Source organism: Brumimicrobium glaciale, from assembly GCF_004152935.1.
In the GTDB taxonomy this organism is placed as follows: Bacteria; Bacteroidota; Bacteroidia; order Flavobacteriales_D; family Crocinitomicaceae; genus Brumimicrobium; species Brumimicrobium glaciale.
Genome location: NZ_SETE01000007.1, coordinates 1 through 57,671, shown reverse-complemented (window position 1 = coordinate 57,671; position 57,671 = coordinate 1). Strand labels below are relative to the sequence as shown.

The window sequence follows — 57,671 nt, the reverse complement described above, 5'->3', positions numbered from 1 at the left end:
ATAAAATATCAATTCCCATTTCTTTATTTAATCGAGAAGCCCATTTTAAAACAGTTTCTGTATCCCAAGCATCGCCATAAGGATTTCCAAATCCCATTGATAAATAAACCACCAATTTTTTATTTGACTTTATTGCAATGTCTTGAATACTTTCTAATCTGGATATACTTCCTTCAATTGAAGTGTTTGTATTGCGCTGTTGGAATGTTTCTGAAATAGAAAACGGATAACCTAAATAATCAATTTCCTCAAAAGTTGCTGCATCTTGAGCTCCTCTTTCATTAGCTACAATGGCCAATAATTTAGATCTTGTTTTCGAAAGATCGAGTTTCTCTAAAACCATTGCAGTATCTCTCAATTGAGGAATTGCTTTTGGAGATACAAAACTTCCAAAATCTATGGTGTCAAATCCTACCTTCAATAATTCATTGATGTAGGTGATTTTTGTAGTGGTTGGGATAAACTCAGTAATCCCTTGCATTGCATCTCTTGGACACTCGATTATTTTTAAATCTTCCATAGTTACGAATATACTCAATGCATTTAGGTTTATGGATAATTAAGTAAGAATATTTTTCTTTTAACTCTGCTAAATTTCCAATCATAGCAATCGTTACGGTTGGAAATTCTAAAGCAGAGATAAATAAATAGTTAAAAACCAAAAAGCTATGTGTCTCAAGTTTTTACTAAAAGCTTATGATTTAAGTAGTGCTTCATTTATTTTCCGAATCAATTGTGGACCTTCATATATAAATCCAGTGTACAATTGAACAAGTGACGCGCCCGCTTCAAATTTCTCTAAAGCGTCCTCAGCAGAATGTATTCCACCAACGCCAATAATAGGGAAACTACCGTTTGAATTTTGATGTAAATAGCGAACTACTTCAGTTGATCTTTTTGTTAAAGGCTTACCCGAAAGTCCACCAGCACCAATAGATTCAATGTTTTTTGTTTGAAGCTTTGATCTGTCAATCGTAGTATTCGTTGCTATTATTCCGTCAATCTTTGTTGTTCCTACAATTTCGATAATATCATCCAATTGCTCATTGGTTAAATCGGGAGCAATCTTCAATAAAATTGGTCGTTGAATGTGTTTGGATGCATTTAGCTTTTTGAGCGTATTTAACAAAGCGGTAAGTGGCTCTTTGTCTTGAAGCTCACGTAAGTTTGGCGTATTTGGCGAACTAACATTCACAACGAAGTAATCAACATATTGGTAAAGTGCATCAAAACACTTTACATAATCATCAACTGCATTTTCATTGGGAGTGTCTTTATTCTTTCCAATATTTCCACCTATGATTAGTTTTGTTTTTCGGTTCTTAAGGTTCTTTATCAACTCTTCTAAACCATCATTGTTGAAACCCATTCTATTGATAATCGCTTCGTCTTCTATTAATCGAAATAAACGTTTTTTTGGATTTCCTTCTTGAGCTTTTGGAGTAACTGTTCCCACCTCAATAAAGCCGAATCCTGTATATTCTAACTCATTAAATAGTTTACCGTTTTTATCAAATCCGGCAGCTAAACCAACAGGGTTTTTGAATTTTAGTCCAAACAATTCTCTTTCAAGTCTTTTATCTTCTACAACATACCATTTTTTCCACAATGATTTCATGCCTGGAATGGCAAGTGTTGTTTTGATAAGTTTAAATGTAAAGTGATGGATTTTTTCGGGATCGAAAAGGAAAAAGATACGTTTAATTAATGCGTACATGTTATAGCAAATTAATTGTTTTCACAAAAATAGGAATAAAAAAAGGTGAGGGGTTACCTCACCTGATAATATTTTTTTAATTAAATCAGTTTAGAATTTTGTTCTTCCATTCCATCTAGATCTAGACATTCCCTTAGATTTAGAATTTGTAATGTTTCTAGTGACAGTAATGTTAGTAAATAAATACCCATCATTGTCATCTGGATTTCCTCTTTGCTGACCTTCAGTAAACCAAGTATGATTTTCAATTGAAGGATTGGCAGCATAAACAGCGTCTTTACCAACTGATTTTGCTAAAATTGCAGGATCATAATAGTCTGTACTTACATCATCAATATAGTCAGTAAATGTTTTGTTGTATGAAATTTCTAATCCTAATCTCCAATACTTACCGATCGCAAATTTAAATCCAACTCCCATTGGGATAGCCATGCTGAATTTACCATATTCCTCTTGTCCTCCTGGTAAACCTTGACCTTCTGTTTTTAAAGGACGAAGATTGGTCCAAGAACCATTAATTTTTGTTTGTGGATTAAAATAGAACCCAGAGATTCCAGAAAATACATAAAAGAAATCAGCTGTCGTTGATCTACCTTTTGTACCCAGTCTCGAATACCTTGCCCCGCCTTGTTCTTTTGAATATATGATGAATTCAATTCTTTGACTTAATTCTAAAATAGGAGAGCGGAATGATAAGTTTCTACTTCGTCTAATGACTTCATCAGTATTTGCATCTGCACCAGAAACCATTCCGAAATATAATTGTGTTGATGTTGCCCATCTCCTATGAAATCTATATCTATATCCAATTCCTCCTCCAATTCTTGTACTAGAGAAATCTAAATCAACTAATGACTTTTGCGTACCTTCTTTATCTAATCCTCCTAAATCTCCGAGAAATTGAGAGGTACCAATGCTGAAATAAATTTCGTGTTTGTTTAAAGACCAATTCTTAGAATTTCCAAATCCACCACTGTTTTGACTATAAACAAGAGGTGTAAAAAATAAAAGAAGATAGAGTAAAATATTCTTCATGTATTAATTTTAATGTGTCATTCAATGATTAATATACAAATATATAAAGTATTAGTTGGAATATCAAACTAAAATATTCAAATCAAGGGTTTTATTAAAAAATAAATAAAAGCAGTACTTCAAATAGTTCAATTCTAAATCTGTTTTTAGTTGATTTGAAGTTCGTTTAAATTTGCATAAACACCATTATCTTTTACAATTAATTCTTCGTGTGTTCCTTGTTCAACAACTTTTCCATGCTCCATTACTAGTATCGTATCTGCTTTGCGAATAGTAGAAAGTCTGTGGGCAATAATAAATGAAGTTCTGTTTTCCATCAATCGATCCAAAGCTTCTTGTACCAATCTTTCAGATTCAGCATCTAAAGCTGACGTAGCTTCATCCAAGATTAAAATAGTTGGATCTTTTAAAATCGCTCTTGCAATTGCAATTCTTTGTTTTTGTCCACCAGAAAGTTGAATTCCACGGTCACCAACTTCAGTTTCAAATCCATCAGGAAACGACTCAATAAAGTCATAAGCATTTGCTTTTTTAGCGGCCATTTCAACCTCTTCATTGCTTGCGTCATGTTTTCCAAATAGAATATTCTCCTTAATTGATCCACTGAAAAGAATTACCTCCTGAGGAACTAACGCCATGTTTTCACGTAAATGATTCAAGTCAAATTCTTCTACATTTACACCATCAATCGTGTAAGAGCCAGCTGTTGGTGAATAAAATCTTTGTAATAATGAAGCAATTGTAGACTTCCCAGCTCCGGAAGCGCCAACTAAAGCAATTTTATCTCCTCGTTTAGCAGAAAAAGAAAGTTCATTTAATACTTTAAAATCAGGTCTTTGCGGATAATGGAAGGATACTTTATCAAATGCGACATCTCCATTAATAGTAGCTTTACTTTTTCCAGTATGAATTTGTTCTTCTGTTTTTTCTGCAATAATATTCATTAAATGCTCTGTTGAACCAATCGCTTTTTGCATTGACGCATATAAGTCAGGAATAGAACCAATACTTGCTCCCATAAACACAGTAAACATAACGAATGCAAAGAAATCTCCCTTGTCTAATGAAGGATTTGGACCAACTGTCATATGCAGACCTTGCCAAATAATGAAAATTATAGCTCCAAATAAACAAGTAATAATAAAGGAAATAAATAAACCTCTCCAGTTACCACTTTTAATATTCAGTTTCTTAATGGTTTCTATTGACTTTCTGTACTTAGCAATCATGAATAATTCATTCGTGAACGTCTTCACATTCGTTATTCCCATTAAACTTTCTTCAATGATTGAATTTGAAGTTGCAGAATGATCTTGTGCTTTTTTACTCAATTTACGAATGAATCTTCCGAAAATCACTGCAATTAAAGCCATTACTGGAACTGTAGCCAGCATTATTAAAGCTAATTTCCAAGAAACAATCGTGATGAAAATAATAGATCCAACAATGATGATTAGTTGTCTAAATAACTCAGCAACTGTTGTTCTTAAAGTATCTTGAATTAAAGTGATGTCTGCAGCAATTCTACTGGTTAGTTCTCCAACCTTATTTTTGTTGAAGAAATCCATTGGCATATAAATCAACTTGTCGAAAGCATCTTTACGAATGTCTCGCATCGTTCTTTCTGTTACTTTCGTAAAAATAACTACCCTAAAGAAAGATGCTACACTTTGGATAATAAGTAGAACCACTAGTAATAAAGCAACACTATTTATGTTGGTTAAGTTCAGATTCTGCATCATATCCTGATTATTAGGACTTGCAGTTTCAGAAGATAAGTCACCTCCCAATAATTGTCCTAATAGATAGGGAAATAGTAATCCCGCTGAGGAAGATATGATCAAAAATACCCATCCTAGCATAAAGTAAGCCCTGTATGGTTTAAGGTAGCTAAATATTTTTTTAGCTTTTTGAACAGACTCTTTACTTAATTTTATACGTTCTTTTTTTTTATCCTTTGGTTTGAGCATGCTTATTCTAGTATAATAAATTAGAGTGCAAAGTTAATGTAAGAAGTGTGGATAACGATTAAAAAAGAATATTTTTGCATTTGCGTTTTGTTTAAAACAAAAAAGCACTATCTTTGCCAACCTTAAATAGAAAGAGAATTTTAAATTTATAAAAATAGGTCATGAAAAGAACATTTCAACCATCACAGCGTAAGAGAAGAAACAAGCATGGATTCCGTAGCCGTATGGCTAGCAAGAACGGTCGTAGAGTATTAGCTGCTCGTCGTAAAAAAGGAAGAAAAAGTTTAACAGTTTCTAGTAATAAGTTAGCAAAACGCTAGTCTCTTATAGATAATATTGTTAATAGTCCATCAATTTCAGGTGGGCTTTTTTTGTTTAATGGTACTTTTTTGTTCTTTATGATCAAATAAGATTAATTATCATGTTTTTGTTAATTTTAAGTCTTTTAATCTTGAAATTTGCTGGAAATAAGATTAATTTAGTGCCGAAATAAATAAGTCAAATAATGAATTTACACGAATATCAAGGGAAATCAATTTTAAAAAGTTTTGGAGTAGCTATTCAGGAGAGTGTTGTCGTTGATAACGTTGCTGATTCTGTAGCCAAAGCAAAAGAATTAACGGAAAAAACAGGTACTGAATGGTATGTTGTTAAAGCGCAAATTCACGCTGGAGGTCGTGGTAAAGGAACTGTTAAGGAAACAGGTTCTCACGGAGTAGTTTTAGCCAAAGGAATTGACAAAGTAGAGGAGGTGGTAAAAGGGATCCTTGGAGGACACCTTGAAACAGCTCAAACTAACGGAGTAGCTAAATTAGTAAGTAAAGTAATGATTGCTGAGGATGTTTATTATCCAGGTGAGAGTGAAACTTCTGAAATCTACATGTCTGTATTGATGGACCGTGATAAAGGTAGAAATGTGATCATTTACTCTACTGAAGGAGGAATGGACATTGAAACAGTTGCTGAGGAAACTCCGCACCTTATCTTTAAGGAAGAAATTGATCCACGTGTTGGACTTCAAGGTTTCCAAGCTAGAAAAATTGCATTCAACTTAGGTTTAAGCGGAAAAGCATTTAAGGAAATGACTAAGTTTGTTCCTGCTTTATATAACGCTTACATCGGATGTGACGCATCAATGTTTGAAATTAACCCAGTGTTAAAAACATCAGATGATAAAATTATCGCTGTAGATGCTAAAGTATCTTTAGATGCATCAGCTTTATTCCGTCACAAAGATTATGCTGAAATGCGTGACAAAACAGAAGAAGATCCTGCTGAAGTGGAAGCTGATGAAGCTGGATTGAACTTTGTGAAATTAGATGGAAATGTTGGTTGTATGGTAAATGGTGCTGGTTTAGCAATGGCGACTATGGACATTATCAAGCAATCAGGTGGTAATCCAGCTAACTTCTTAGACGTTGGAGGTACTGCAGATGCTGCTCGTGTTGAGAAAGCATTTGAAATTATCTTAAAAGATAAAAGCGTGAAAGCAATTTTGATCAATATCTTTGGTGGTATTGTTCGTTGTGATCGTGTTGCACAAGGTATTGTTGATGCATACAAAAACATGGGTGGAATTCCAGTTCCTCTTATCGTTCGTTTGCAAGGAACAAATGCTGTTGAAGCAAAGAAATTAATTGATGATTCAGGTTTAGACGTTCACTCGGCTGTTCTTTTACAAGAAGCTGCTGACTTAGTGAGGAAGGTTCTGGCTTAAACCCTCGAATGTAACATATTAAATTAAGGGAGCATTCAGGTGTTCCCTTTTTACTTTTATAATACTTTTTTAGAAATCTTATTATTAACAGAATGATAATTTATAAATCAAGAGAAGAAATTGAGTTGCTTAGAGCAGCAGCGCAAGTAGTAAGTAGAACTCTAGGTAAGGTTGCTGAGGCAATTGAAGTTGGAGTTACAACTTTAGAACTAGATGCTATTGCCGAAAGTTATATCCGTTCTCAAGGAGCAGAACCTGGGTTTTTAGGTTTGTATGATTTCCCAAATACATTATGTATTTCTGTAAATGAACAAGTTGTTCACGGATATCCAACGAATGAACCATTAAAAGACGGAGATATTGTTTCTGTAGATTGTGGAGCTATTTTAGATGGTTATTACGGTGACCATGCCTATACCTTTGCAGTTGGAAATGTTTCTGAGGAGAAATTAAAACTGCTAAAAGTAACCAAAGAATGTTTGGATATAGGAATAGCACAAACCAGAGTAGGAAATAGGCTAGGAGATATCGGTTACCATATCCAAAAGCATGCTGAAGACAATGGTTACGGTGTGGTAAGAGAACTGGTTGGTCATGGAATTGGTCAAACAATGCACGAAGAGCCACAAGTACCAAATTACGGTCGTAGAGGTCGTGGCAAGAAGATTAAAGAAGGTTTAACAATTGCTATTGAACCAATGGTTAATTTAGGAACAGAGCAAATTAAATACCTAGAAGACAATTGGACAATTGCTACTGCAGATGGAAGAGCAAGTGCTCACTTTGAGCATGATGTTGCCGTTGTAGATGGTGAACCAGACGTTTTGTCTACTTTTAAATATGTTGAAGAAGCGCTAGCTAAAAAGAAGAAGAAGTAGTTAATTAGATATTAGACATTGGATGTTAGACCAAAGACCAAAGAGTTTTTGTCTTTTTTTCTAACATCTAATATCTGACATCACCTAAGGTCTAGTTATTAATATAGATGCTTAGAAGTTAAGCAAGATGTACCAATCTCGATGGCTTATTTGAAATATAGTTTAAACTATTTCTTAAACCAAAAAACAATATAATATGGAGGCTTTACGTAAAACGGTAATTATTGGCTGTTTGATTTACGGATTATACGGTTTGGTGAGTTTATTCGATTTGGGGACATTTATTCCTCCAATTCCAATCAAGCCATTTGTTTTTGCGGCTTTTTTAATAGCCTATGTTTCTGTTTCACGACAGGATTATTCTCCTTTACTTAGAATTGGATTGTTAATCTGGATGATGACTTTAATATTTGTTGGACAATACTTCGTTGAAATCTTCTTTGATTACGACATGGTAGATTTTTATGTCAACAATGTTGAGCCATTTGTATTAATGGGATCTGTTGCAGCATTTATAGCGATGACTTATAAGTTAGTTGGAGAATTGGGTTATCGTTCCATAAAATACTATTTACCTATTGTTATTTCAGCTGCTTTGATTCCACTAACAATTATCTTTAAGGATCAAATTGTGTTCGATTGGGGAATGGTAATCGTTGCTTTCTTCTTTTTTGTTTTCGAAAGAACGAATAAAGCGGTTGTTACTGATGATAAGTACGAAAAAATATTTTATGTTTTGAATGGAGTAGCAGTAATAACTATCATTGAACGAATAACTTACCTTTTGTGAAAATATAATTGTAGAAAATCATTGACTTTTTTCATTAAAATGATTTGAATAGTCTAAGTAATTAGTATTTTTGCAGTCCGCAACCGATTAGGTTGCACCAAATGTTCAAGCGGAACATTTGTATTTTGAAAATAAAACGGAGAGATGGCTGAGTGGCTGAAAGCGGCACCCTGCTAAGGTGTTATACGGGCAACTGTATCCAGGGTTCGAATCCCTGTCTCTCCGCATTGGTAAAGTTGACGTTTTTAATAAGCAAATCAAGAATTTTAATTCTAAAACTGTTGATTTAAAGCTTCTTATTTATTTGTTTAAAAATAAATAAATAAAAGCCTTGCTAACTTAAAAACTGTTTGTATCTTTGCCGTCCGCAAGGGATTTGATAACAAGAATCACTTTGAAATAAAGCATTAAAAACTAATAATCGAAAGACAATTAGTGAAGTTCAATAAAACGATATTGAATTAAAAATTTTAATTAATACACCAGTTCGGGGTGTAGCGTAGCCCGGTCATCGCGCCTCGTTTGGGACGAGGAGGTCGCAGGTTCGAATCCTGCCACCCCGACTAAAAAAGGGGATGATTCATTTCATCCCCTTTTTTTAATTAAAAGTGTATTTCCGCACTAGTAAAATTTATACTAGGGCTCGTAGCTCAGCTGGATAGAGCACCTCCCTTCTAAGGAGGCGGTCAAAGGTTCGAATCCTTTCGGGCTCACCAAGAAGAGTAAAAGCTTTCCCTTTCGGGAAGGCTTTTTTGCTTTTATAGAAGTCTGAGCGTTTCAAAGAAACGTTCAAGGTTCTGTAAAAGTAAAAAAGCCTAACATTCGGCAAGAATGTAAAGGCTTCACTCGGAATTAGGTGTCGTTAAGGATCTTTAATCCTTTCTTGATCTTTATCATATTCTTTATGAAACGTTCAAGGTTCTGTAAAATCAAAAAAAGACTAGTGTTCTGCAAGAACACAAAGGCTTTACTCGGAATTTGGAGTTATTAAGGATCTTCAATCCTTTCTTGTTAATCTTTATCATATTCCTTTTGGTAGCGTTGATGGTTCTATAAAATCAAAAAAGCCTTGTGTATTGTAAGAATGTAATGATTCTAATATATTCCTTCGAAAAATAAATCAGCGCTTGGATACTTTCGATTATAGCAATTCCAATTCCTGTTATTTCAAAATACCCCAAAAACAAAAAGAGCCTCCTCTCGAAAGCTCTTCTCTACATTACTACTCACTATTCAAACATCAACTATAACCTTAAACATCTACTCTTAAATACTTTTCTTAGCTAAATACCAAGTAATCTTTTCAAGCGATTCGTCTGCTAATCTTTCATTCAACGCATCCAATGTACTTGGTGCTGGAACAATCACTTTGTCTCCACGTTTCCAATCTAACGGCATTGCTACTTTGTGTTTGTCTGACATTTGTAAAGCATCTAACGAACGCAAAATCTCATCCATGTTTCGACCAACATTTAACGGATAATACATGATTAAACGTATTTTCTTTGCAGGGTCGATAAAGAATACCGCTCTAACTGCTGCAGTTTCGCTTTCGTTTGGCTGTAACATTCCGTAAAGCTTTGCAACATTCATATCGATGTCTGCGATGATTGGATAATCAAAATAGACACCAGTTGTCTCTCTTACGTTTTGTACCCACGCTAAATGAGAATGTAAACTGTCAATACTTAATCCTAAAAGTTCAGTGTTTAAAGCAGTGAACTCAGATTGTCTTTTTGCAAATCCACTCATTTCTGTTGTACAAACAGGAGTAAAGTCAGCAGGGTGGGAGAACATTAATGTCCATTTGTCTTTAGCGAATTCAGACATCTTAATTTTCCCTTTTGTTGTTACCGCTTCAAAATCTGGAGCAACATCACCAATTCTTGGCATTGGATAAACTTTTTCTAAGCACTCTTCTTGATTTTCCATTTGTATGTATTTTTTTAATTAATTGACTGTTTTGTATTACTTGCAAGATACGCATAAACTTTTGGTTTTACTGTAACTTAAGATACTTTTGGGGCGGTTTGATGGGCGATTTACTAATCGCCCTTACCAAAACGCCCATCAAATCGCCCAAACCAAATCACCTTTACCAAACCTCGTTAATAATTAATAATTTACCATTAACAATTATATCAAACGTTCTTCCCTTTCATCATTCTTTGCCAATATAAATACGGCAGCATATACTTCTTAAACATCCATAATCTCCAGTGTTCTTTTGAACTGTCTTTAATCAGCATCCTTTTTAATTTTGGATCTGGTGTGAAGTTTCCTTCGTAATCGAATTCTGCAAGAACCATCTTTCCATAATCAGTTACTAATGGACAAGAAGAATAGCCATTGTACGATTTTGAACCTATTTTTTTGTGCTTAATCAACATACTGAGGTTGTCTGTTAAAACTGGAACTTGTTTACGAACAGCTGCTCCTGTTTTTGCAGTTGGTAATGCTGCAACATCTCCTAAACCAAAGACATTAGGATATTTTTTGTGTTGCAAAGTATGAATATCGACATCTAACCAACCAGCGTCATTTACTAGATTTGATTCACGAATAAATTTCGGTGCAACAGATGGAGGAGCAGTATGCAGCATGTCATAATGAATTCCGTAAAGACCATCTTTCTTCGTTACTTTTACTCTTTTATAATTGTATTGGAAATCTTCATCTAATCTTTTTTCATCGTCGTCTCCAGACATCACAATACAACCGCCGGCTTTTATATCTTTCGTTAATTCATACCAAGCAATTTGATTTTCTCCGTCAACTTTGACTAATTTATGATTGAAACGCAAATTAATATCCTTGCGTTCTACAACTTCCATTAAGGTTTCTGCGATTACTTTAGTTCCAAAAATTACAGTTCCAGCAGTTGCAAATAGTACCTCAGACTTAGCTCTAACCTTATTTTTATTCCAATAGTCTTCTGCTAGATACATTATTTTTTGAGGAGCTCCACCACATTTTATTGGTGTTGCTGGTTGAGTAAATAATGCGGTACCACCTTTGAAATTTTTGACAACATCCCAAGTGTGTTTTGGATCGGTATAATTACTACAAACAACACCTTTGTCCATAGCCTCTCCTAAGCCAGGAACTAAACTGAAATCATAAGCTAAACCAGGTGCTACAACCAAATAGTCATAAGTAATTACCCCAGACTTTTCTGTGTGAACACTGTTGTTGTCTGCATCGAAAGTTGTTGCTTTGTCTTTTATCCATTTTGCGCCTTTTGGAATCATTTCCGACATTGGCTTCGCTGTTTTGTCGAAATTATATGTTCCAGCACCAACTAAAGTCCAAGCGGGTTGATAATAATGTGTATCTGCAGGTTCAATAATTGCAATACTTTTGGATAACTTTTGCCTCAAAAGTTGAGCTGCGGACATGATTCCTGCGGTACCACCTCCAATAATTAAAATTTCATAATGATTTGCCATTGAGCTTTTGTTTATAGTGAATCCATAAACATAATGGCTTTGTATTCGGATAGTTGTAACTTATGTTACTTTGAAATAATTACAACATATTATTATTGAATACCCGTTAGTCTCCTTAAAAGTCCGTTAGCGACTTTTAAATTCTTGGTGCGTACAATTGTAAAGAGTATTGTGAATAATAGAAGAGAACTAATTCCTACATATAAAAGAGATGAATCCCCGATATTAATAAATGTAGAAGCCAAAACAGTAACTAAAGTCAACAATCCTATAAACTGTGTGAATAGCGGAAATTCACAAATGATTTCATTGTTTTTGAATGCTATAACTCCTCTTCTAGAAACACCAAAGACCAAATAAGAATAAGCAAATCTCCCTCCGTAAAGTACTGACCTCTCTGAGAAATTAATTTTATTCTCTCTGTTCTTAGTGAAATACCCTAGACTGTTCAATCTATTTCCAATAACTTCCATGCGTTTAGAAACCGAAATACTAGAATCTAAACGCACGCTGCAATTCGCATAAAAAGGGTTTGTCATAAATGGTTTTCAATTCAATAATATGGAATTCATAATTTGCTAACTATCCTTTCTTAATTATCCATCTCATAATTGATAGTTGTCCAATTCGTAATTCGTAATTGAACATTTCGTAATTATTTCAAAACAATTGTTTTAACCCACTGTCGTCCATCATCACTCGTAATCTTCACAATATAATATCCTGAATTCTGAGTTCTCAGATTCACTTGAGCAGATTTATTGAAGCTTCCATCATAAACGGATTTTCCTTGTGTATTATAAATTTGAATCGATTTTTCGGTATTATCATCCATCGCAATATTGAATTCTCCTGCTGATGGATTTGGATAAATATTGATTACAACTGATTTATTTTCTTGCGAAAGAGAAACATAATTTTCGTCCTTCACAATTGAGCCCACTTTGTTTATAATCCAATTTTTAGGATCAATAGAAGCACTCGTGACATTTCCTCCAATATTTGGAATCACAAAATGATCACTATTGCTGGAGATATTTACTCGAATTGTCGTATCCGATAAACCTGTTCTCGCAAATTTAATTTCAAGCGGATTTGTGAAAGTCGGAGTAGAACTAGAAGTAGTATGGCTTACTTCAAAATATAAATTGTTTCCAGTAGCGTTATATTTTAGGTTGTAAGTAGGGAATCCTTCTCCAAAAAACCATTGATCAAATGCATCATCAAAATTTGTAGCGGACATGCTATTGAGTTGATTTCTTACATCTAAACCCAATGCCACGCTGTCTTTAAAGTTGATTTGAAATTCTTTTAAAGCTTGGTAGAATAAGGAATCATCATTCATCATAAAACGCAATGTGTGAACAAATGCAGCACCTTTATCATAGATTAATCTTCCATCGAAAATAGAACCTTCATTTAAGCTATCAGAAACCCAAATGCTTCCTCCTGGACTATCCATAACATAATCGTGAATGTCAAACATGTTTGAAGGAGCTTCATTTGGATGCAAATATTCCAACATCAAATGACTAGAGTAGGAAGCGAAACCTTCATTGACCCAGATGTCTGACCATGAAGCACAAGTAACATTATTTCCCCACCATTGATGACCTAATTCATGCGCCGTAAGTCCTTTTTCAAAGTAACCTTGAGTTGTCATAGTTTGGTGTTCCATTCCACCGCTAAGTGGCGCCATACAATGTCCGTATTTTTCATCATCAAATGGATATTTCCCATATAATTCCGCAAATAATTCAATGAAATCAACTGTTTCATCAATATCATTTTGAAAATTAGGTAATGTTCCTGGATTATTATAAATGTAATTTTGAATTAAAACAGGGTTTGCAGAACCCATTGGATTAGCATAAACATTGTATTCAATATATTCTGCAACTGCCACTGAGATTAAATAATAAGCAACAGGATGTCTGTGAAACCATTCGTATCGAGAAGTTCCATTTCCAAGATCAACAACGTTTTCTAAAACTCCGTTTGAACCCGCTTTACAGCTATTTGGAACAGTGATTTTCATTGAAACACTGTCTGCTTTGTCTCTTAAATCTTGCTTACAAGGAAACCATTCATAAGCTGAAAAAGGTTCAGACAAAGACCAAGTCACTTGATTTCCCCAAGATGGAGATGAATCATTTGACATTCCTGAACCACCAAAAGGAGTGGAGGAGGAGTTAGGAGGTGTTCCATCATAATCGATTGCAATTTTGAAATCTTGACCTTGTGTTAAATTCACTGGAACTTTAATAATTGATCCGCTTCTGTTATAAGGAGTTGCCACGTTATTTAATCTAATTTCAGAAATATTGAAAGTAGAGTGCAATTCAAAAAGTACTGAATCTAGAATTTCATTAGCAAAACCATGGATTTCTCCTGTTCCAGCAATATCAGTCGATAAATTATCCATTTCTACATCTAAAGCGTAAAAATGAATATCGTATTTTTTCGCTTTAGCAATTTCTTGAAGGTTCAAATTAGGACTTTTCAATTGCATATTTGAATAGGCATCTCTTTTAGAACAATGTGTTCTTGATTCTTGAGCGAATAAAGATGGATTGGCAAATAAAATGATGGAAACGAGGAGTAATGCTGCTTTTATGTTTTTCATAAGTATGTTTAATAAACTGAGATCTTTAGTATTTTATATATTCTTTAATTAAAAAGGGTCTGTTGAATTCAACAGACCCTTAAAATTAAATTATTTATTCTTTATCATCATCATCTCCTGAGAATAATCCTTTGAATTTGTCCCAAAAACTACTTTCATCTTGATCATTTGCAATATCTTTTAAGCTAATTGTGTTGTCTACTTCAGCTTCGTAAGCCTTTATGAATGCATTTCGGAAAATATTCACAATCGTAGCACCAATTTCTATGTTTGGATCAGTTATATTTCCTGAGATTGGAATTTTAGTTCCTGTCCTGTCCTTTTTGAAGTTTTTTGTAATGTTAAATGCTAATCCAACAAATGCTTGCCAAAATCCATTAAGAACAGGTTTGTCCTCTTTGAAGCTCAATACTTTTACATCTGTCAATATTGGTTTTATATATCCTTTCGCTTCACCATTCAACATTGCAAATTCGGAAGCCAATGCAAACTGGCCTTTTTCAAAATCAAAATTAGCATAAGCCATTGTAAAAGCATTTAGTTCCATTAAATCAACCTCTTTAATATCGATATCTAAATCCATATCTGGTAAATCTTTTAAGATATTTAAGTCTCCTTCAATATGAAGGTTTCCTTTATTTAAGACTTTAGAAGTTAATTTTAAATGAGAAGGCAACGCTTTACCTTCATCCGTAGAATTGGTTAAGTTTTCTACCTTTAATTGAAGATCTGTTAATTTTAAATTTACTGGTGGAGCAGAAACCATATTTTCAAATTCAATTTGTCCATTATTGATAACAAAACGGTTGATTTTTAATGGAATGAAGTCTATAATTGGTTCAACCCATGAAGCATCTCCTGATTGTTCTTCCTCCTCGCTATTTCCATCAGCGAAATAAAGTTCCAACTGATCTAATATAACCTCACTTACGATAGAACCATGGAAAATTGCTCTCCATTCTACAGAAATATCAGCATTCTTGCAATATACAAATGGTTTTGTAACTGCATTTTCTGTGATTTTAATTTCAAATTCCTGCAGTACCATAGCACCACGAAATATGGATAAATCTAAATCTCCAAGCGTACATTCATAGCCGTCAACTTCATTAACCGCTGCGACTAATTTATCTTTTAGAAAATATGGGAGCCACATTCTAACACCAATAAGCACTACTATCACTACAAATAGTACTATTCTGCGCCTCCTTTTCTTTTTATTAGAAGGAAAAATGATTTCTTTAAAGCTTTTCATATAATTTTTAATACGTTAATAAGATTTTGAATATGTGGTCATTTAAGAAATTTGAAGTAATTTTTAAAAGACCAGTTCTAAGATAGTTTTTTTATTTAATTCCGATAATAATTCAAATAGCGCAATTTGAGTCAGATTTTCAGAAGTTTTGAAGTTAAATGCCCAAGAGTTAATAAGTAAAGTCAATAATATCAAGGTTTTAATACTGATTAAATTGTATTTCAAATAATGTTTATGAATTTTGAAATTCTAATTAAGAAATCATTTCCGATTAAAGTTTAACACTTTTTATCTCTTAAGGGCCTACAGTTAAGCACTATCATTGAATTTTGAATTGCTCTCAAATGACAAAAAAATGTAATTCCAATTGAAGGTTCGCTTAGATAGAAATGAATCTTTATATTTGATGAAAATTAAGATAATATGAAAAAAACATTGTTTTTATTAGGAGGGCTGGTTATCAGTTTAGCAACTACAGCTCAAGTTAAAACTCCTCAATTAAGCCCAAAAGCTGAAGTTGAGCAAACAGTAGGTTTAACAAAGTTCGAAGTGGAATACTCTCGTCCTTCTTTACGTGACAGAGATTTACACAAAGATATTCTTCCTATTGGTGAAGCTTGGCGATTTGGAGCAAACAAAAACTCAACAATTTCTTTTGATACACAAATTAACTTTGGTGGAAAAGATGTAAAAGCTGGTGAGTACGCTATGTTTGCAGTTCCTGGAGAAAAAGAATGGAAAATTACTTTATACAGCGGAACAGAAAATTGGGGATTACCAGAAAAATGGGAAAACGAAAAAGTTGTTGCTGAAATATTAGTTCCTGTTAAAACGAACAAAAATTCAGTTGAAACTTTCACTATCTCTTTTGATAATTTAGATGTAAACCATTTTGATTTAGTTGTTGAGTGGGGAAATACTATGTTACCGATCAAAGTAAAATTACCAACTGGAAAATTAACTGTTGCTTCTATTAAAGAAACAATGAAAGGTTCTCCATCAGAACGTGATTACTACAATGCTGCAAATTACTATTTACATGCAAATACAGAGTTAAACGAAGCTTTGAAATATGTAAATAAAGCAATTGAAATGAATGGAGAAGCGCCTTTTTACTACATCCGTAATAAAGCGTTAATTCTTAAAGCAATGGGGAAAGACAAAGAAGCAATCGAAGCTGCGAAACTTTCTTTAGAGAAAGCAACTGCTGCAGGAAGTGCTGAGTACATTCGTAAGAATCAAGAATCAATTAAAGAGTGGAGTAAATAATTAGTTTACTTATCTAATATATTAAAGCGAGTATTCTCTATGGAGGTGCTCGCTTTTTTTTTGGAATAAGAAAGGATTAGGTTGGGGTGGGTTGTGATTAAGAAGAATGGCGCAGAGATTTGCGGAGGGGCAGAGATTCGCAGGGAAGAAGAAGGTTTTGTTAAATGCGTCTCCTGGACTTTATTATTCCTCAAAGCCAAGATTGAAATCTAAAAGCTTGAACCTGCGATCTACCATGATTCGAAGCCTTTTTCTGCGCTCTGGTTTTATTCTCTCACTCTGTTTTACCGCTCTCACTCTCTTTCTCACTCTAATTTTCACTCTTCCCTCTCATTCTGTTTTACCGCTATCATTCTCTTTCTCACTCTAATCTCCCCTCTCTCTTCCCTCCAATCTACCTTAACTTTCAACCGGAAAAGCCGTCTTATACTCCGTATATCGAATGAAAATCGAACGCACATAATTATAGGTCTCAGAGCCTCTCATGTATCCATAATAACAAACAGGATCATGATAGAATTTCGGATTTGACAAGTTTAAAATATAAACTTCAACGTTATCATCCCAAACCAATGGATCTTTTCCATATTTTTTGGCCAAACGTTGTGCGTCTAAAACATGGCCAATTCCGGCATTATATGTTCCAAAAGCAAATTTTACACGTTGAATAGAATCTGGAATACTTTTCCATTCTCTAAAATTCTTGATTATTTTTCTAATTCCACCATCAATTTGAACAGCAGGAGGAGAGTCAGGATAGACACCAAATGTAGGACCAACGGTTGGCATAAATTGCATTAATCCGTAGGCACCAGCCCAAGACTGTTCACCCAATTGGAATTTCGATTCTTGATAAATTAATGCTGCAATTAATCTCCAATCCCATCCGTATCTGCCTGAAACATCTTTAATGATTTGATCATAAGGTGATATTTTTGATCCTTTAATAGAGGAATATTCACTTTTAGATTTTGAAACATTTGCTGAGTTATTCAGGTACTTGTATTTAATGTAATTGAAAGTAGATGTTTTCATAAAATCATCTAGCCATGCATCTAGCCTTTTTCTAAGCAGCGGACTTTGTTTTCTTAATCCAAAAGCAATACGTTGTTTAACGCTTAATTCAAGCTCCGTATCAACATTTGGATAGTATCTTTTATTAATTGATGCAACGTTTTCATCTACCACAGTATAGTCAATAAATCCTTTAGAAACCATTTCAATAACATCTTCAGGAATAATATTTCCATCTAATGGCTTCAGTATAATTGTATCTCCTAATTCATCTTGCAGGTTAACCAAGCGTTCGTAATAACTTGAGTTCTTCCATACATGAATAGTTTTTCTTGACAATTGAGCAGGATCACGAATAACCTCTTTTTCCCAAACACTTTTCCTGGTCTTTTCCCATCCTTCCGGTTTTCTTTGAACCAAAACTTGTGACGTTCTCATTATTGGTTTCGAAAAGTCAATTTTATTTCTACGATCTTTGGTTACGGTATAATTACACGCTATAATATCACCTTCTCCATTGTTTAGTTGGTTGATGATATCGTCAAGATCTTGAACAACTTTGATTTCTAATTTTACACCAATTTCTTTAGCAAATTCATTGAGGATTTCATATTCCAATCCCATTTTATGACCTCTATAAATAAAGTAACTGGTGGCGCTATTTTCAGCTAAAACGGTTAGTTTATTAGATTTTAATATTTCACCTAGATCATTTTGTTTTTTCTCTATGGCTTTTCCAACGATATTATTTTCTTTACCCTTTGTGTTCTGACATCCAATTGTACCAAGAACGAGCACAGAAATGCACAATAGAGTAGTGGAGAATATAGTTAGTTTTCTTATCAAAATATTAATTTTGTTTGTTTAAATATAATAAAAAAATCAATAAGAGATACTTGTATTTCTAACTTTAGAAGAATCGTGAGCTTAGATTGTCTGATGTATTTGCTTCCAATCTATTGTTTTGCTCATAATGAAGTGATGCTAATCAATTTAAACAATAGATAAACTGCTGTTTTGAATATCAATAAATAAGGCTCAATCTTTAACGTTGAATCTCAATTTAGCAGCTTTCATATAAACTTCAAATGCAGCTTCAATGCGTTTTTCGTTGTTCTGAAATACGACAACAGCCATATCTAAATTATTTTCGAAAGAAATGCGACGAGATAAACCTTCAGATGCCATTGCTAAACCATCTAAATGGACATACCTTTTGAGTAAATTATGTTTACTGATTGCATTTAATAGATTTATAAAATGCTGTGGATATTCGTATTTAGGATTGTTAAATTTTAGATTTTTTGCATTTTTCGTATAGGCTAAAAAGGGATCAACAAATTCATCTAGACTTTTGGAATGATATGTTGACCAATCCTTGGCCAATAAATGATCAAAGTATAAGTCTATAGCAATGCCTGCTATTTTTGGAAGTTCATTGTATAAATGCAGTCGAAGTTCTGTTACTGTTGGGTGATGATCAACGTAGTCATCAATTTGACGGTGTAATAACACACCTTCCTGAACAATTTTAGGTAGAAAAGAGTAATCTTTACCTTTAATAAAGTCGCCAAATAAATTGGCGACCATTAAATCTGGCTTCTCTTTTGAAAAATATAAATGTCCTAAATAATTCAAAGTTTAGTAAATAAATCTACCTTTTCTATTGAGCATAAGATCATAAATTATTGCTACTTCAAATCCTCCAACACTTCTAGAAGCAGGTAACATTGTATTGATATTAGAATCATAAGATGCTGCTACCGTCATTCCTTTAAATGAATATTGGAAGTTAAGAACTATAGCGTCTTGAACTCTGTGGTAGATACCAAAAGAAAATACTGTTGGTGTATAAAAAGAAGTTCTTTTAGAAGCATCTTGAAGGTAGTAATCGAAATTAGTACCGAAGATTATATTTCTATTAGGTCCTTGGAATACAGCAATCGCTTGTGGAGAAATTCCAAAGTCGCTATTGTAGAATCGGTGATTCATTCCAAATTGTCCAACATATCTAATGAACATATTATCTTGAACATTAAAATCAATTTTTGGTTCTAAAATATGATTCGCAGAAAAACCTAAATAAACTTTGTTTTTATCAGAGTTTTCGAACTTATAGAAAATACCAGCACCTAAATCGAAGTTAGAAGCAGATGTATTTCCAATTCCAACAGGATTCTGTTGTTGGTTAAAATAGTAACCATTCCATTGACTTTCCCATGTTAAGTTACTACCACCTAAAGAACGTTGGTATAATCCTGGTGAAACTCCAATAGAGATTGAGTTTTCATCATCAAAAAAGATATGATAAGAAATAGGAACCGTAAATTGGTTTACCATATATCGTCCATCGCCACTCACATCATTAATAAATGAAGCACCTAATCCAAAATAGTTCTTACGCATTTGAGATCCCAAAATTTTTCCTTCAACCGAAGCTGAAATGGTTTGGAATGGTTTCTCTGTTACGCTAAAATATTGATATCTAAAGTTAGTAAATAACCTCATATCGTTATCATTTGTTCCTACTGCTGCTGCATTATGCTGTAGGTTGTTTTTAAACCACATACTAAAGTTATTGCCTTGCTGAGCTGAGGCAAATAGAATTGTGGTTAATGCAATCGATAATAGTGTAAATTTCATCTAGATATTATTTTACAAGTGTAACATTTCCTGATATCTCACTCGTTGTTCCATCAATGAGTGTATAGCTTAAGGTATAAACAAATACACCTTGGTTTAAAGGTTCTCCGTTCAATTTCCCATCCCAGCCTTCTTCTAAATCAGTAGTCGAGAAGACCAACTGTCCATAACGGTTAAATATTTTGAAATCAATTTCTGCAATTCCAATTCCTAAAACTCTTAATTTGTCGTTTTGACCATCATTGTTAGGAGAGAATGCACTTGGTACATCAACGATTTCTTCAAAGGCAATATGTACAGTTACTGAATCATATCCAACACAACCATTAAAGTCTGTTACATAAGAATAGTAGGTTGTTGTAATTACTGGTGTCGCAATTACAGCTATACATGTATCACAATCAATGTCCTCATTCGGTTCCCACAACACAAAACTTTGCTGATTTGGAATTGCAATAAGTCCTGCAGCTCCACCCATAGCAATTATTGTATCGCCGAAAGTTGTAACAGTAGGAAGGTCTAAAACAGTAATTGGTGTAATGACTTGATCAGTTCCAGCAGAATTTGATACTGTTAAAGATATATCATAAGTTCCTGGTTGATTAAAGCAAACATTGGAAGGGTTCTGTGTAGTTGCAAATCCTGGAGATCCACCATCAAAGTCCCAATTCCATAATGTTGGATTGCCTTCTGATTCATCTGTGAAATCTATACAGTCTCCAGCACAAATGACAAGTGTGTCAGTTGAAAAAGCAGCTGTGGGTACAACAACATCACAGTTTTCAATTATGATTTGATAGGTAACATCGTCTGTTCCGTTATCATCTGTTACCGTTAATTTTACATTGTATGTTCCAGCAGTTGACCAACAAATGTTAGTAGGATTTTGACTTGAAGAAGTTAAAGTATTTGCTCCATTAAAACTCCATGTCCAAGATGATATGTTTGTACCTACAGACATATCAATGAAGTTTACACAATCATCTTCACAAATAGTGAAAGATGTTGATGTGAAGTCTGCTGTTGGTCCACCTGGTGGAGCAACAGTTGTTACTAAAGAAAGATTGTTAACGGCAAAAGAAGGTGCAATTGCAGCTCCATCATTGTCATTTGTCCAATTAAATGCGAATCTTAAATCACTTTGATTTTCAGTTGCAGTAGGAAGTGTAACTGATTGCTGACTCCATTGTCCATCTCCTCCGCAAACAGGACCAGGAGTTTGTGACCATAAAACAGTCCAAGTTGCACCAGCATCAACGCTGTACTCTAAAGCTGCAAAATCAACATTTGCTTGACCAACACCCATCCAATCGAAATCGAGTTGTAATTGGGTTTCACCAACTGTTGAAATTCCAGCAATTAATGCAGCACGTATATTAGTATTTCCTGGATTAGCACCTCCCATATCTCCTGGATAATAACGAGCACCACTTCCTAGTGGGCCACAATCACCACCCATACATGTAACATGTAGCGTTTTGTTGTTATTTGAATTAACAGCACAGTTTGGAGGAAGTACTCCACCTTCATCATCGCTAATTTCCCAAATATTTGAATTTGGATTGTTTAAACCTGACTGAATTGTTAAGTTCCAATTCGCTGTTGTTGCTTCGAAATCATCACTCCAAATTTGAGTTTGACTGAAGCTGAAGAGGTAACTTATTAAAAATGAATAAAGTAGTACGTATCTCATCGCCTAAAAATGCTTTAATTAGTTTAAATAATAAATCCAAATGTAAATAAAAATTCTTTACTATTCAGTACTGGAACGAAATCTTAATTCAAAAGTTGTTTTTATCTTTAAATTCTGATTAAAAAATGCGTTAATAATTCAATTCTTTGCTTATTGAAAATCTAAATCTATTTTTGTATTTAATTTCATAAATTTCAAATAATATGCTCGGATTAAAATTAGCTACAGATCCTCGTTGGGTGAACATAGTAGAAAAAAATATAGAAGAAATATTAACTGATCATGCCTATTGTGAGCAAAAAGCTGCAACAAACGCAATTACTGTTATTGTTAAATTCCCTATGTATCCTGATGTTGTAGAAGCAATGGGAGAATTGGTAAAAGAGGAAATGGAACATTTTCAGATGGTTCATCGTGAGTTAATAAAGCGTGGTTTTACTTTAGGGTATGAACGAAAAGACGCATATATTCATGATTTATTGGCTTTCCAGAAGAAAGGGGGTAGTAAAGAATTGCAATTTGTAGAAAAAATGCTGTTCGGAGCCATGATAGAAGCCAGAAGCTGTGAACGATTTAGATTGTTGTCAGAGCATATTTCAGATCCTGAATTACGCGTGTTTTATAGAGAATTAATGGAAAGTGAAGCAAGACATTATATGATGTTTCTAAATTTCGCTAAAAAGTATGCTACTACCATCGATGTTGATAAACGTTGGAAAGAGTTTCTGGAATACGAAGGTGAGTTGATGAAAAAGTACGGGAAAAAAGAAACGATTCATGGTTAATCATAATTAAACGTATTTCATAGTTCACTACTTTAATTATATTTACAGATTATAAAACTTAAGGCAAAATAATATAATATGAGAAAAATTAATTTCCAACAGCTATTCAAAAATAATTGGATTCACTTTTTAGCCATTGGCTTATTTATTCTAACAACGTTTATTTATTTTCAGCCGCAGTTTACTGGACATAGCTTGAAACAGCATGATATCGAACAGTTCAAGGGAATGTCAAATGAGATTAATCATTTTCGTGATATTAATGGTGAAGAACCTTTGTGGACAAATTCAATGTTTGGTGGAATGCCAACCTATCAAATTTCAACCAAATATAAAGGGAACCTTATAAAAAGTGTTTCTCGGACTTTCCAGTTATGGATTTCCTCACCCGGTGGAATGTTTTTCGCTTACTTACTTGGTTTTTATATTATGCTCTTGTGCATGAAAGTGAATGCTAAAGTTGCCATTTTTGGAGCATTTGCCTTTGCTTTTTCCTCCTATTTCATTATCATTTTACAAGCAGGTCACAATACAAAAGCTGCAGCTATCGGTTTAGCACCACCTGTAATTGGAGCTTTTTATATGGCTTACCGACACAATCTAAAATGGGGAATTGTATTGTCAGCTTTATTTATGAGCATGCAGTTGACAGCTAATCACGTTCAAATTACTTTTTATTTGGGAATGTTACTTGTTTTTATAGGAATAGCTGAATTTATCAGACATATAAAACACAAAAACATTGTTCATTTCCTTAAAGCAACAGGAGGTTTATTATTGGTCTATGTTTTCGCTTTGGGAATTAATTACGGAAATCTTTCCTTGACTAATGACTATGCTAAATACACGATTCGTGGTGGAAACGATATTTCAATTAATGTGGATGGAAGTGCGAATCATGAGAATTCAACTTCGGGATTAGACAAAGATTACATTACACAATGGAGTTATGGCGTTAAAGAATCAATGACTTTAATTTCTCCTTATACATTAGGTGGGTCAAGTACTGCAATTGCCAATAGTCAGTTTGCTGATCAGTTGAGAACACCTGAAATGAGATCTAAAGCAAGTTTAGTTGCCCAAAACAATATTTATTGGGGAGATCAACCATTTACTTCTGGTCCTGTTTATTTAGGAATCATTGTTTTCTTCTTGGCTATTTTAGGAATGGTTTACCTTAAAGGACCAATGAAATGGGCGTTATTTGGAATGACTCTACTGGCCTTGATGCTGTCTTGGGGAAAAAACTTTATGGGATTAACAGACTTTTTCTTAGATAATGTTCCGTTTTATAACAAATTTAGAGCTGTAACTATTATTCTTGCTATTGTTGAATTAACGATTCCATTGTTAGCAGTGCTTTTCTTAAATCGTTTATTTAAAAAGAAAGAAGAAATACTCAATAACATTAAACCATTTTATATTGCCTCTGGAGCTTTGCTAGGAGTGATGGTAGTTTTGACTTTTACTGGCTTAGGAAATGGTTATTTGTCTGCTCAAGAAAATGAATATATCTATTCTTATGGAGACCAAGTAAAAACGCAATTAGCGAATGAAGATCCTGCATTATTAAAAGAAAATGGAATTGATATCAACAACCCAACTCAGGTGCAACAAGTAATTGATCAGCAAATGAAGCGTGTAAATGATCAGTTTGGTGCTTTAACTGAGTTTAGACAAGGTGTTTATCAATCCAGTATGTTGCGTTCAATTTTCTTCTTGGTGATGGGAATTGCTTTAATCGCTATTTTCTTAAAAACAACGGTCAAGAAAGAATACATTTTAATTGGAATGGCCTTGTTTGTTGTTGTTGATCTTGTGATGGTAGATTTGAATTACTTAAACAATAAAAAGTCTGACGGAAGAAATTATGACCATTGGGCTGATAAAGAAAAGAATGATTTCCCTGTTTCCGCAAGTCAAGCAGATAAACAAATACTAGAACAAGAAATTGCAGCTGATCCATTTTTAAAAAAATTAGTGGATAATGTTTCTGTAAGTAATGGTAAATCACGTGGACGTGTTAATCAAGATGAATTGTGGTTGAAAAAGCTACAAACATTAGGAATGGCGACAAACTATCGTGTTTATGAACCTTCAATTGGTTTCAATAGTTCAAGAGCATCTTATTTCCACAAAGCATTGAATGGTTACCACGGAGCTAAATTGAGAAGAATTCAAAATGTTAAAGATTTCCATATCAATTATAATAATATGGATGTTTTGAATATGTTAAACATCAAATATTTCATTCAAGAAGGACAAGCGAGAAGAAATCCAGGTGCTTTAGGAAATGTATGGTTGATTAAAGAAATGAATGTTCAACCCAATGCAAATAAAGAGCTTTTGGCTCTGGGGAATATGTTCATGGTTTCAAATGAAACAAGTAACTCCCTATTCGTGAATGGCGTTGAAAAGAAATCAGATACCATTTCTGGAAGAGAAAAAGTTGTGTTTTTTGATGGCGATTCTTTAAATGTTGATTTAATGACTGCTGTGCGTTCTGGAGTTAGCTCTAGCTTTGTTAAAGACGTAAATGGTCAGACAAATTGGATTCCAACAGCAGAATTAGCTAAAGATTCTTTAAATAGTTTTTCTTCATTGCTAAGTATTCAAATGATTCATGATTTTGACCCTAAGAATGAAGCAATTATTGGAAAAGAAGAGGCAAGTCAACTTTCTTCATTGACTTTCACTGGTCAAGGGAGTATTCAAATGAAATCTTATGCACCAAACGCGATGGTTTACAACGTCAATGTTGCAGATAAACAATTTGGAGTATTCTCAGAAATGTATTTCCCTGATGGATGGAATGCTTATATTAAAGGAGAAAAAGTAGAAATTCATAGAGTAAATTATTTGTTGAGAGGACTTGAATTGCCAGCAGGAGAATATGAAGTAGAAATGCGATTTGAAGTTCCTAAATTTGATTTTGCAAACAATCTGTCATTTGCCGGATCAATATTGCTATTCATAGTTATGGGTGGTTTATTCTTTAAAGATTTCTTGATGAAAAGAAAAGAAGAAGACGCTGCTGAATAATAGAATAAGAGTTTTTAATTTCTAATAAGTAATATTCAAACAGAATGATGAATCGTTCATTTTCAATACTGTCAATTTCAAGCTTTATGGCTTTGGTCATTTATGCTCTATTGATGGTGTTTGAGGTGTTAAATCCAATCATTCATTTGAAATATCTCATTATTTTCTTCTCATTGTTCTTTACTTTCCTTTCACTTGGATTATTTACGCATCGTGAAGAAGTGAGTAAATTACAATATTTCCTGTTTGTAATTTTACTGATCCTTCCAGTATTTACGCCATTAATGAGCTTGATTTCAGCGGAAGCATATACAGGTTATTGGAAGCTATTTGTTGGAGGAATGATCTTTCAAGTCGGAACTGGAATCTATGCTTTACTAGGTGGTTTTATAAAGAAAGGTATTTCACCTGGCTTGAAAGTCTTAGCCGTCATTAATTATGTTTTATTTCTCTTTCTGGCTTTTATCTTTTTCTTCGATATTACTATTCTAATGGAAGGAATTGTTTTTGGAATAGTTGGAGGAGTAGTTAGTTTTTTGAGCTTGATGATTGTGTTATTGAGAAAGCCTAGGATGAGTTTGTAGGTGTAATAGAATAAGTATTCATGTGAGTTTGATATTCTACACAGATTCTATATTCTTCTGTGTAAATGAGACTCTTTTAATTGATTACTTAGGCTATAACTCTATATTCTAGAACTATTTTTTTCGAGGAAAGTATTATTTGCTAAAGTAAATTGAGTTTATTGGTAACTTTAAGTGAAATCAATTTTTAAATTTTAAACCTGAATCTTTCAAATCCTTGAATCCTTGAATTTTTTCAATCTTTCAATCATTAGCTAAGCTGACAACCAAAGTCACTCATCATTATTTTAATCTTCCAAATAAGTCCCAAAACCAGCAATTCTTTGTTTCCAATAAGAAGATTGGTAAATATCAACGATAGAAATTCCAACGCTTGTACTGGCATGAATCATTTGAACGCTGTTGTTATTTGTAGAATAAACTACACCAACATGCGAAATTCCTGACCCATTATCAAAAAATACAAAGTCTCCTGGTTTTACATTCTTACGTTTTACCTTTGTTGCAGCTTTGTATTGATCAACTGCTCTTCGGTTCAGGGTTTGGCCCATTTCTTTTTCTGCTAAATAGCAAGTGAATCCACTACAATCAAATCCTTTTGGCGTATTTCCAGCCCATTTATAAGGAACACCTAATAGATCATTTGAAAGTTTTAAAACATTTTTTCTTTGTTTTGAAATGGAAGTAACTTCTGCAATAATCACTTCCTCAGGAGCAATTAAATCCTCTTTCATGTTGTCTACATCGGGAATATCAGAAAGTATTGCATCAACAAAACCCTCTATTAAATCAAAAGTTGTTTGATCTCCATCTCTCTTCAATTCGTACATCCATTGTTTTAAATCACTTTTAAGTACACTTAATTCATACGTATGAGCTCTGAGAATTTCTCTCCCTTCGTAAGTTTGCTTTAACTCTTTAAAAGTTTCATAAGATTCTTGAACAGCATATTGATGGCGTTTGTACCAACGTTTGTTTTGGGCTAACTGAAGTTTTGAAAGTGCTAAGTAGTAACGCGGAACAAAAGAAAAGTCATATTCTGGATTGTCAAGTAATCGGTTTGCTTTTCTATAAACGGTTTTATATTGCTTTTGATCGTACCTCATTTCTAATTGATCAAATTCCAGCACTTGTGCAGATAGTGTGAAACTAAATAACAATGGGAAAAGAAGTATAATGATTTTACGCATGATTCAATTTATTCGTTCTTACAAAACTAAGTTAAAAGTCTCTTCAATAGAATAGGGACTGATTTATTAGATTAACATTTACATGTTTAAAAGCAAATTATAAAACAAATGTCTATATTCCGTGTTTAAAAGTCACCAAACTGTTATTTTTGGTGTCATATTTGATTTAAGTTCAAAGAATAAATATAATTAAACCATGAATAGAATTATAATTGCACTAACCACATTGTTATTTTCAAGTACTTTATTTTCTCAAGAAGACGATGCAAATATGCTCAGGTTATATGAGGTTTATACCTATATAGATCGCATGTATGTGGATGATGTTCCAAATAAAGATATTTCAGAGGCCGCTGTAATTGCCATGTTGGAAAAGTTAGATCCGCACTCAACATATATTCCAGCTGATGAAGTAGAGGAAGCAAATGAGCGAATCAATGGAAGCTTTGTAGGTGTTGGAATTCGTTTCAATATTCTAAAAGATACTTTATTGGTTGTAAATCCAATTCCTGGCGGACCATCAGAAAAGTTAGGCGTTAGAGCAGGAGATCAAATTATAAAAGTAGACGGAGCATTAATTGCCGGTACTGGATTGAAAAACGCTCAAGTACGTGAACTTTTATTGGGTGAAAAAGGGAGTAAAGTAATCATTACTATAAAAAGAGGTCAGGAAGAGTTAAAGGTCTACACTATTACTAGAGATAAAATTCCAGTAAATTCTGTAGTGAGCGCCTATATGGTAGATGAAGAAGTTGGATACATTAAATTGACAAATTTTTCAAGAACAACAGAAGATGAAGTTGATGCAGCAATTAAAAAATTAAAGAAATCAGGAATGAAAGATTTGATTTTTGATTTGCAAGGAAACGGTGGTGGATTACTTTATGCTGCAAAGTATGTGGCTGATGAATTCCTTTCTGAGGATAAATTAATTGTTTATTCTGAAGGGAGAAGACAACCAAGAAGTGTTTTGAAAGCAGATAAAAAAGGTGATTTTGAGAAAGGAAGACTCGTTGTTTTAATAGACGAAAGCTCAGCATCTGCCAGTGAGATTCTTTCTGGAGCCGTTCAGGATTGGGATAGAGGATTAATTGTAGGAAGACGTTCTTTTGGTAAAGGATTGGTTCAACGTCCAGTTGAATTATCTGATGGAGGTCAATTGAGATTAACAATTGCTAGATATTACACACCAAGTGGAAGATTTATTCAAAAACCTTATGAAGATATTTCAGCCTATAGAAATGACTATATGGAAAGATATTTACATGGTGAAATGATGCACAGAGACAGCATTAATCTTCCAGATTCATTGATCCACAAAACGCTAGTGAAAGAACGTAATGTTTATGGTGGTGGAGGAATTATGCCAGATGTATTTGTTCCATTAGATACGCTAGAATATTCAGACTTCTATAAGAAATTGAGTCGTTCTGGAGTAATTAATACATTCTCATTAGAATATTCAAATGATCATAGAAAAGAAATCAAAAGTAAATACAAAACGATTGAGAAGTTTAAAGATGAATTTGAGATTGATCAAGTATTTTTAGATGAGTTCTTTGATTATTCGATAAAAGAAGACACTAATTTAGTTTATGTAGAAGAAGATTTTAAGGTAAGTGGAGATTTACTTAAAATCCGTTTGAAGTCAATGGTCGCACAGAATATTTGGGACTTTGAGGCGTTCTACCAAATTTTTAATGTAAAAAACGAAATCTTCATGGAAGGATACAAAACATTGAAGAATGGAACATATGATAAAATGAATTTGAACGAAAAGTAATAAGCCGATTACATTTTTTATATTTGTAATCTATTAAAAACACAAGAATTAATTTATTATGAGAAAAGTTATTTGGATATTTTCTTTTGCGCTTTTGACGTTTTCATGTGCAAATGAAACACAAACAGATGCAAACATTGAAGTGAAAGACGGTCAAAAAAGATCTAGACTTTCTGCAGGTTCGCAAACTTCTGAGGAGTTAAAACAAGCTGCTGATGAGCGTCAAGCTCAACAGAAGAAAGAGGAAGAAGAAAGATTAGCGAGTCAAACAACTATGGAGATTTCTCCTAACGTACATGATTTTGGTAGTATTCCTAAAGAAACTCCAGTTTCTACAATCTTTAAAATTAAGAACACAGGAGACAAGCCGTTGATCATAAACGATGCAAAAGCGTCATGTGGTTGTACAGTTCCACGTAAACCAGAAGAGCCAATTATGCCAGGCGAAACAGGTGAATTAGAAGTTTCATTTACTTCTAACCCAAGTCAAGCTGGTGCTCCAATGAATAAGTCAGTTACTGTAACTACGAATGTTCCTGGTTCAACAAAAGTTGTTACTATAAAAGGACAAGTACAAGGATAAAAAATATTTTATTTATTTTTAAGGAAAGGAGACTGAAAGGTCTCCTTTTTTTATTGCAGTTTTGGCTCCGCTTAACTGCCAAAATAAATATCGCTTAGCTGTCTGATAAATATCGCTCAGCTGCCGAAGTTCTGTACTGCGTGGACTTGTTTTTGGTTAGAGAATTCAACTCTACGAATTTGGCTTTAAAATAAAATGATAAGTTTATAGAATAGAGTTTTGTCGTGAGGAAAAGAGCTAGAATGGAGTAAACACTTTTGATTTTATTTTCCTTACTCAAACCTCCCAACTCAACACTCAATTTATGGTTTACTGAGCAGAAGATCTCATGGGTTGCTGAGCGGGGTCGAAGCATCCCATCCCAATATCCCACAATCCAGATTATAAGTTTCCTTAAAACCCATTTGTTCAAGTACCAAACAAGCTTGGTGACTTCTTGAGCCACTTCTACAGTAAATAAAATAGGGGATGTTTTTGTCTAACTTTTTAACTTCATCAAGGAAACTATTAATCTCCATTAAGTCTATCATAATTGCATTTGGAATAATACCTTGTTGCCATTCGTCTGGTCTACGAACATCAAGTATTATAGCTTTTGGAGCAGCTTCTAATTTTGAATTCCATTCGGATAAGGATAAATCTTCCATATTGTTATTTTATGCTTTTATGAATTGTAAAAATAACAACAATTTTAATTCTCTTCAGCTTCTTCTTCACATGAATCTTCATCTTTCGAAGAACAACAACTCATTTTTGCTTCCATTTTAGATTCTCCTGAAGCTTCTTTATCTCCTTTGGCCATCATCATTTCAATCTTTGGACTAACATAAGGTATTCCAAGGTTGAGACCTCTAATCACCATAAATAAACCAACTACAGAAATTAAAGTAGCGAGAACGAATTTTCTATTGAAGAAACCTATTCTTGCAAAAAAGTCTTTTAACACGCCAAGAAAAATGAAACCAGGAAGAGTTCCTAAACCAAAAACGAACATGTAAAGCATTGCATTTTGAACACTTCCCATACTTAATGCGAAACCTAGGGCAACGTAAACCATTCCACATGGGAGGAATGCGTTGATAAATCCAATTCCCATTAATTTTGGAGTTCCTGCGGGTTTACCTTGAAGAAATTTTGACATGGTGCGCATGACCATCTTATTAAACCAAGTTGGTTTGCCTTTTCCTTTGTAATAAGCTCCCCAAGCGAAAAAGATAATTAATATTCCTGAGATAATACTTAACCACTGTAAAACGCCTAAAAGCGATGCGCTTAATCCAATAAGACCAACCAAAAGTCCCATTAGGGTGTAACCTAAACTTCTGCCAAGAGAGTAGGAGGTGATTCCACCAGTAATTGTAGCTTTAGATTTTCTGTTTAAAGGAAGTGCCATTGATATTGGACCGCACATACCAATACAATGTAGATTGGTTACCAATCCCAAAGAAAATGCTAAAACTACTATTTGTACTAATGAATCCATACTGTGTCTCTCAACTGGTAATTCTTATCTTGAATCTTCCAATTGGTAGTAAGATAGTATCTTCCAGTTTTTAATTGTGAACTTTCTATAAATAGGTTTTTCCCTTTTGATTCAATGTTAATATCATCGTCTTTTGCATTAGAACGGTATAACTGAACATTCAATGCATTAATGATATCAGGCGTTTCTAATACTAAGTATAATCCTTCTGGAGAAACATCTATATTCAAATTGCTTCTATTATCAACTGCATTTTGTTGCGCTGTAATTTCAGTTTCAAATTTAACTTCGTCTTTGTAATAATCTGGACTAACTAAATCTGTGTCTTGACTAATTAAAATCACAACCATATATACGATATATGACATAAATGCGATCAATGCTATTGTAATTGCTTTTCCCCAATTCATCTCTTAAAATTTAATCAATTAAAGTAACGGACCAACAAAGCTCGTTTTAACTTTGAGTAACTCTTCACCATCTCCAATTACAATAATCTTCAATTTTTTCTGACCTCTTTTGAGTTCGTTTGAATTTAAACGAATGATAAAGTTGTTTTTTGTATGTTCTTCTGGACCTAAATGCAATGGTGATTCAGTAAGTTGTACCTCACCTTCGACACCATCTTCCAATTTTAATTCAATTTCATACGACTCATTGGATTTGTTAATCAAATTAAGTTCATATATGTTACTAATCATTCCTCCTTCTAACTGTTGATAAGTTGATCCTCGTTTCTTTAATACGTCAGCTTGAAAATTTGTTCTAGTTCCAATCAACAATCCCCAAATCAACATAAGTAGAACGAGTAGGACGCTATAAGACTTCATTCTTCTCGTGAATCTAAATTTCTTACCTCCTTCAATGTTACTTTCTGAAGCATAACGAATTAAACCCTTTGGAAGATTTACTGCTTCCATAATGTCATCACAAGCATCAATACAAGCTGTACAGTTTACACATTCTAATTGTGTACCATTTCTTATATCTATTCCTGTTGGACAAACATGTACACATTGTTTACAATCTATACAGTCTCCTTTACCAACTTCTTCTCTGTCTTCAGTTTTCTTGAATCTACCTCTTGATTCACCACGAACATGGTCATAAGCGACGATAATCGAATCAGAATCTAAAAGTACACCTTGTAATCTACCATATGGACATATAGTAGTACAAACTTGTTCTCTTAAGAAAGCAAATACTCCATAAAAAACAAGGGAGAAAATAATCATAGCCATGAACCCACCTAAGTGTGCTGATAAAGGATCCGTTTGAATTTCCCACAAACCATCTGCACCTATAATATAGGCTAAAAAAGTATTACCAATTAAGAACGAAATCAGTAAGAAGAGCGAATGCTTTGCCGTCTTTTTAAGAATCTTATTTGCATTCCAAGGCTGTTTATTTAATTTCTTTTGGTGTGTCCAGTCTCCTTCTATCCAGTATTCTATCTTACGGAAAACAAATTCCATAAATATAGTTTGAGGACAGATCCATCCACAAAATACCCGACCAAATACGACCGTAAATAAGATGATGAAAACCATCAAAAGAATCATTGTAAAGGCAAATATGTATAAATCTTGAGGCCAGAACACCTGTCCAAATAATACAAACTTACGCTCTAAGATTCCTAATAAAACCAGGGGTTGACCACCAATTTTTATATGAGGCGCAAGAAAAAGAAGAGCAATTAAGAAAATACTAAGTATAGCCCTCCACTTATGGAAAAATCCTTTTGGTTTCTTTGGATAAACCCAAATTCTTTTTCCGCTTTTATCAACTGTAGAAATTGAGTCTCTAAACTCTTCTTCGTATAATTCCTCTTCTTTTACCATTACACCTTAAAAAATGTTGAATCTAATCAACTATGTCTCCTTCTGGAGCTTTTCCACCATCTGCTTCACTTACATTTTCTAAGTGTAAAACGAATGATGCAACCTGTTGTATTTCAATAGGGTTAAATGCTGATTCGTGTGCTGGCATTCCTCTTGGTGCTCCAAGCTTAATCACTTTGTAAACATCTTTGATGTCTCCTCCATAGATCCATGAATTATCTGTCAAGTTTGGTCCAATTTCTCCACCTCCTTTTTCAGTATGACAAAGCGCACACTTGTTTTGATACAATGCTTTTCCAGCCATTAGGTCAGCCGTATCTTCCATTAAAGTCGCATTTGTTTCATCAACGTTCATTGCATTTGCTTTACGGTAAGCCGCTACTTCAATTTTAGCTTTTGCCATTGAATTTTCGTATTCTGCTTGTTGTAAATCACCTGTACCCAGAATGTGATAGTGGAATATATAAACAACAGCGAAAAGTATAGTTATACCGAATAATGCTACCCACCAAGGTGGCATTGGGTTATCTAATTCACGAATACCATCGTAATCGTGTCCCATGTCAACTTTATATTCCTCTTCAACTGGAGTAGCACCTGTCAACGCTTGAGTAAACGAACTTGTTTGAGGCTTTCCTTCAGCATTAACTTTAATCACTTTCGGTTTAATTAGTCTTAATGACTTGTAGAACATGTTAATCATGTGTAACAAGAAGCCTAACAATAGCAAAGTGATAATCATTAACGCATTAATATCTGCACTCGTAACATATACCCACAATTCTAATTCTTCAGCTGCTGCTGTTGGTCCAGTAAAACTTAATGCACTAGCAATTTGACTTGTTCCAACAAACCCAAGAACCAATAATAGTGTCATTATCTTTCCACTTTTTTTAGACTTATTGTGTAATTCAGCGATCTTTTCGTGGTACAATTCAGAGCTAATTAGAGCTGAAGTACTGCGAGATACTACATAAATACCGAATAGAAGGACAAGAATGATAAATAAGAATAATTTAAAAATTGTTAAATTCTCTTCGTAATTATCAACATAAACTACATCTGCAGAATTATTTGAAGATGCATTTATGGATGCTATTTGTTCAGTTGCTTGCGTTGGTTCAGGTGCAGGAGCTTCATAAGAATCTGCATACTCAATTACTGCTTTAGCTTCTTCTAATGAAATGTTTTGAGGTGTCATAAAAGCAGCACTAAATTGCTCAGCTACTTTAGCACGTTCACTTTTCCCTGATTCAATCAACTTTGCTGGATTCAGAACCCATTCGTAAAGATTTTCTTCTTCACCTTCCCATTTTGCTTTAACACCAATTAAGTTAGGTCCTGTAGCATCTTTTCCTAATATGTGACATACACTACATTTAGTTTCGTATATCTTTTGTCCATCTTGCGCATTGGCAACCATTGAAAGTCCGATTGTCAAAACACTTAAAAGGATTGACTTCCTTAAGTTCATCATTCTTTTCATAATTAATCTTTAGTGTCGTTAGTATCAATAACCTCGTCATCTTCCAATAAAGGAATTTGACCGTAAATATCTGTTTCTGTTTTTGTCATTTTGTACATTCTCCAAAGTACTCCTGCAAAGAATATAGTAAAAATGAGCAGAGAGATAATGGGGAATATCTCTATCCCCACTATTTCCGACATGTTATGTTTAATGTATCTAAGCATGGCTTAATTATTTCATTGAAGTTTCAACATCAGCTTCCGTTGCAGGAACAGCTTTAATATCTGTACCTAACCTTTGTAGGTAAGCGATAATCGCAATGATTTCTTTTCCTGCAATATCGGATGCTTGTGCATTACTTTCCTTTTTACTAAGGTCTTTAATAATGCTCTCCGCGATTCCATTGGCTTGTGTTTGAAGATCCGCTAATGCTTCTTTTTCAAATCCTGCAGGATATGGAACACCCAAACCTTGTAATACTGTGATTTTTTTCTCAATATATTCAGTATTCAAATCATCTTCAGCTAACCAAGGGTAAGCAGGCATAATTGAACCTGGAGAAATTTCCTTAGGCATAATCATGTGACTATAGTGCCAAGAATTACTTCTTAATCCACCTTCACGAGCCAAGTCAGGACCCGTACGTTTAGAACCCCATAAGAATGGGTGGTCGTAAACAAATTCTCCAGCTTTCGAGTATTCTCCGTAACGTTCTGTTTCAAAACGCAATGGACGAACCATTTGAGAGTGACAACCTACACAACCTTCACGGATGTATATATCACGACCTTCTAATTCAAGCGGAGTATAAGGCAATACTTGTGCTATCTTTTTAATGTTTGACTTTACAGCCATTGTTGGAATAATCTCTACAATACCACCGATGGCAATTACAATTAAACTAAAAACCATAAGTCTAACTGGTTTTCGCTCAATTACTTTGTGCCAATATTCGCCTTTTACTTTTACATTCTTTTCTAAAGTATTGGTTACTTGAACAACTTCATCGTTAGAGAAAACTCCGCTTCTTCCAGTTTTAAATAAGTTGTATGCCATTAAGAATACCCCAATGATGTAAATTAATCCACCAAATGTACGCATGATATAGAATGGTTTAAGAACTGTAACCGTACTTAAGAAGTCAGGGTATGCCAACGTTCCATCAGGGTTAAATTCTTGCCACATTAATCCTTGGCTAAATCCAGCCCAGTACATTGGAATAGTCCACAATAAAATACCTAAAGTAGCAATCCAAAAGTGCGTATTTGCTAGCGACTCTGAGTATAGTTTAACTTTAAATAATTTAGGGAATAAGTAATACATCATCCCGAAGACTAACATTCCATTCCAACCTAAACCACCTACGTGAACGTGTGCAACAATCCAATCCGTAAAGTGAGTGATAGAGTTAACGTTTTTAAGTGATAGAAGTGGTCCTTCAAAAGTAGCCATACCATAAGCAGTAAGCGCTACAACATAGAATTTTAGGATTGCACTGTCACGTACTTTATCCCAAGCACCTCTTAAAGTTAAAAGTCCGTTTAACATTCCTCCCCATGAAGGAGCAATCAACATTATAGAGAATACAACTCCTAATGATTGTGCCCAGTCTGGTAAACTTGAGTACAACAAGTGGTGCGGTCCAGCCCAGATGTAAAGGAAAATTAACGCCCAAAAGTGGATGATTGATAATTTGTATGAATAAATAGGACGATTTGCTGCTTTAGGAACAAAGTAGTACATCAATCCTAAGAATGGTGTGGTTAAGAAGAATGCAACGGCATTGTGTCCGTACCACCATTGAACAAGTGCATCTTGAACTCCTGAGTACCAGGAGTAACTTTTCATAAAGTGAATAGGAATTTCAAATGAGTTGAAAATATGCAATACAGCTACAGTAACAAAAGTACCAAGGTAGAACCAAATAGCTACATAAAGGTGCTTCACACGTCTAACTAAAATTGTAGCGAACATGTTCCAACCAAATGTTACCCACATTAATGCAATTGCAATATCAATTGGCCATTCAAGCTCAGCATATTCTTTAGAAGAGGTGAACCCCATTGGTAAGGTAATTACTGCGGAAAGAATAATTAATTGCCAACCCCAAAAATTGATGTAACTAAGTTTATCACTCCACATACGGGTTTTTAACAAACGCTGAAGTGAATAATATACACCTGTGAAAATAGCATTTCCTACGAAAGCAAAAATTACTGCATTGGTATGCAATGGTCTAATTCTTCCAAAAGAAAGATATTTATATCCAAGGTAATCATTGAAAAAATTTGGAAAAGCTAATTGTAATGCAGCAGTTAATCCTACGAGCATTCCAGTAATTCCCCAAATGATTGTAGCATACGCGAAGTACTTTACAATCTTATTGTCATATCTAACTTCTATTTTTTCCATTCTTCTTTTTTTGTTTTCTCATTATTTGGTTTCTCTTCAACAACTTCTTCATCATCATATAAAATGCGCATGCCAGGTGTTACGTCATCATCATACTGACCCGATTTATTGGCCCAAATGAATGAGATGAAAAAAATAACGGCAAGAAATAAGCTAACGAGTAGCATCACATACATAATTTCCATGGCACAAATATAATACGGATTGTGAATCTTTAACAGCTATAAAGTAGATAAAAAAATGATTTATATCAGTTCTAAATTAGACTTAATCTAAATAATGACAGGGCATGCAAGAATAGTGGGGACTAAATATAGGGCACAAAAAAAAAAGGTGAGAAATAAATCTCACCTTTTCATTTTTATTTCAGAAGCTGAAATAAAACTTTTAAATATTTAATTCTTTGATAAGAAAATTTTGAAACACGATGCACTGAGCTTGTGAAAGCGAGTGTAACGTAATATTTAACTCTTCCTTATCACGAATAATTATGCATTGATTTCAACAACCTCTACATCAAAAGTTAATTCTTGTCCAGCTAAAGGGTGGTTACCATCTACGATGATAGCATCTTCTTTAACTTCTTTAACTACCAATTGAATTTCTTGACCATCTGGAGTCTTAGAAACTAATCCCATTCCAATTTCTGGTTGAATTTCTTGTGGTAATTTATCTCTAGGAACTTCTTGAATTAATTCTTCACGAGGCTCACCATAAGCTTCTGTTGAAGGAATAACTATTGTTTTTTTCTCATTAACCTTCATGTCAATTACACCATTTTCGAATCCTGGGATAAGTTGACCTGTACCAACTTGAAATTCCATTGGATCACGTCCTTCTGAACTATCGAAAACCTCACCGTTTGCTAATTTACCTGTGTAGTGTACTTTTACCTTGTCATTCTGTTTAACTTGACTCATAAAATTTGTCTTTGTATATTAATATTGATTAAAGTCTAATTACTTAAATCTTGTGCAAAGGTATGGGTTATGTCACGATGTCCAAAAATATAGACCCTTTTTTTTGAGATAAATTGGAATTATTGATGCAAAAACTGTTAAAATCAGGAAAACATTTCGGATAAAGAGGAATTCAGACGCTGAATTGATTCGCAATTCATTACTATCCAATAAGTCTCAAGTCAACTCTAGTTTTTTAACCCATTGATTCAATTCTAAACTAAAGTTTTCTAACTCCTTAAAAACGCTCTCTTTCTGATCTTTAAAAAACTCATTCTGATCTTCAAACATATTTCTATAATATTCTATACCAGCCAACATATTATCTCTGTAAGATTTTATAGTCCTTTCTTGTTTTTTATTAAAATCTAAGGTGAGTTCCTCCGCTTTCTTTTTAAAATCCTTCATATACAAAAGCAACTCCTTAATGAACATGTTTGGACGGTCAGTTCTAGAAATCATATTGTCCCGGTTGTAAATGTGATCTGTAATTTCTTTTAATGTCATCTCTCTTGAAAAATAAGCCATGTTTGGACCTGGACAAACAGAAACTCCTGGACCTTCTTTTCTAGTATCAATTGAATTCGTTAGTAGGGCAGAAGTACCTAGTCCAACACAAATACATGATTTTTTAGTTATCTTGTTAACGCGTTGTTCATAAACAGCTATTGGTAAATCTAACTCTTGAAGTTCTTGAATTTTGAAATGTTGATATTGTCGTGAAGCAGTGCAAATACTTTCTTCGGTAAATTCTTTGTTCTGTGCTAAATATTTCTTTGGGCAAGAACTTCCAGGACGTTTTTTATTGATTTTAGCTTCTTTTTCTAAATCTTTTGTGTTCCCTCTTAAATTATTAAAAGGTACACCAAGTGGAGAGATGTCACTCAAATAAAGATCTTTCTCTTTTGCTTCTTTGAGTTTTTCAATGGTCTTGTCATCAACAGTTGTCGCTTCGGGTACCAGTAGGAATGGAGTTCCCCAACCAACAGCGTCAAATTGATAATGTTTTAATAAAAACTCATGCTCTTCTGCGGTTCCAACTCCTCCTTGAGCCGAATATTTAATGGACAGTGGAGCGGTTGGAGTAACTTTCTCTTTGCTTTTTAAAGCTTCAATTAAAACAGGAAACAACTCATCAATTATACTTTTCTTATTGTCTCTAAATTCAGCCAAAATTGGTCCCATCAAAAAACCATTAGTAGCAAATGCATGTCCGCCACAATTTAATCCTGATTCAATTCTATATTCTGAAACCCAAATTCCTTTTTTCGCCAAGAACTTTCCTTGAATAAGAGCTGATCTATAATCGCTTACTTTCAAAATGATTTTTTTCTTGATTTCACCTTTTTCGTTCGGATAAAAATCTTCAAATTGTTCGATATAACTAAACAGTCTTGGATTCATTCCAGCAGAAAAAACAAGTGAAGTATTGAGATTACTGTTCGCATAACCACGCAATGCAGCATGAGCATCATTAAATTCTATTGGTAATTGAACTTTGTCTTTGTAGTTTTCTCTATCTACTTTGGTCATGATATTTACATCAATACTCCCCAAATGCATTTCTTTCTCACTTTGAATATCTTTAGGAGAATCAGCTTTTGAATTAGGGTGAAAACTGAAATATTCTTTTATTCCATTGGCTGATTTTTTTAATTCTTCCAATTTATGTTCGCTCACTTCTTTTAATAAGTTCAGATAGGAAGTGATACGTTTTGCTCTGTAATCATTTATTTTATTTGAAATTTCGATATAATTCATCTTAAATTTCTTGGTGTAAACTTTTCTCAATTTTTCCATTAGTTCATCATCAACTAACGAAATCACCGAATCCATTCCAAATTGTGCAACTTTTAATGGAGTATCTATCGTAAATCCAATCCCCATGACAGGAATGTGGAAGCTATGTGCTTTTGTCATGTACTTTCCTTTTAAATTATTTCAAGCTGGAAAGTTAGCACTACTTTTAGGGACATTTTATGATTTGAATCATGTTCTGTTTTGATTGAGTTTAGACAAAAAAAAAGACGCAATTTAATTGCGTCTTTAATAAATATTTATGCTTAATACTAGCTTTTTCTGAATCCTCCGAAAATTATACTGAGTACAATTAATGCTACCGCAATAAAGAATACAACTTTAGCAGCAGCAGCAGCTCCAGCTGCAATTCCTCCAAATCCAAAAATAGCTGCAATAATAGCAACAACAATTAATCCAATCGATAATCTAAGCATAATAAATAGTTTTTAAATAGTGAGTAATTATTACGAGATTTAAATAGATAAAAAACATATTATTAATTAGTTTCTTATCCTCTGAAAACCACGCAACGTTAATAATGTGAATTTAAATTACTATAAATATTCGAATTGGAACTCTAGCTGCTAGTATTTTATGATTTTTTATAAATTTGATTAATCTAAGTTTACCCTCTTTTCACGACTTCCGTCAGAGTAAATATAAATCAATACAGTGTTGGATTTAGCCTTAACTTCTCTTCCTGTCAAGTCTATAATTTTAAGTAATTCCTTTGGTTGATTATTCAATTCATAAGCGATAGATGAAGTCGTTCCTTCTCCCCAAATTAAATCAGCATAAGCAGGATTATCAATAAAAGGATTTCTGTTTTGTTGATAATCATAATAGATAATGTTATTTCTATTGCGTTCCCAATTATCTACAGGGTCTTCAAGGTGCCAAGCTAATAAATCGGAAAGCAAAGCATGAACAGGATCATTCGTACTATTATTAGCTGGTAAATAATCGATTACCTCCAAATCTGGTTCTCCATTTTGACCTTCATAACGAGTTGCCATATAAAAAATCATTCTGGCAACATCTCCCTTAACTTCAGCTCTAGGTTGCCAAAGATGCTGTCCTGTGTCATAGAAATTACCTGTTGCAGTTCCTCCTTCGTAATGAGGAGTACTTGCATTTCCAAACCACATGTTTCCTCTTGCTCCATTTACTTGAATATTGCACGGTCTTAAATGATGAACATCAGTCCCAGGTCCTATAGAAGTTCCGAAGTCTCCATGAGATTTAGCCCAAACATGTTCACGATTCCATCCACTTCCTCCACCGTATTCTTGTGGACCATTAACAGACCAACCTGTATACAATAAAATAACATTGTTTGAATTCGCTGGATCTTTATCAGTATCCTTTAAAATATCCCAAACATCAGTTCCTCCGCTTGAGTAAGGAAATTCTACATGTCCTTTAATGATGTTATTTAAAGCTGATTTTAAAGCTGTGCCACTGAGTCCATCCGCTGGAGTATAATAACCAGGTGGAATTTGAGCTAGTAATGTTTGGAGACTAAAAAAAGTCAACATTGCAACTAGATAATGCGTACGATATATATTCTTCATGGTGCTAAACTATTTGTTTTTAGAAAATAAAAGAAATTATTTTAACTCAATTTCTTATAAATCATGAGATTTAACATATTCACCTGTTTTTAAGTTGTGTTTTGAATCGTGGTTTGCACCATATATAAAGGAATAATCAAATAAAATTTCAATTCTAGAATATTTGGGATCCTTATCCGCCTACAATTCCAATTTATCTCCTCGCATTGCCACACGACATTCAAGCATAAACAGAGCTTCCGCAGGTCGCTTGTTCTGCTTGGTCGTTGTGCATTCGATTTCAATAAGATTTCCATTTCCGTCGGGGCTCAAGAATCGACGCTACGAGATCAACATGTAACAATAAAAGAGGTGTTAAAACGTAATTAAACACACACTTTTAGTTAAACTCTATTAAAAATTGCTTTTCAAGGCATAAAAATTATACTTTTGCAGCGATGAAAATGATTTTTAAAATACTTTCCGTAGCGCTATTGATGAGTGCTTTATTCTCTTGCAGTGATTATCAAAAAATCGTAAAGGGAGATGATTACGATAAAAAGTTTATACACGCCAATCGCATGTATGACAAAGGAACTTACAATAAAGCACTTACTTTATATGAGCAAATTTATCAACGCTTTCCAAAAACCGATAAAGGAGAAGTAGCTTACTATAGAATCGCTCAATCTTATTTTGAAGTAGGCGATTATTATATGGCTGGTTATTACTATAATCAATTCTCACAGCGTTATCCTTTTAGTGATAATGCAGAGGTAGCATTGTTTATGACAGCAATTTGTTCTGTAAAAAATAGTCCTTCCGTTTCTTTAGATCAGGAAGAAACAGAATTGGCACTTAATGATTTGCAACTTTTTGTTCAACGTTACCCAGAGAGTGAACTCATTGACTCTTGTAACCGAACAATGGACAGATTAAGATTTAAGTTAGAAACTAAAAAGTTTGAGTCCGTTCAATTATATGATAAAATGGAGCAAAATAGAGCAGCAGTAGCAGCATCTAAATCTTTTATAGAAGATTATCCACGTTCAGTTTATCTAAAAGAAGCAGCATTTATCCAATTCAGAAACTATTATGAATTGGCAATGCGCAGTATACTCGATAAAAAGAAAGAACGCGTTGAGGATGCAATGGAAACTTATGCCAAATACAGTTCGTTATTTGATGGCGAATCTTATGAAAAAAGAACTGTAAAATACAACGAAAATTTAGCGCAAGAATTAATATTTGTAGCAGAGCAATATGCCTATAAAGATATTGCTGAGGCTTACGAAATGTCTCGTTCTACATCAGAACAGAAAAAAGTATATTATCTTGAGGAAACATTGAAAAGATTTGATAACTTTGCCAAAAAATATCCTGACTCAGAATTACTTGAAAAAGCAAAGACTTATCAAAAACGAGCAGAAAAGGAATTACTCAATAGTTAATATAATTTTTTATAAATATGAGCTTTAAAAATAGTAGGGCAGAACGTTCAACAATTACTAGAGATACAGTTGATTTAGAAAAAGGAACTGAAAATATCTATCAGTCTATTGTAATGCTTTCAAAGCGTGCAAATCAAATTAATGTTGATTTAAAAGAAGAATTAACACAAAAACTTGCGGAATTTGCATCTACTACAGATAATCTTGAAGAGATTTTCGAAAATAGAGAGCAAATAGAAATTTCTCGTTTTTACGAACGTTTACCTAAGCCAGCGGCTATGGCAATAGACGAATTCGAAAGAGGAGAGCTTTCTATACGTGCAATTGAAGGGTAATTAACTCAAAATGCTAAAAGGAAAACGCATTCTTATTGGAGTTTCTGGAGGTATTGCAGCGTATAAAGTTGCGTTTTTGATTAGAATATTAAAACAAAAAGGGGCAGAAGTTAAATGTATTTTAACTTCTGCCTCTTCTGATTTTATAACACCACTAACTGTATCCACCTTATCGCAAAATCCTGCTCACATCAATTTCTGGAATAAGGAAAATGGAGAATGGACCAATCATGTAGAATTGGGTGCATGGGGAGATGTTATGGTTTTGGCTCCATTAACAGCAAATACTTTGGCTAAAATAGCAAATGGTTTTTGCGATAATTTATTAACCGCTACTTATCTTTCTGCAAAATGTCCTGTTATCGTTGCACCAGCAATGGATTTAGACATGTATTCGCATGAAACAACGACCGACAATTTAAATAAACTTGAAAAACATGGCGTTAAGATTATTCCAGCTGAAGAAGGTTTTTTAGCAAGCGGGTTAATCGGGAAAGGGAGAATGGCTGAACCCGAAACTATCGTTGAAGAATTGGAATCATTTTTCCGGAATTCTAATGCTATGCTTGGTCACAAAGTTTTAGTGACTGCTGGACCAACATATGAAGCCATCGATCCTGTTCGTTTTATTGGAAATCATTCTACAGGAAAAATGGGATTCGCTCTTGTTGAAAGTCTATTGGAAAGAGGAGCAGAAGTGATTTTGATAGCTGGTCCAACACAATGCGAGGTTCATCATAAAAATCTCACCCGAATTGATATAAAAACAGCGGAGGAAATGCTATCAGCAGCTACCAAACATTTTTCAAATTGTACAGGCGGAATTTTTGCAGCAGCAGTTTCTGATTATCGACCAAAATCTATAGCAGAACAAAAAATTAAAAAATCTTCCGATATTATGAATATCGAAATGATTAAAAATCCTGATGTACTAAAAACCATTGGAGGATTAAAAACCGATAAACAATTTCTAGTTGGATTCGCTTTAGAAACCAACAATGCAATTGAATATGGTGCAGAGAAACTCAAGAAGAAAAATTTAGATTTAATCGTTATAAATTCCCTTGAAGATGAGGGTGCTGGATTTGGACACGATACAAATAAGATTACCTTGTTGGACTTCAACAATAAAACCACTAAATTTGAGTTATCTTCAAAGAAAGTTGTTGCCAATAATATATTGGATTATCTAATGAAATTAAAGAAATGAAATACATTTTCACCATATTAACCTTATTCATCTTTTCACTTGCCTCAGCGCAAGAATTAAACTGTCAAGTGAATGTTGTTTCAGATCCTGCATTGGATATAACAACTACTGAACAAGAAATATTCGCAGGTTTAGAGCAAGCTGTTTTTGAGCTAATGAATAATACAGCATGGACAAAAGATGAATATGAAGTAGAAGAACGAATTAATTGTGTTTTTCAAATTTCAATTACAAAAGTGAGTGGAACTGGATCTTATGAAGCATCACTTCAAGTTCAAGCAACAAGACCTGTTTACAATTCTACTTATAATACGACTTTATTCAATTTTTTAGATCAGGATGTTGGATTTACTTTCCAACGAAATGCTCAAATATTATTTACAGAGAATCAATTCAGTAGTAATTTAGCTTCCGTTTTATCATTTTACGCTTATTATATCATTGGCTTAGATGCAGATTCATTTTCTTTAAGGGCAGGTGATCCGTATTTCGCTAAAGCACAAAATATTGTTACTCTTGCCCAAAGTGGTGGTGGACTAGGTTGGAGAGCTAGTGAAAAAGGAAGGAAAAATAGATATTGGTTAATTGACAATGCCTTGCAAGAACTTTTCACACCTTTAAGAGATTGTTTTTATGAATACCATAGAGATGGATTAGATAATTTATACAAAGATCAAGGATTGGCAAGAGTAAATATTTCTAATGCTTTAAATAAATTATTAACGGTAAATAGTTCCCGTCCAGGATCAGTAAATGTGCTCAACTTTATCCAAGCGAAAAGAGATGAGTTGAAAGGAGTTTATGCTGACGGAGATAGAAAAGAAAAAGTTGATGTGGTCAATACCTTAAAAAGGTTAGACCCAGCAAATTCATCAAAATACCAAGAAATACTTGACTAATGCTAAAGCGATTATCAGTAAAGAACTTTGCATTAATTGAAAATGCACAACTTGATTTAAAAAGTGGATTCACTGTAATCACTGGTGAAACAGGTTCAGGAAAGTCTATTTTGCTTGGAGCGCTAAAGCTTATCTTAGGCGAACGAGCAGATTATTCTGTAATTAGAGACGAAGAAAAGAAGACGATTGTAGAAGCAGTTTTCAATATTGATGAAACGTTATACGCGGATTTTTTCAAATTGAATGATTTAGATTTAGAATCTGAAACTATCATTAGAAGAGAAATTCACGCAAAAGGAAAGTCGCGTGCTTTCATTAATGATACTCCAGTTCAATTGAATGTTTTAAAAGAATTGACCCAAGGTTTAATTCACATTCACTCTCAACATCATACATTAGCATTAAAAGACACTGCTTTCCAAAGATCTATTTTGGATGTTATAGCAGAAAACAGTGCTACTTTAAATTTATTGAAATCCGTTTACGGTTCAGCAAGAACTTTAAAAAGAGAAATTAAAAAATTAGAAGAAAGTAAATCCAGATTAGAATTAGAACATGAGTTTAATTCCTTTCAATTAGAGGAATTGACAAAATTAAATTTAAAGGATTTAGATTACGAAACCATAGAAGCAGAGGTAGAGAGAGGTGAGCAATTTGAAGAAATAAAGTCTGCTTATCAGTTAATTGCTCATTTAGTGAATGACGAAGAAGAAGGAGTAATTAATGCGTTAAGTAAGATCACCAAAAATGCAAATATTAGCGATCCAAAGGTGCAAGCGTTAATTGTTCGTATTCAATCTGTAAAATTAGAGTTGAACGATATCGCAGCCAATGCAGAAGACGATTTGACTGATATGACTCTGGAGCCTGAAACATTGAATAAGTACATCAATAAACTAGATGCTTATAATTCAGCTATGCGAAAGCACAATTTGAATTCTCAAGAAGAACTGTTGGCATTATTCATTTCACTTTCTAAAGAAGTTGAAGATTCAGGACAAATTGATGAACGAATAGAGGAAATGAATGTTGAACTTCAACAAGTAAATTCAAAAGCATTAAAATATGCTGATAATTTATCTGTTGCAAGAAAGAAAGTAGCTAAGAAACTTGAAAAAGAAGTCGCTGAATTACTAAATCAATTGAAACTTGAGGGAGCAACTATTCGTTTTGATTTTGAAACGGTTGAATTAGGAGAATCAGGAACGGATGATATTTCACTTTATTTTGCACCTAATAAAGGAATGACACCACAAGTGATTGAGAAATCAGCTTCTGGTGGAGAATTATCTAGATTAATGCTGGTAATTCAATATTTATTGTCTCAAAAGCAACAATTACCAACAGTTATTTTTGATGAAATAGATACAGGAGTTTCTGGAGAAGTTGCACAAAAGATTGGGGAACATTTAAAGAAAATGGGAGAAACCATGCAGTTAATGGCAATTACTCACCTTCCGCAAGTAGCAAGTAAAGGAACAGATCATATTTTGGTTAAGAAAAATGATGAAAAAGGCATTACAAAAACATATTTGAGTCGTTTAGATAACGAACAGAGAGTTGAAGAAATCGCAAAATTAATGAGTGGTAGTAAAGTAAATGAAGCCGCTTTAATGAATGCTAAGAACTTGATGAATGAATGATAAGAAATTTATACTGATCGGATTAATTTTTATTGTCCTTGGAATTATACTAGGAGCAATGGGAGCGCACTATTTGGAGACAATAGGTGTTGAGAAAGATCAAATTAATAGTTTCGCTACAGGAACAAGTTATTTACTTTATAATGGTATTGGGGCACTAGCTATTGCAGGAATTGCACACAAATTTGATTTCGAAATAGGCTTTCAATACAAGGCTATTTTAATAGGAACTATTTTATTTTCAGGATCAATATTCGCTTTGGTATTATTTCCTGTTGCAGGACTAGAAATAAATAAATTTATAGGACCAATTACTCCAATAGGAGGATTGATTCTAATATTTGGTTGGTTAACCTTGTTAATTAAGTATTTAAGAACTTATAAATCATAGGTTTTCAACTTTTAAAATGACATTGTGAATAAAATAAATAATATATTGAGAGTATGCGATTAATATCGTTTAAATTTGTAGAATATAAAGCCCAACGTAAAAATTAAAATCATGAATGAATTTGGTAAAAGAGGTTCGAATACCAATTTAAAGTCGGACATAGGATTAGACAACCTAGGAAATGTTTTTTGGAACATGAGTCCAGCAGAGTTAGTAGAAGATACAATTCTTCTAGGAGAAGGAGTAATGACAGATTCAGGAGCAATTTCTGTTAACACTGGAAAATTTACAGGTAGATCACCAGAAGATCGTTTCATCGTTTGTGATGAAAAAACAGAAAAAGCTGTCTGGTGGGGCAAGATTAACAAGAAATTTGACGTTGAAAAATTCGATGCTCTTTACAACAGAATGAAAGCTTACCTTACGGGGAAAGACATGTATGTAAGAGACTCTTATGCTTGTGCTGATGATGATTACAGAATGAATATTCGTGTTGTTTCAGAATTGCCTTGGCAAAGTTTGTTTGCACACAATATGTTTTTGCGTCCAACAGATGAAGAAATCGAAAATTTTGTACCGGAATGGCATATCGTAGCTGCTCCAAACTTTTTAGCTGATCCAGAGATTGACGGAACAAGACAATCTAATTTCGCTGTAATTGATTTTACAAAGAAAATGATCATTATTGGAGGTACAGGTTACACAGGTGAAATTAAAAAAGGAATTTTCTCTGTATTGAATTTCGTTCTTCCACATGAGAAAAATGTACTTTCAATGCACTGTTCAGCAAACGTTGGAGAAGATGGTGATACAGCAGTTTTCTTTGGTTTATCAGGAACAGGAAAAACAACTTTATCTTCTGACCCAAATCGTCGTTTAATCGGTGATGATGAGCATGGTTGGGCAGCTAACGGAAGTGTGTTCAATTTTGAAGGTGGATGCTATGCTAAGACCATAGATTTATCTGCTGAAAAAGAACCACAAATTTTTGATGCTATTAAATTTGGAGCGTTGTTAGAAAACGTTGGTTTCCACGGTGAATCTTCAACTCCAGATTACGAATGTGATAAAATCACTCAAAATACACGTGTATCTTACCCTATTGATCATATCGATAATATTATGGTTCCTTCAAAAGGAAACGAGCCTAAAAATATTTTCTTCTTAACATGTGATGCATTCGGTGTTTTACCTCCAATTTCTAAGTTAACTCCAGGTCAAGCGATGTATCACTTTATCTCTGGATATACTGCAAAAGTTGCTGGAACGGAAGCAGGAATTACTGAGCCACAAACTGTATTTTCAGCTTGTTTCGGTGCGCCTTTCTTGCCTTTACATCCAGCAAAATACGCAGAAATGCTAGGAAGTAAAATTGAGCAAAATGATGTGAATGTTTGGTTAATCAACACTGGGTGGTCTGGTGGTGCTTACGGAACAGGATCAAGAATGAAATTAAAATATACGCGTTCTTTAATCACTGCAGCTTTAACAGGTGAATTGGATAAAGTAGATTTCATAACAGATGATGTTTTTGGATTAAGTATGCCAACTTCATGTCCAGATGTTCCTGCTGAAATTTTAAATCCAAAAAACACTTGGGAAGACAAAGCAGCATTTGACAAAAAAGCGAACGAGTTAGCACAAGCATTTGTGAAAAACTTTGAAACTTTTGAAAGCAACGCTTCAGAAGAAATTATCAATGCAGCACCTAAGGTGATGGTAAAATAATTTCATTTTTATACTATTAAAAGCCCCGTCGGTTCCGTCGGGGCTTTTTTGGTATAAAAATTGGATTGCTTACCTTTGAATTTAAAACAACAACTATGAAATACTTTACTTTAATACTTGCACAGTTATTTGCTTTATCTCTTTGGGCAAATATTCAATCTGAACCTGTTCCATTTCAAAGACAGGATTCTGAACACATCAAAGAAATAATGAAGGCATGGAATACCACCAATGGGGAGTATTTATACGAAAGTATGGCTGCTATGGTTATGCATGAAAAGCAACCAACTAGACCAAATGATGTTAATCAAACGCCTTATGAGTTATTGCAAACAATGGATCAGCATCGCGTGGAGCGATTACAAAGAATTGCAGCTAGTGAATTAGATAATGAAAGAAATACCCACAAAAGAGACCGTTACTATTGGGAAGAATGGATGAGCTATTTACAATCTACTCAATGTGTAATGAACAGAGATGGAAAATCTAGTGGTGATCCGCACATGAGAACACTAGACGGTGAGAGCTTTGACTTTCAAAACGCCGGAGATTATCTTTTAGTAGCTTCAGAAGACAATTCTTTCATGATTCAAACGCAACAAGTTAGAACAACTCCAAATGTAGCTCTAAATGGTTCTGTTGCAATGAATGTGAATGGTGATTTATTGACATTTTCTTCTGTAGCAAAAGGAAGCACAGAAAAGATGATTCATGTGAATGATCAAGAAATTCAAACCGAAAAGACAGATCTTGTATTGCCACAAGGAGGAGTCGTGAACTACAAAAACGGAAAGTATTTTGTGAAATGGCCAACAGGTGAGCAATTAAGTATTTCTGAACGTTCTTTTAAAAGTTCGAAATTATTTGATTTAAACGTTTATGTTCCAAAGTGTAATGATAATTATTACGGTTTATTAGGGAATAACGATGGAGATAGAAAAAATGATTTAGTTGTTTACGATGAAGAGACGGGAAAAGAATATACGCGTGAAACAGCAAATCGTAGCGATGAAGATGTTTTTGGAAGTAACAGAAATAATCCCGAAATTTTAGAAAAAGTATCTAAAGAATTGTTTTTTATCACAAGAACTTATGGAGGAGAATTTCAATTGGATGAAACGACTTCTTTGATGAGAACTCAAATGACTAATCTTCCAGACAGCATTCGTTATCCTAAAGAACTATTGACTTTGGCTGAATTAGATGACGAACAAATCGAAAATGGATTACGCAAAGCTAGAGCAGCTGGTGTAGCAGAAGATGATTTATTTGAAGCTGTTTATGACTACGGACATTTAGGTTTAGAGCCAATTGCTATGGTTGATGATTATGTAGCGCCAAAAGAAGATAAAAGATCAAAAGAACCAGAGCTAGATAAGTCTGGAGAGAGATTGGAACAAAAAGAAAGTGCACAACCACAAATGAGAGTAAGTCCTACTATATTTATTGGTACAGGAGTGAGGGTTTCACCACCTAGAAGAAACCGTCCAAGTCCACAAACGAATCCTAGACCTAATACCAGAAGAACAGGAACTAGTCCAAGACCCAGTTCTCCGAGAACAGGTGGACGTTGATAGACACATAGATTAAGGTTCTACCACGAATTTAATAATCCTGAAAATGAATCTCGTTTTCAGGATTATTTTTTGTTTACTGTTCAGGGTAATTAATTAAATAGATGAACACACGAATTGAAACAAACGAAGGGTTAATCCATTTATGGTTTGATTCAAACTATGAAACTAAGCGCAGTAAAGGCCTTTCAAAACGTGATATAGAAGTGGAGGAGGTTAGGAATAAACTCCAAGAATCTTTTCCTAAAGCACGAATTGAGTATGAAGAAAATGGTGCGCCAATTCTTTTGGGCGCAAGTTATTCATACATTTCAATTTCTCATTATGGTGGTTGGTTTGCGCTATACTATACCGAAAAACCAAATGGAGTAGATATTCAAACTTATAAATCTACATTGCTAAAAGGGAAGGATTACTTTATTAATTCTAAAGATGAAGAGTTAGAATTGTCGTCATTAAACCTTCATTTGATTTGGAGTGCAAAAGAGGAGTTTTATAAAAAACATAAAGGAAATATATTGAACTTAAGAAAAGATGTTTCTGCTATTGAAATCAATCATGAGTCTAAAGAGTTGACTTTAATTTATGAAGGTCAAGAAGAAGTAGTTTGTTTTTATGTGTCAAATGATTTTGTTCTTGTTTGGACGTGATACGGTTGCTCGTCTGTCAGTTGAAGGATGATATACAAGGTAAATAGAGTTGTAAATTGCTGATCATGAAATTTATTCCTTCTTTTGAAACAGATAAGACTAATAATTATTTAGTTGGATTGAATTGTTATGTCGCCACTCCTGTGGCTAAGAAAGTAGCAGTATTTGAAGTTTTGTTACAAAGTTTAACTAGTAGGGTAAGCCTACAAAATCAATACGAAAGTTTATAGAAAAAATCTAGTCTAAAACTATTTTCCCCTGGCCTTTATTCATTATTCAATTACATATAAACTAGCCTATAGAGTATATCATACGATAAAGAAAAAACGTCTAGTGTTTTTTAAAAAGTTCGTCAACTGATGGATGACATATTAGGCACACATTATCGCTATTCTTTAGCCTTTACTACTAACTTTAGTTAGGCAAGTTCTGCACATCTTATCCGATAGTATGAATGCTAATGAAAATAAAGGCGACCAATCAGTTCTACATTAACAGTACCGATGGTAATGTCTAAGGAACAGAGAAAACGTTGAGAAATGTGGGTCCTTTGGCTTTCAAAAATAAATCAGAAATCAAGAATCTTTATTTAGCCGGAGCAAGTACTTTATCTCATGGAGTTTCTGGAGCAACATCTTCAGGAATAAATGCCGCCGCCAACATCTTGAATGTTCATCCTAGTGAAGTATTAAGTACCAAGGAAGATCAAGGGCTGAGAGTTTATGATGCTGAGGACAGCAGTACTTGGCCAAAATGGGTGCATACCAAACGGAAAACGAAGGCGAGAAGGGTTGAGGGATTGATTGAGAAATGATTTGTTAGATGGATTTTCGTTTAAAAAGCTTTATTCGATAATTAAACCTATACCCATAAGTCAGCCTTAAATAATAATAAGTCTGATTGTACTTGAATTCTTTAAAGCGAATACTTTTTTGATCAAATTGAGAAGTCAGCATTAAAAACCAATTGTCCACATTGTAGCCGGCTTGAAGTTTTAAATCAATTCGTGGGGCTAATCCTAAAAATCCTCTACTCGTATTACTAAAAGTGTAGAATTTGGCTTGAATTACAGCACCTAGTCCAAAGAAAGCACCAAATTGCCATCCATCTATATTGTTTATGTAACCATAACCAGGAACCGCTCCAAAATCGAATGCAGAGATCGAATTTGCTTTGTGAATTGATGAAGAAGTATTGAGATAGTTAAATGGAATTAGACCTTTTTTGGCGGAAATTCCATGAATGTTTGTTGTTAATCTTAAATATGCACCGTGAACTGGAGCTGTATATCTACCAACAATTCCAACAGCTGGTTTCATTCTTAATTCTGGATTGAAAAAACGATATGCATTTATTCCAAAAGATCTAGATTTAATATTTGAATTCAAGAAATAACCAGAAGGGGAAAGGTCAAGATTATTTGAAATTATACCTGCATTTTTGATTCCGTACCCCTTGTATTCATCAAAATTTACAGCAAAATCCCAATTCAGATAACTGAACTGTAAACCGAGATCAAAGTATTTTGTCTTACCAAATTTTTCTGTGTTCCGAATATGTCCGGGAAGCTTATAACTAATTTCAAGAGCAAACCATTTGTATGCAATTCCTAATCCCTGAACTAGGTTTAAATTGGGTTTAAAGCTTATTTTATCAAATCCTCCAAAATTATCTCTTAGTTTAAATGGAGCATTGTTCAATGATAAAGAAGTATGGAAAACCATTTTGTTAGGATACATAACATACGGCAGACGCTCACTTTGTCCATAGGAAAAGCTATAAAAAATTATACAAAATATGACTGAATACAAAACTTTCATGACTAGCAAAACTACGTTATTCAAATTAAATTGTGACTATGTGCTTCAACTTTATATTTTTGTATGTTCTAAACATGGAATTTGATTAAATTTGTAAGCATAATATGAAGAAATTATATAAGTTTTTGCTCAATACGTTGCCACGACCTTTATTGATTCGTTTAAGCTTCGTCTTTAAAAGAATAGCTCCATTACTTTACAAAGGTAATAAAGTTGCTTGTCCAGTTTGCGAACGTTCATTTAGTAAGTTCTTATCTTATGGTTCGGATGTAGCACATCGCGAAAATGTTTTATGCCCTTACGATTTAACTTTAGAGCGTCACCGTTTGATGTGGTTATATTTGCAGCAGGAAACAGCATTTTTTAAAGATAAGCAAGCGGTTTTGCATATTGCACCAGAACAATGTTTTCATGGAAAATTTAAAGAACAAAAGAATTTAGATTATCTCACTGGAGATTTGGTTTCGCCTTTGGCAGAATTACATTTTGATTTGCATAATATTCCTCTTGAAGATGATCGTTTTGATGTTGTTTTCTGTAATCATGTTTTAGAACATGTTGATGATGCAATGCAGTGTATGCGTGAGTTAAATCGCGTGATGAAACCAGGTGGCTGGGGAATTTTCCAAGTACCGCAAGATTTGAATCGTGAGTTAACTTATGAAGATCCTACAATCACTTCTCCTGAAGAAAGAGAAAAACATTTCTGGCAGAAAGATCATGTTCGTTTATTTGGTCGTGACTATCCAGAATGGTTGAAAAGAGCTGGATTTGAAGTGGAAGAGTTTGTTACTTCAAAGGAATTTCCAGCTGAAGATATCGAACGTTACCGCTTAATTTCCAAAGAAATTCTTTATATTGTTAGGAAAAAGATGTAATGAAATATAGTTATTGGGTTGGACTCATTGTTTTACCACTTCTGATTCAATGCAATAATAAAAGCACTGTTGAGAATTATCAATTTGAACCTTTAGATTCTTTAACTTTCAACACTACTTTAATTAATTTAGGAGAAAAACTCTTTTTTGATTCTAGATTATCTTTAAATAATACCATTTCTTGTGCAACTTGTCATCATCCGAAACTAGCTTTTACGGATGGCAAAAAAACAAGTGTTGGAATTCATCAACGGTCAGGAAAAAGAAATTCTCCAACGCTTTGGAATGTCAAGAATCAAGACAAATTCATGTGGGATGGAGGAGTGAAGACGCTCGAAATGCAAGCAATCGTTCCGCTTCAAGACACCAATGAAATGGGCGGATTAATCACTGATTTATTTCCTAAATTGAGTAATGTTCCTCTTTACGATAGTCTAGCAAAAGTTTTATACGATAGAAATTTCGATCCTTTTGTGCTAACAAGAGCTTTGAGCGCTTTTCAACGCAGTATTTATCAAGAAAATAGCGAGTTTGATGATTGGCAGAGAGATGGAATTCTTAAAGATTCAGCAATTACAAAAGGTTATAAAATCTTCAATGAAGACTTAAACTGTACTCAATGTCACGGCGGAAATAACTTTACGGATAATTCATTGCAAAATAACGGACTTTATACTTATTACGAAGATCAAGGCAGCTATAATATCACAGGGGATTCATCCGATATTGGAAAGTTCAAAGTGCCTTCTTTACGCAATATTTCAATTACTGGACCATATATGCATGATGGTTCTTTCAAATCATTAAGTGATGTAATTCAGCAGTATTCAAAAGGAGGGAAGTCACATTCTAATAAGAGTGATCAGATTAAATCATTTTCTTTAACAGCGCAGGAGAATGAAGATTTACTTTATTTCCTTAATTCGCTTACGGATAAACGCTTTTTAAATTAGTCTTGATTTAGCGTAGAAGATTTAATATTAAACGTATTTTTGTTAATTGAAATAAATGCATAAAATATCCTTTGTTTATGAAGTGTACAGCACGTTTTTATAAAATGAATTACGATTTTTCACCAGAGTTTGCCGAAGCGCATCACGATGGAAATGAGTCCGAGAATAATCGTTTCTATGATTGGGAAGATGAATTAAAAATCACGACTGAGGTCAAAGACATTGAAGTAGTCGATAATGCAATTTACACACTTCAAGGCGAAAAAGGAGGGGAAGCATTTTCTGAAGAAATAAAGAATGTACTTTTATTCAATATTATTGGAGAAGATGGAGCAGTTACTCAAATGGCGTGTTCTAAATCTTTGGTTTTAAAATATGACATCAATAGAGAAGAGGATTCAATTAATTTGAAAGTTTTCTTGGAAGAAATGGAGCCATTAACGAATCCTATTGCTGGAATCTATATAGCAATTCAAGATTTTCCTAAATCACTAGTTGATTGATTCTTGAAATAGAAAATATTAGTTTTTCTTATACTCCAGCAAAATCAATTTTCAAAGGAGTAAGCTTTACCTTGTCACCCGGTGAAGTTATCAGTATTGTAGGACCCAGCGGAACAGGGAAATCCACTTTATTAAAATGTATCGCTGGATTAATTCAGTTAGAAAGCGGAAAAGTGCTTTTCGAAGGGGAAGAAATTCCAGAAGCTAAAAACATGTTGATTGCAGGTCACCAGGAAATTGCTTTAGTCAATCAACTATTCAAATTAAACGATTATTTCACAGTAAAAGAAAATATTTCCAATCAATTACATCATTTAACAATTGAAGATCGCGCTGATTTCATCAAAGAATTATTGGAGATTTTTGAATTAGAAGAATTGTCATCTGTTAAATCTAAAGATATTTCTGGAGGTGAACAGCAAAGACTTTCAATGGCTTGCGCTTTAGCAAAAGAACCAAAATGTTTATTATTAGATGAGCCATTTGTTCATTTAGATGTACATTTGAATAAGAAAATTGGTGAGTACATTCGAAAATTAGCGAAATTGAGAAACATGGGTGTTATTTTGGTAACTCATAATGGAGTAGAGGCTTTATCTTGGTCGGATCGAATCTTAGTGATGCGCAATGGGAAATTGACTTCAAAATATTCACCAAGACAAGCTTATTTTAAACCTAAAAGTTTATTTGAAGGACGCTTTTTCGGAGAATTAAACAGTATTTACATTAATGAAAAGCAAGTGCTATTTCGTCCGATGGAATACTCCTTAGAATTTTCAGAAGGCAAACATAAACTTGAAGTAGAGTGGAAATATTCTAATTTTAAAGGGCCTTATTCTGCTAATTATTTTGAATTAAATAATGGAAAAGAGATTGTTCTATATGCCAATCAAGAACTAACGATGACAAAAGAAATTTATGTCTGATAAAAGAATAATTAACACTTCAGTAGAAAATGACATTCAGGTAGTCAAGGAGAAAAACAAAGGCAGAAGTTTGTCTTGGCCAGAAATTTGGGAACTTACAAAAACCAGTTTTAAGGAATTCTTTCAAGGTGACAGTTTTATGCACGGTGCTGCATTGGCCTATTATACTATTTTCGCATTGGTTCCTATAATCTATCTAGCTGTTACTTCTTTTGGATTAATCATGGGCCAGGATCAAGTTATTGCTATCGTTGGTGATTTATTGGAGACAAATATGGGAATCGGTGATGTCACATTTTTCACTGATCTAATGTATAAATGGGAAATAGGTAAAGGAGGAACGCCATTTCTTCAAATCATAGGTATAATTTTCTTGATCTTTATTTCCACCGCAATGTTCAATTCTTTAAGTAAAAGTTTAAATACTTTCTTTGGAATAGTTCCTATTCAGCATTATAATATTGTATTAGAAGAGTTAGTAAGAAGATTATTATCCTTTGGATTAATGGCTGTTTTTGGAGCAATAATAGTCGTGATTTATTTTGCGCAATCCATCTTAATTGGAGTAGGAACTAGGGTTCTTTCGGATGGTAGTGTTTTTCAAGAAGTTCTTTTTTCTATCCTTGAACATATTTCTATTTTAGCGATTAACTTTTTGGTTTTCACCTTTGTTTTTAAATATTTACATGATGGAATTGTAAAATGGAAATTAGCCATGGCAGGTGCTTTATTTACCTCAATTCTTCTATATCTTGGTCAATTGGGAGTTAATTATTATTTAGCAAACTTTTTCTTTGCTGCTGATAGTGGAGTAGCTGGAACATTACTCGCCGTTTTAACTTGGATCTTTTATATTTCCCAAATCATATTTCTAGGAGCAAAATACACTTCTGTTTATGCTAGAATGGTGGGGATGCCTATTCGGGCGAAATAAATAATTACGAATTTTTAAATTACGAATTACGAATTATTTGTAATCGGAGTGCTTAAATAGGGGCTATTCAAATAATTGTCTTTGAATTTAAGAGCGAACTCAACAATTATGGTTCTACCCTGATTTTAATGGTTAAACCATTAACCTTTCCATTTTATCAAAACTAGTTTTATATAGATGTTTCCATTTTTGAGTTCAAATAACTGCAATACATGGGTTTAATATTTTCAGTTCCAG

At 33.7% G+C, this 57,671-nt stretch carries 52 protein-coding genes and 3 tRNA genes (1 of these 55 running past the window's edge); 28 read left to right on the top strand and 27 right to left on the bottom strand.

Annotation, left to right across the window (positions count from 1 at the left end):
* The 4 genes from ERX46_RS15445 to ERX46_RS15430 all read right to left on the bottom strand — a co-directional run.
* Positions 1-538: the 5' portion of a hydroxymethylglutaryl-CoA lyase gene (locus tag ERX46_RS15445; protein ID WP_394345122.1), read on the bottom strand. The gene continues 335 nt to the left of window position 1, outside the view; 538 of the gene's 873 nt are visible here — the first part of the coding sequence; its start codon is at positions 536-538; the stop codon falls past the left edge of the window.
* 156 nt (positions 539-694) lie between these two features.
* The gene (locus ERX46_RS15440; protein ID WP_130094765.1) at positions 695-1,717 is read right to left on the bottom strand and encodes a quinone-dependent dihydroorotate dehydrogenase; all 1,023 of its coding nucleotides are present in this window, start codon (positions 1,715-1,717) and stop codon (positions 695-697) included.
* A 90-nt stretch (positions 1,718-1,807) separates the two neighbouring features.
* On the bottom strand, positions 1,808-2,752 hold the full coding sequence (locus tag ERX46_RS15435; protein WP_130094764.1) for a DUF6089 family protein: 945 nt from the start codon (positions 2,750-2,752) through the stop codon (positions 1,808-1,810).
* A gap of 146 nt (positions 2,753-2,898) precedes the next feature.
* Entirely contained in the window at positions 2,899-4,722 is a 1,824-nt protein-coding gene (locus tag ERX46_RS15430) for an ABC transporter ATP-binding protein (RefSeq protein ID WP_130094763.1), read from the bottom strand.
* A 161-nt stretch (positions 4,723-4,883) separates the two neighbouring features.
* Between ERX46_RS15430 and rpmH the strand changes: the two genes are divergently transcribed.
* The 7 genes from rpmH (at position 4,884) to ERX46_RS15395 (ending at position 8,823) form a co-directional block, all read left to right on the top strand.
* Positions 4,884-5,042 (top strand): 50S ribosomal protein L34, encoded by a 159-nt coding sequence (rpmH, locus tag ERX46_RS15425; RefSeq protein WP_130094762.1) that lies wholly within the window; start codon positions 4,884-4,886, stop codon positions 5,040-5,042.
* 185 nt (positions 5,043-5,227) lie between these two features.
* Positions 5,228-6,439 carry an ADP-forming succinate--CoA ligase subunit beta gene (sucC, locus tag ERX46_RS15420; protein ID WP_130094761.1) on the top strand — a complete coding sequence of 404 codons (1,212 nt, stop codon included), beginning with the start codon at positions 5,228-5,230 and terminating at the stop codon, positions 6,437-6,439.
* 92 nt (positions 6,440-6,531) lie between these two features.
* A complete protein-coding gene (map, locus tag ERX46_RS15415) occupies positions 6,532-7,317 on the top strand; it encodes a type I methionyl aminopeptidase (RefSeq protein WP_130094760.1) in 786 nt (261 codons plus the stop codon).
* A 196-nt stretch (positions 7,318-7,513) separates the two neighbouring features.
* Positions 7,514-8,107, top strand: a complete 594-nt coding sequence (locus ERX46_RS15410; protein ID WP_130094759.1) for a hypothetical protein — start codon at positions 7,514-7,516, stop codon at positions 8,105-8,107.
* 138 nt (positions 8,108-8,245) lie between these two features.
* Positions 8,246-8,332 (top strand) — tRNA-Ser (locus tag ERX46_RS15405).
* 263 nt (positions 8,333-8,595) lie between these two features.
* Positions 8,596-8,670, top strand: a tRNA-Pro gene (locus ERX46_RS15400).
* 76 nt (positions 8,671-8,746) lie between these two features.
* Positions 8,747-8,823 (top strand) — tRNA-Arg (locus ERX46_RS15395).
* Between the two features lie 550 nt (positions 8,824-9,373).
* Here ERX46_RS15395 and ERX46_RS15390 read toward each other — a convergent pair.
* The 5 genes from ERX46_RS15390 to ERX46_RS15370 form a co-directional block, all read right to left on the bottom strand.
* Positions 9,374-10,039, bottom strand: a complete 666-nt coding sequence (locus tag ERX46_RS15390) for a peroxiredoxin (RefSeq protein WP_130094758.1) — start codon at positions 10,037-10,039, stop codon at positions 9,374-9,376.
* Between the two features lie 209 nt (positions 10,040-10,248).
* Positions 10,249-11,556, bottom strand: coding sequence for an NAD(P)/FAD-dependent oxidoreductase (locus tag ERX46_RS15385; RefSeq protein ID WP_130094757.1), 1,308 nt, complete (start codon positions 11,554-11,556; stop codon positions 10,249-10,251).
* Between the two features lie 92 nt (positions 11,557-11,648).
* A complete protein-coding gene (locus tag ERX46_RS15380; protein ID WP_130094756.1) occupies positions 11,649-12,095 on the bottom strand; it encodes a hypothetical protein in 447 nt (148 codons plus the stop codon).
* Positions 12,096-12,211: 116 nt separating this feature from the next.
* Positions 12,212-14,182, bottom strand: a complete 1,971-nt coding sequence (locus ERX46_RS15375) for a M1 family aminopeptidase (protein WP_130094755.1) — start codon at positions 14,180-14,182, stop codon at positions 12,212-12,214.
* 94 nt (positions 14,183-14,276) lie between these two features.
* On the bottom strand, positions 14,277-15,437 hold the full coding sequence (locus ERX46_RS15370) for a DUF748 domain-containing protein (protein WP_130094754.1): 1,161 nt from the start codon (positions 15,435-15,437) through the stop codon (positions 14,277-14,279).
* Positions 15,438-15,860: 423 nt separating this feature from the next.
* Here ERX46_RS15370 and ERX46_RS15365 point away from each other — a divergent pair, with 423 nt between their 5' ends.
* Positions 15,861-16,706 (top strand): DUF2911 domain-containing protein, encoded by an 846-nt coding sequence (locus tag ERX46_RS15365; RefSeq protein ID WP_130094753.1) that lies wholly within the window; start codon positions 15,861-15,863, stop codon positions 16,704-16,706.
* 399 nt (positions 16,707-17,105) lie between these two features.
* Here the strand turns inward: ERX46_RS15365 and ERX46_RS15360 are convergent, their stop codons facing one another.
* The 4 genes from ERX46_RS15360 to ERX46_RS15345 form a co-directional block, all read right to left on the bottom strand.
* Positions 17,106-18,566: an MltF family protein gene (locus tag ERX46_RS15360; protein ID WP_130094752.1), complete on the bottom strand. Its 1,461-nt coding sequence runs from the start codon at positions 18,564-18,566 to the stop codon at positions 17,106-17,108.
* A 192-nt stretch (positions 18,567-18,758) separates the two neighbouring features.
* The gene (locus tag ERX46_RS15355; RefSeq protein ID WP_130094751.1) at positions 18,759-19,358 is read right to left on the bottom strand and encodes an acyl carrier protein phosphodiesterase; all 600 of its coding nucleotides are present in this window, start codon (positions 19,356-19,358) and stop codon (positions 18,759-18,761) included.
* A 3-nt stretch (positions 19,359-19,361) separates the two neighbouring features.
* Positions 19,362-20,363, bottom strand: a complete 1,002-nt coding sequence (locus ERX46_RS15350; protein ID WP_130094750.1) for a PorP/SprF family type IX secretion system membrane protein — start codon at positions 20,361-20,363, stop codon at positions 19,362-19,364.
* A 7-nt stretch (positions 20,364-20,370) separates the two neighbouring features.
* On the bottom strand, positions 20,371-22,056 hold the full coding sequence (locus ERX46_RS15345; RefSeq protein WP_130094749.1) for a PKD domain-containing protein: 1,686 nt from the start codon (positions 22,054-22,056) through the stop codon (positions 20,371-20,373).
* Positions 22,057-22,259: 203 nt separating this feature from the next.
* On the opposite strand from ERX46_RS15345, the gene miaE reads away from it, so the two are divergent.
* The 3 genes from miaE (at position 22,260) to ERX46_RS15330 (ending at position 26,467) form a co-directional block, all read left to right on the top strand.
* Entirely contained in the window at positions 22,260-22,841 is a 582-nt protein-coding gene (miaE, locus tag ERX46_RS15340; protein ID WP_130094748.1) for a tRNA-(ms[2]io[6]A)-hydroxylase, read from the top strand.
* Between the two features lie 78 nt (positions 22,842-22,919).
* On the top strand, positions 22,920-25,883 hold the full coding sequence (locus tag ERX46_RS15335; RefSeq protein WP_130094747.1) for a hypothetical protein: 2,964 nt from the start codon (positions 22,920-22,922) through the stop codon (positions 25,881-25,883).
* A 44-nt stretch (positions 25,884-25,927) separates the two neighbouring features.
* Positions 25,928-26,467 (top strand): hypothetical protein, encoded by a 540-nt coding sequence (locus ERX46_RS15330; RefSeq protein WP_130094746.1) that lies wholly within the window; start codon positions 25,928-25,930, stop codon positions 26,465-26,467.
* A gap of 287 nt (positions 26,468-26,754) precedes the next feature.
* Here the strand turns inward: ERX46_RS15330 and ERX46_RS15325 are convergent, their stop codons facing one another.
* On the bottom strand, positions 26,755-27,657 hold the full coding sequence (locus ERX46_RS15325) for a C40 family peptidase (protein WP_130094745.1): 903 nt from the start codon (positions 27,655-27,657) through the stop codon (positions 26,755-26,757).
* 196 nt (positions 27,658-27,853) lie between these two features.
* On the opposite strand from ERX46_RS15325, the gene ERX46_RS15320 reads away from it, so the two are divergent.
* A complete protein-coding gene (locus ERX46_RS15320) occupies positions 27,854-29,440 on the top strand; it encodes a S41 family peptidase (protein ID WP_207214186.1) in 1,587 nt (528 codons plus the stop codon).
* Positions 29,441-29,498: 58 nt separating this feature from the next.
* A complete protein-coding gene (locus tag ERX46_RS17730; RefSeq protein WP_242494587.1) occupies positions 29,499-30,023 on the top strand; it encodes a DUF1573 domain-containing protein in 525 nt (174 codons plus the stop codon).
* Between the two features lie 326 nt (positions 30,024-30,349).
* On the opposite strand, the gene ERX46_RS15310 is transcribed toward ERX46_RS17730, so the two are convergent.
* The 12 genes from ERX46_RS15310 to ERX46_RS15255 all read right to left on the bottom strand — a co-directional run bounded on the left by ERX46_RS15310 (position 30,350) and on the right by ERX46_RS15255 (position 41,560).
* Entirely contained in the window at positions 30,350-30,670 is a 321-nt protein-coding gene (locus tag ERX46_RS15310) for a rhodanese-like domain-containing protein (RefSeq protein ID WP_130094744.1), read from the bottom strand.
* 44 nt (positions 30,671-30,714) lie between these two features.
* Positions 30,715-31,506 (bottom strand): sulfite exporter TauE/SafE family protein, encoded by a 792-nt coding sequence (locus tag ERX46_RS15305; protein WP_130094743.1) that lies wholly within the window; start codon positions 31,504-31,506, stop codon positions 30,715-30,717.
* Positions 31,494-31,916 carry a FixH family protein gene (locus tag ERX46_RS15300; RefSeq protein ID WP_130094742.1) on the bottom strand — a complete coding sequence of 141 codons (423 nt, stop codon included), beginning with the start codon at positions 31,914-31,916 and terminating at the stop codon, positions 31,494-31,496. Before ERX46_RS15300 ends, ERX46_RS15305 begins: the two co-directional genes overlap by 13 nt.
* 18 nt (positions 31,917-31,934) lie before the next feature.
* The gene (gene ccoG / locus ERX46_RS15295; RefSeq protein WP_130094741.1) at positions 31,935-33,347 is read right to left on the bottom strand and encodes a cytochrome c oxidase accessory protein CcoG; all 1,413 of its coding nucleotides are present in this window, start codon (positions 33,345-33,347) and stop codon (positions 31,935-31,937) included.
* 22 nt (positions 33,348-33,369) lie between these two features.
* Positions 33,370-34,824 (bottom strand): c-type cytochrome, encoded by a 1,455-nt coding sequence (locus tag ERX46_RS15290; RefSeq protein WP_165366252.1) that lies wholly within the window; start codon positions 34,822-34,824, stop codon positions 33,370-33,372.
* 11 nt (positions 34,825-34,835) lie between these two features.
* Entirely contained in the window at positions 34,836-35,039 is a 204-nt protein-coding gene (locus ERX46_RS15285) for a CcoQ/FixQ family Cbb3-type cytochrome c oxidase assembly chaperone (protein WP_130094739.1), read from the bottom strand.
* 7 nt (positions 35,040-35,046) lie between these two features.
* Positions 35,047-37,227 (bottom strand): cytochrome-c oxidase, cbb3-type subunit I, encoded by a 2,181-nt coding sequence (gene ccoN, locus ERX46_RS15280; RefSeq protein WP_130094738.1) that lies wholly within the window; start codon positions 37,225-37,227, stop codon positions 35,047-35,049.
* Positions 37,215-37,412 (bottom strand): cbb3-type cytochrome oxidase assembly protein CcoS, encoded by a 198-nt coding sequence (gene ccoS / locus ERX46_RS15275; protein ID WP_130094737.1) that lies wholly within the window; start codon positions 37,410-37,412, stop codon positions 37,215-37,217. Before ccoS ends, ccoN begins: the two co-directional genes overlap by 13 nt.
* A gap of 303 nt (positions 37,413-37,715) precedes the next feature.
* Positions 37,716-38,147 (bottom strand): FKBP-type peptidyl-prolyl cis-trans isomerase, encoded by a 432-nt coding sequence (locus ERX46_RS15270; protein WP_130094736.1) that lies wholly within the window; start codon positions 38,145-38,147, stop codon positions 37,716-37,718.
* Between the two features lie 216 nt (positions 38,148-38,363).
* Positions 38,364-40,106: a hypothetical protein gene (locus tag ERX46_RS15265; RefSeq protein WP_130094735.1), complete on the bottom strand. Its 1,743-nt coding sequence runs from the start codon at positions 40,104-40,106 to the stop codon at positions 38,364-38,366.
* A 149-nt stretch (positions 40,107-40,255) separates the two neighbouring features.
* Positions 40,256-40,420: a DUF1328 family protein gene (locus ERX46_RS15260; RefSeq protein ID WP_130094734.1), complete on the bottom strand. Its 165-nt coding sequence runs from the start codon at positions 40,418-40,420 to the stop codon at positions 40,256-40,258.
* Positions 40,421-40,600: 180 nt separating this feature from the next.
* On the bottom strand, positions 40,601-41,560 hold the full coding sequence (locus ERX46_RS15255) for an endonuclease I family protein (RefSeq protein WP_130094733.1): 960 nt from the start codon (positions 41,558-41,560) through the stop codon (positions 40,601-40,603).
* Positions 41,561-41,997: 437 nt separating this feature from the next.
* On the opposite strand from ERX46_RS15255, the gene ERX46_RS15250 reads away from it, so the two are divergent.
* From ERX46_RS15250 to ERX46_RS15205, 10 genes are all read left to right on the top strand, one after another.
* On the top strand, positions 41,998-42,990 hold the full coding sequence (locus tag ERX46_RS15250) for an outer membrane protein assembly factor BamD (RefSeq protein ID WP_130094732.1): 993 nt from the start codon (positions 41,998-42,000) through the stop codon (positions 42,988-42,990).
* A gap of 17 nt (positions 42,991-43,007) precedes the next feature.
* Positions 43,008-43,325, top strand: coding sequence for a DNA-directed RNA polymerase subunit omega (locus ERX46_RS15245; RefSeq protein WP_130094731.1), 318 nt, complete (start codon positions 43,008-43,010; stop codon positions 43,323-43,325).
* 10 nt (positions 43,326-43,335) lie between these two features.
* The gene (gene coaBC, locus ERX46_RS15240; RefSeq protein WP_130094730.1) at positions 43,336-44,535 is read left to right on the top strand and encodes a bifunctional phosphopantothenoylcysteine decarboxylase/phosphopantothenate--cysteine ligase CoaBC; all 1,200 of its coding nucleotides are present in this window, start codon (positions 43,336-43,338) and stop codon (positions 44,533-44,535) included.
* Positions 44,532-45,434 (top strand): type IX secretion system protein PorD, encoded by a 903-nt coding sequence (gene porD, locus ERX46_RS15235; protein ID WP_130094729.1) that lies wholly within the window; start codon positions 44,532-44,534, stop codon positions 45,432-45,434. The genes coaBC and porD overlap by 4 nt, the downstream gene beginning before the upstream one ends.
* Positions 45,434-47,077: a DNA repair protein RecN gene (gene recN, locus ERX46_RS15230; RefSeq protein ID WP_130094728.1), complete on the top strand. Its 1,644-nt coding sequence runs from the start codon at positions 45,434-45,436 to the stop codon at positions 47,075-47,077. Before porD ends, recN begins: the two co-directional genes overlap by 1 nt.
* Complete coding sequence (locus tag ERX46_RS15225) at positions 47,070-47,468, top strand: DUF423 domain-containing protein (protein WP_130094727.1); 399 nt, start codon at positions 47,070-47,072, stop codon at positions 47,466-47,468. Before recN ends, ERX46_RS15225 begins: the two co-directional genes overlap by 8 nt.
* Positions 47,469-47,579: 111 nt before the next feature.
* The gene (pckA, locus tag ERX46_RS15220; protein WP_130094726.1) at positions 47,580-49,196 is read left to right on the top strand and encodes a phosphoenolpyruvate carboxykinase (ATP); all 1,617 of its coding nucleotides are present in this window, start codon (positions 47,580-47,582) and stop codon (positions 49,194-49,196) included.
* Positions 49,197-49,291: 95 nt separating this feature from the next.
* The gene (locus ERX46_RS15215) at positions 49,292-50,770 is read left to right on the top strand and encodes a VWD domain-containing protein (RefSeq protein ID WP_130094725.1); all 1,479 of its coding nucleotides are present in this window, start codon (positions 49,292-49,294) and stop codon (positions 50,768-50,770) included.
* 104 nt (positions 50,771-50,874) lie between these two features.
* Positions 50,875-51,420, top strand: coding sequence for a 4'-phosphopantetheinyl transferase family protein (locus ERX46_RS15210; RefSeq protein WP_130094724.1), 546 nt, complete (start codon positions 50,875-50,877; stop codon positions 51,418-51,420).
* Positions 51,421-51,970: 550 nt separating this feature from the next.
* Positions 51,971-52,234, top strand: a complete 264-nt coding sequence (locus tag ERX46_RS15205) for an FAD-dependent oxidoreductase (RefSeq protein ID WP_130094723.1) — start codon at positions 51,971-51,973, stop codon at positions 52,232-52,234.
* Between the two features lie 4 nt (positions 52,235-52,238).
* Here ERX46_RS15205 and ERX46_RS15200 read toward each other — a convergent pair whose 3' ends face one another.
* A complete protein-coding gene (locus ERX46_RS15200) occupies positions 52,239-53,159 on the bottom strand; it encodes a DUF4421 family protein (RefSeq protein ID WP_165366250.1) in 921 nt (306 codons plus the stop codon).
* Positions 53,160-53,344: 185 nt separating this feature from the next.
* On the opposite strand from ERX46_RS15200, the gene ERX46_RS15195 reads away from it, so the two are divergent.
* The 5 genes from ERX46_RS15195 to ERX46_RS15175 all read left to right on the top strand — a co-directional run bounded on the left by ERX46_RS15195 (position 53,345) and on the right by ERX46_RS15175 (position 57,434).
* Complete coding sequence (locus tag ERX46_RS15195; RefSeq protein WP_130094721.1) at positions 53,345-54,118, top strand: class I SAM-dependent methyltransferase; 774 nt, start codon at positions 53,345-53,347, stop codon at positions 54,116-54,118.
* Positions 54,118-55,071, top strand: coding sequence for a cytochrome-c peroxidase (locus tag ERX46_RS15190; protein ID WP_130094720.1), 954 nt, complete (start codon positions 54,118-54,120; stop codon positions 55,069-55,071). The genes ERX46_RS15195 and ERX46_RS15190 overlap by 1 nt, the downstream gene beginning before the upstream one ends.
* A 77-nt stretch (positions 55,072-55,148) precedes the next feature.
* The gene (locus ERX46_RS15185) at positions 55,149-55,574 is read left to right on the top strand and encodes a hypothetical protein (protein ID WP_130094719.1); all 426 of its coding nucleotides are present in this window, start codon (positions 55,149-55,151) and stop codon (positions 55,572-55,574) included.
* The gene (locus tag ERX46_RS15180) at positions 55,571-56,500 is read left to right on the top strand and encodes an ATP-binding cassette domain-containing protein (RefSeq protein ID WP_130094718.1); all 930 of its coding nucleotides are present in this window, start codon (positions 55,571-55,573) and stop codon (positions 56,498-56,500) included. The genes ERX46_RS15185 and ERX46_RS15180 overlap by 4 nt, the downstream gene beginning before the upstream one ends.
* Positions 56,493-57,434: a YihY/virulence factor BrkB family protein gene (locus ERX46_RS15175; RefSeq protein WP_130094717.1), complete on the top strand. Its 942-nt coding sequence runs from the start codon at positions 56,493-56,495 to the stop codon at positions 57,432-57,434. The genes ERX46_RS15180 and ERX46_RS15175 overlap by 8 nt, the downstream gene beginning before the upstream one ends.
* Positions 57,435-57,671 lie beyond the last annotated feature (237 nt).

Bases quoted from the DNA above. Each gene is read 5' to 3' on its own strand.
- ccoN (WP_130094738.1), bottom strand. From the start codon at position 37,227: ATGGAAAAAATAGAAGTTAGATATGACAATAAGATTGTAAAGTACTTC.
- ERX46_RS15410 (WP_130094759.1), top strand. From the start codon at position 7,514: ATGGAGGCTTTACGTAAAACGGTAATTATTGGCTGTTTGATTTACGGA.
- miaE (WP_130094748.1), top strand. From the start codon at position 22,260: ATGCTCGGATTAAAATTAGCTACAGATCCTCGTTGGGTGAACATAGTA.
- ERX46_RS15390 (WP_130094758.1), bottom strand. From the start codon at position 10,039: ATGGAAAATCAAGAAGAGTGCTTAGAAAAAGTTTATCCAATGCCAAGA.
- ERX46_RS15430 (WP_130094763.1), bottom strand. From the start codon at position 4,722: ATGCTCAAACCAAAGGATAAAAAAAAAGAACGTATAAAATTAAGTAAA.
- ERX46_RS15215 (WP_130094725.1), top strand. From the start codon at position 49,292: ATGAAATACTTTACTTTAATACTTGCACAGTTATTTGCTTTATCTCTT.
- ccoS (WP_130094737.1), bottom strand. From the start codon at position 37,412: ATGGAAATTATGTATGTGATGCTACTCGTTAGCTTATTTCTTGCCGTT.
- ERX46_RS15380 (WP_130094756.1), bottom strand. From the start codon at position 12,095: ATGACAAACCCTTTTTATGCGAATTGCAGCGTGCGTTTAGATTCTAGT.
- ERX46_RS15345 (WP_130094749.1), bottom strand. From the start codon at position 22,056: ATGAGATACGTACTACTTTATTCATTTTTAATAAGTTACCTCTTCAGC.
- ERX46_RS15320 (WP_207214186.1), top strand. From the start codon at position 27,854: ATGAATAGAATTATAATTGCACTAACCACATTGTTATTTTCAAGTACT.
- ERX46_RS15250 (WP_130094732.1), top strand. From the start codon at position 41,998: ATGAAAATGATTTTTAAAATACTTTCCGTAGCGCTATTGATGAGTGCT.
- ERX46_RS15290 (WP_165366252.1), bottom strand. From the start codon at position 34,824: ATGATGAACTTAAGGAAGTCAATCCTTTTAAGTGTTTTGACAATCGGA.
- ERX46_RS15385 (WP_130094757.1), bottom strand. From the start codon at position 11,556: ATGGCAAATCATTATGAAATTTTAATTATTGGAGGTGGTACCGCAGGA.
- ERX46_RS15325 (WP_130094745.1), bottom strand. From the start codon at position 27,657: ATGCGTAAAATCATTATACTTCTTTTCCCATTGTTATTTAGTTTCACA.
- ERX46_RS17730 (WP_242494587.1), top strand. From the start codon at position 29,499: ATGAGAAAAGTTATTTGGATATTTTCTTTTGCGCTTTTGACGTTTTCA.
- ERX46_RS15305 (WP_130094743.1), bottom strand. From the start codon at position 31,506: ATGGATTCATTAGTACAAATAGTAGTTTTAGCATTTTCTTTGGGATTG.
- pckA (WP_130094726.1), top strand. From the start codon at position 47,580: ATGAATGAATTTGGTAAAAGAGGTTCGAATACCAATTTAAAGTCGGAC.
- ERX46_RS15435 (WP_130094764.1), bottom strand. From the start codon at position 2,752: ATGAAGAATATTTTACTCTATCTTCTTTTATTTTTTACACCTCTTGTT.
- ERX46_RS15300 (WP_130094742.1), bottom strand. From the start codon at position 31,916: ATGAATTGGGGAAAAGCAATTACAATAGCATTGATCGCATTTATGTCA.
- ERX46_RS15185 (WP_130094719.1), top strand. From the start codon at position 55,149: ATGAAGTGTACAGCACGTTTTTATAAAATGAATTACGATTTTTCACCA.
- rpmH (WP_130094762.1), top strand. From the start codon at position 4,884: ATGAAAAGAACATTTCAACCATCACAGCGTAAGAGAAGAAACAAGCAT.
- ERX46_RS15245 (WP_130094731.1), top strand. From the start codon at position 43,008: ATGAGCTTTAAAAATAGTAGGGCAGAACGTTCAACAATTACTAGAGAT.
- ERX46_RS15260 (WP_130094734.1), bottom strand. From the start codon at position 40,420: ATGCTTAGATTATCGATTGGATTAATTGTTGTTGCTATTATTGCAGCT.
- ERX46_RS15190 (WP_130094720.1), top strand. From the start codon at position 54,118: ATGAAATATAGTTATTGGGTTGGACTCATTGTTTTACCACTTCTGATT.
- coaBC (WP_130094730.1), top strand. From the start codon at position 43,336: ATGCTAAAAGGAAAACGCATTCTTATTGGAGTTTCTGGAGGTATTGCA.
- ERX46_RS15285 (WP_130094739.1), bottom strand. From the start codon at position 35,039: ATGCTTAGATACATTAAACATAACATGTCGGAAATAGTGGGGATAGAG.
- ERX46_RS15440 (WP_130094765.1), bottom strand. From the start codon at position 1,717: ATGTACGCATTAATTAAACGTATCTTTTTCCTTTTCGATCCCGAAAAA.
- ERX46_RS15225 (WP_130094727.1), top strand. From the start codon at position 47,070: ATGAATGATAAGAAATTTATACTGATCGGATTAATTTTTATTGTCCTT.
- ERX46_RS15335 (WP_130094747.1), top strand. From the start codon at position 22,920: ATGAGAAAAATTAATTTCCAACAGCTATTCAAAAATAATTGGATTCAC.
- ERX46_RS15350 (WP_130094750.1), bottom strand. From the start codon at position 20,363: ATGAAATTTACACTATTATCGATTGCATTAACCACAATTCTATTTGCC.
- ERX46_RS15270 (WP_130094736.1), bottom strand. From the start codon at position 38,147: ATGAGTCAAGTTAAACAGAATGACAAGGTAAAAGTACACTACACAGGT.
- ERX46_RS15255 (WP_130094733.1), bottom strand. From the start codon at position 41,560: ATGAAGAATATATATCGTACGCATTATCTAGTTGCAATGTTGACTTTT.
- sucC (WP_130094761.1), top strand. From the start codon at position 5,228: ATGAATTTACACGAATATCAAGGGAAATCAATTTTAAAAAGTTTTGGA.
- ccoG (WP_130094741.1), bottom strand. From the start codon at position 33,347: ATGGTAAAAGAAGAGGAATTATACGAAGAAGAGTTTAGAGACTCAATT.
- ERX46_RS15310 (WP_130094744.1), bottom strand. From the start codon at position 30,670: ATGGAAGATTTATCCTTATCCGAATGGAATTCAAAATTAGAAGCTGCT.
- porD (WP_130094729.1), top strand. From the start codon at position 44,532: ATGAAATACATTTTCACCATATTAACCTTATTCATCTTTTCACTTGCC.
- ERX46_RS15265 (WP_130094735.1), bottom strand. From the start codon at position 40,106: ATGACAAAAGCACATAGCTTCCACATTCCTGTCATGGGGATTGGATTT.
- ERX46_RS15375 (WP_130094755.1), bottom strand. From the start codon at position 14,182: ATGAAAAACATAAAAGCAGCATTACTCCTCGTTTCCATCATTTTATTT.
- ERX46_RS15370 (WP_130094754.1), bottom strand. From the start codon at position 15,437: ATGAAAAGCTTTAAAGAAATCATTTTTCCTTCTAATAAAAAGAAAAGG.
- ERX46_RS15195 (WP_130094721.1), top strand. From the start codon at position 53,345: ATGAAGAAATTATATAAGTTTTTGCTCAATACGTTGCCACGACCTTTA.
- ERX46_RS15200 (WP_165366250.1), bottom strand. From the start codon at position 53,159: ATGTATCCTAACAAAATGGTTTTCCATACTTCTTTATCATTGAACAAT.
- ERX46_RS15365 (WP_130094753.1), top strand. From the start codon at position 15,861: ATGAAAAAAACATTGTTTTTATTAGGAGGGCTGGTTATCAGTTTAGCA.
- recN (WP_130094728.1), top strand. From the start codon at position 45,434: ATGCTAAAGCGATTATCAGTAAAGAACTTTGCATTAATTGAAAATGCA.
- map (WP_130094760.1), top strand. From the start codon at position 6,532: ATGATAATTTATAAATCAAGAGAAGAAATTGAGTTGCTTAGAGCAGCA.
- ERX46_RS15210 (WP_130094724.1), top strand. From the start codon at position 50,875: ATGAACACACGAATTGAAACAAACGAAGGGTTAATCCATTTATGGTTT.
- ERX46_RS15175 (WP_130094717.1), top strand. From the start codon at position 56,493: ATGTCTGATAAAAGAATAATTAACACTTCAGTAGAAAATGACATTCAG.
- ERX46_RS15330 (WP_130094746.1), top strand. From the start codon at position 25,928: ATGATGAATCGTTCATTTTCAATACTGTCAATTTCAAGCTTTATGGCT.